This window comes from Bradyrhizobium sp. 197, from assembly GCF_023073375.1.
Lineage (GTDB): Bacteria > Pseudomonadota > Alphaproteobacteria > Rhizobiales > Xanthobacteraceae > Bradyrhizobium.
This window is the reverse complement of record NZ_JADPJJ010000100.1, coordinates 1-55795: the sequence shown is the minus strand read 5'-3', so window position 1 is coordinate 55795 and position 55795 is coordinate 1. Positions and strand designations below refer to the sequence as shown.

The following is a 55795-nucleotide window of genomic DNA, read 5'->3' as shown; positions in this document are numbered from 1 at the left end:
CGACCGGATCGCGATGCCGCCGAGAAACAGGATCAGCGCCGCAAGCACATAGAATGTGTGCGGAAGCCGGAGCGCGAAGCGAACAATTCCCATGGTGGTCTGCCTGGAGCGAGTTACGCCGGATCGTCGAACAGATGAGAACGGTCGGCCCCGCGTTCAAATGAAAACGAATTCAAACTCTCCATGCGGTGCCGCGTGGCGCATCCTGCGCAGCGAGCGTCACCGCCCGCTTGACCTTGGCGAAGGCGCGCATCTCGATCTGCCGAACCCGTTCGCTGGATATGGACAATTCGTGGGCCAGCTGATCGAGCGTAACAGGGCATTCCCTCAGCCGCCGCGCCTCGAAGACGTGACGTTCCCGCGCCGCAAGCCCGCCCAACGCAATATGCAAGGCTTTGGCACGATGCTCCGTCTGCTCGTGATCGGCCAGCACCGTCTCAGCGTCGACCGCCCCGTCGACCAGTAAGGCTTCCAGCTCGGTTCCGCTGTCCTCGTCGCCGACGCGCGCATTCAGCGACAAGTCGCCATGCAGCCGCGCGTCCATCTCAATCACGTCACGCGCGGTCACCGCAAGCTTCGCGGCAATCAATTCGGCGACGTCGGGTGTGAGCCCGGTCATCACGCTGCCAGTGGCTTTCCTGATCTCGCTGCGGAGCTTGAAGAACAGCTTCTTCTGCGCGGCCGTCGTCCCGATCTTGACGAGGGACCAGGACCGCAGGATGTACTCGTGAATGGCGGCCTTGATCCACCAGACCGCATAGGTCGAGAATCGCGCGCCGCGGCCGGGCTCGAAGCGTGACGCCGCAATCACGAGGCCCAGATTCGCCTCTGCGATCAGATCGACCAGCGGAAGGCTGTATCCCTTGTAGCCGCGCGCCAGCTTGGCCGCGAGCCTGAGATGGCTGGTGACGAGCGCATCCGCCGCGCTCTTGTCCCGCGTCTGCTGCCAGCGATGTGCAAGCTGCTGCTCCTGTCCCGGCTCGAGAAGCTCGTAGCGCCTGATCGCCGCGGAATACGCGGTGAGGAATGGCACCGGCACCGGTGCAAGCGACGCGGCGGGGGGATTGTTGCTCGTAACTTCGTGGCTAGTCTGCATCCGTCACTCCCACACTCCAGGCCGATTGGTCGATCTCGAAAGCATCACGCGTCATTTGGCTCATCCCATCTCGTCCGCGTCTGCGTGCAGCAATGTCCGCGACCGGCCTGTGGCGGCCTTGCCCGTCCGTCCGGTCCAAGCAAGGATCTCGATCCGCCCTCCGGGCGCCGGACCGATGATCAGCCGAAAGCCATGCAGCTTGACGATGGCGGCGACCAGGCTCAGTCCGAGCCCGACGCCCGGCGTGTTGCGCATCTTCTCGGCGCGATAGAACCGCCGCAGCACTGCCTCACGCTCCTGCTCGCTGATGCCGGGGCCGGTGTCGCGTATGCGCACGAGCGCCGTGTCGTCCTCCGCCTCCAGAGCGAGTTCCACCCGTCCGCCTGATGGCGTGAACTTGACGGCATTGTCCACGAGATTGGCGACCGCCTCGAACAGCAGGTCCCGGTCGCCCCACACCTGCACATTGCACTCGATGACGACACCGAGCGCGATGCGCTTGTCCTCGGCGATCGGCTCATAGACGTCGCACACCTCCTTCAGGATCTCGTCGAGCGCGACGTCGCCAAAGCCGGCCGTGCGACGGTTGTTCTCGATCTCGGTCAGGCGCAGCAGGGCAGTGACAATCGCGAGCGACTGGTCGATGCCGGCGATAGCCTTATCGACAATCTCCTGGAGCTCTTCCAACGTTGCCGCATGCGTTCGCCCACGCTCCAGCGCAAGACGGACGCGCGTCAGCGGAGTTCTGAGATCGTGAGCGATGTCGTTGCCGACGCCGGCAAGCGCATTGATCATAGTCTCCATCTCGTCGAGCATGCCGTTCACGATCCTGGCCAACCGCGCGAAGGAATCGTCCGTGCCGCCCTCCGGAAGCCGCTCGCGCAGCTCGCCGGCCACGATCCGTTGGACCCGCTGGTTGACCTCCTCGACGCGCCTCTGGGCGCGGACGCTCAGCCAGACTCCGGCCAGCAGGCAGAGGCTGAAGGCCGGCAGCAGGCCCAGAGCCAGGGCCTCCCCCACGACGCTCGATATCTCGCGCGTCTCGTCCACGTTCCGTCCCATCACGAGGACATCGCCGTCATCGAGACGCCTACCGACCGCCCTGACGACCGGAACATGGACCGCCGGCTTTTCGAGCAGATCCAACCGCACGCCCTGCACTGCTCCGTCCAGCCCCAGCTCACGCGGCACGCGGTCGATGTTGCCGGCAAGCCTGGGGCCGGCGGCATCGAACAGTCCCGCGTACTGCACGCCCCTGGAATCCTGCGCGAGATGATCCGCGATGGCGCTGATGCGGCGAGCCGGCGGCAGGTCTGCGATGAAGTGAATTTGCGTGGCGATCATGCGATCGGATCGCGCGACCAGATAATCGTCGAGCTTCCAGTAGATGAACGCGAACAGGCCGGCCACGAACAGCGCAAACGCGGCGGCCACAGCCAGAGCCCAGAGGAACGTGCTGGAGCGGATCAACTGTATCTGGTGCATCGTCCGTCCCTATTGCCGCGAGCGCAGGACGAAGCCGGAGCCTCGAACGTTGTGGATGAGCTGCATCTCTCCGGGACCGTCGACCTTGTGGCGAAGCCGGCCCATATGCACGTCGATCAGGTTCGTGGTCGCCGGAACGAATTTGTAATTCCAGACCTCCTCGAGCAGCATCGCGCGCGTCAGCAACTGATCGTTCCGGCGCATCATGTATTCGAGCAGGCGGAATTCACGCGGCAGCAGGTCGAGCTTGCGTTCGCCGCGTTGCGCGGTCCGCTCGATCAAATCGAGCTCGAGCGGCCCGACATGCAGCATGGTCTCGCGGCTGTCGGTCGGACGGCGCAGAAGCGCCTCGATCCGTGCGACCAGCTCGATGATCGCGAACGGCTTTGTGAGATAATCGTCTCCCCCCATGCGCAGTCCGCGCACCCGGTCGTCTACCGCGCCGAGCGCGCTCAGAACCAGGACGGGCGTGCTGACATGGTCCCTGCGCAGCGCCTCGATGACAGTCAGCCCGTCGATTCCCGGCAACATGCGATCGACGATCATGGCATCCGGGCTCGACGTGCGGGCACGGTCGAGACCGTCGACACCGTCGCCGGCCCACTGCACCTCGAAGCCGCGATCGGCGAGCTCGGCGACAATCGCCTCGGCGGTTTCGGCATCGTCCTCGATCAGGAGAATCCGGCTCATGATCTTCGCTCCACGTTCCGCGCGGCGTTTTGGCGCGCGGTGAGGAAGCATCGGTTCAGCGGCGCGCAGCGTCATGTTCGGCGTCCGCGCACGCCGAACCCGCGGCCCTGGCGCCGCCTGATACCGGCCACTCGCTGTGGTGCGAGATAGGCTTGCCGCACGGGCGCTGCCATTGAATTCCAGTTCATGTTGCGGACGGCTCGCCTCACGAGCAGCGCAAGTGCAAGGACGATACGTGTTGCCAATGTCGTGATCCTCTTGCGGGCTCCGCTGCGAACTGCGTTGGATCGAACATATGCCCTTAACGCACGCGCTGTAGTTTCAGGGACCACGGATGTTGTACATTCGCACGATCGTGGTTGCGACGCCGCATCGGCTCACACGCCGTTGAACGCGAGTGAGCAATTCGTGCGTTTGAATCGTGCCCGATCATTCGTACCTCGATGGCGAGCCGGCTTGGTTCGGCCTGATGTCATCAATGGAGAGAGCGAATGACCACGTCCAAACTGTTGTCGATGGGACTGATTGCAGCAGCCATGCTCGGCGGGCCCGTGATGGCGCGCGAGCATCACGGCGTCGTGCGGCAGCCCGCCGTGGAAGCCGATACGGTCGCAACGAGCGCGCCCTTCTATTATCCAGGCGAACGCGCCTGCGTTCCGGCGCCGCGCGTCGGCGCCTTCGCCACTGCGCCGTGGACCGGCAACAACGTGCCTTGCGAGCCCGGCACGGGCAGCCTCTGATCGCGCCGACGCGTCCGTGCGGATGACGCCGCCGGCCGCCGTATATCGAATGACAGGGAGCGGGTTGGTCCATTCAGCCCGCTCCCTTCGTACGCCGCCACCACGCGCGGCCCGATCACCTTCGCGCGGAGCGTGCCTGATGTATGACGCCGAATTCAGTGGGATTCCCGTGCATCGCTCCTACCTCTCTTGCATCACACGTCCAGTCATCAGCAGCCTCGCGCGCACGGCATGACGCGGAAGCGGGCCCAGGGATGGCCGGGCAGCTCAACACGAGAGGAGCTTTCCATGAAACGAGCCATCATGATTCTGGCAACAGCAGCACTCGCTTCGACGCTAGCCGTCAGCGCGGCCGACGCGCACGGCGGCGGCGGTGGCGGCGGCGGCCACGGCGGCTTCGGCGGCTTCGGCGGCGGTGCACACGCCGGCTTTGGCGGCGGCGCGCACTTCGGCGGCATGGGGCATGAGGGCGGATTCGGTGGCGGTGCTCGGTTCGGCGGCGAGCATCTCGGCTTCGACGGCCATGCCGCAACCGGCGGCCTTCGCCAGCACGCGTTTCACCACTATGACCGCTACCGCTCTGGATCTGGATTCTACGGCGCCTATCCGGATTGCTACGATTGGTACGAGCTGCATCCCGGCCAGCCGTTGCCGCTGAGCTGCAGCTAGATCCGCGCGCACAACGCCGATCGGTTCGGATCGCACAGCGTTGCGGTCCGGGCCGATCGAGCTGCGCAGTTCATAGCGTGGCTGTCGGCACGCGATGTGCCCGCAGACCACAACGGCAATGGCGGCTCCAGCCTGCAGCCTCCACTGGAGCCGTTTTCTTGCCTGCTGGCAGGGCGAAACACCGCGAGATTGAGGAACGCCACAAGAAAACGCCGCCCGCTTAAAATAAAGCGCAGGCGGCGGCGTTCCAGCCCCGAGAGGGATGAGCAAAATCCCGGATATCCATTGGTCTGGACGGTCAGCGTAAAGGTTCAGTCTAGTCCAGAATGGCCACGCACGTCTGCCTGTGAGGCAGAACGACTGCGGATATGGTGGCTCGCTGCTCGGCCTGAGATTGTCAGCGCTGAACCCAATGGCTGGCCTTAAATTCCGGCGTCCAGGAAGCGAAAACGGTGAGTGGACCTTAGTGGGCTTTGTGGCGCGCGCGAATGTCTCTAAGCTTTGCCCCAATGGGAGGCTGCCGATGTCCGACGATCCGATGCCGTACGAAAAGGCGATTGAGGAGACCGCAAAGACGACCGGGATGATGGTCGACCTTGTGCGGGACGGCGCCCGGGCGATCAGCCCGACCGTCGCGGACGCGTACAACTTCCTGATGGGTGACCGATTATCACACGCCCGTAAACGAAATTTGGATGCGATCGCGAGGGAGACCGACAACATCCTGCGTGATCGCGACGTCAAGGACCGATCAGCCACGCCGGAGCAAATCGCAATTCCGCTCCTTAGCGCGGCGGAGGCAGAGAGCCGAGACGAGCTTCGCTCCCTCTGGTCTCGCCTGCTGGCGAATGCGGTGGACCCCAGTCGGTCGGAACGGGTTCGGCCGGAATTCATCAAGCTGCTGCAGAGCCTCGAGCCCTTGGATGCCCGCGTTCTGAAGTTCCTGCACACGAAATCGCTGGAGGATCACGTGCTCAGGCTAACTGGCAGGCCGCGGTTGCCAGCGGGCCACGGCCTTATCGGACATCAGCCGCTGCGAATTCGGACCAAGCGTCAACGCACGACGGATTTACAGTCGGTCTTCCGATAGGCCCGCCTCATTCAAGGGCCATCACGCGACCTAAATTAAAATCCGTATTATATTTTGATTAAATTCGCCATATACTTTTAAATCTAGAAGTATACAATTTCTGGGCACTGGGCAAGATCACGCGTCATCGCGCTCTTTATTCACACGGCAAGATCGCCAAGGTGCCTGCATATGCTCCGAAACAAGATCGATCCGACAAAGAGCTTAGTCCGGCCAAGCGGAGGCTGACCGTTCGTACCGACACGGAAGATGCGCCTGAGAGCTTTCTCATGCTGCGCCCGGAGTCTGGCGCCGCACAGGCTGTCAGCGACGGCTCATCCGGCACATTCGCTTCAGCGAAGCCATCCGATTTGCTCGGTTCATTGCGCGAAACCTCTCGTTTCCGCCGGCATGCTGGTTTGCATTTGAAAATGGGACGTTTAACGGGAGGTGTTCATGGCCAAGTGCATTCCAATTATTCCTGGGAGTCTCATTGACCATCAGGTGGGTACCGATGACGTTTTGATTGGCCTCGCGAACGCAACCAACTTTCTTGTCGGCGATGCGGGTCAGGATATTCGCGACCACGCCACCGGGGGCAACGACACCTTTACCGGTGGCGTGAACTCCATCAACAACTTCGTTGGCGATGCGGGTCGGAGCATGCTCGACCATGCCGTTGGCGGCAACGATCGCTTCACGGATCTCGCCTTCACTGACAGCACCTTCTATGGGGACGCTGGCGGAAACATGTCCGGCTACGCGCGCGGCGGCGATGACATTGGTGAGGCCGCTCCTGCCCTTGGCGCAGTTGCACCGCATATCACTTTCTACGGCGATGCCGGAGGCAACATGTCCGGCCACGCCGAAGGTGGCAACGACAGTTTCGAAGCATTCAGAGGCTCCCCCGCCATTAAACCGCAGACCACTTTCTACGGCGACGCGGGCGGCAGCATGTCGGACCGTGCCCATGGCGGTGACGACACGTTCAGCGCCAACGTGGCGAATTCCGATTCCGACCTGATCTTCTACGGCGACGCGGGCGGCAACATGTCGGACCGTTGCGCGGGCGGCAACGATACGTTCACGACGACCGGCTTTGAGAACAACAACCATTTCTACGGCGACGCCGGGGGCAGCATGACCGGCCGCGCCGTGGGCGGCGATGACACCTTCACAGTGAGCGGCTTGAACCCCTTTAGTTTTTTCTACGGCGACGCCGGTGGCGACATGTCGGATTATAGCCGGGGCGGCAATGACACGTTCACGACGAGCGGAATTGCCATCGATTTCGTGAACACCTTCTATGGTGACGCCGGGGGCAATATGTCTGGTCATGCCACGGGCGGAAACGATGCCTTCACGGCCGGCGGAGGTCGAAACACCTTCTTCGGGGACGCCGGGGGCAATATGTCTGGTCATGCCGCGGGCGGAAACGATGCCTTCACGGCCGGCGGAGGTCGAAACACCTTCTTCGGGGACGCCAGTGGAACCATGTCTGATGACGCCCAGGGCGGCAGCGACACTTTCATGGGTGGTGCGCCAGCGGGCACGCGCGGCATAAATTTGGCCTACGGCGACGCGCTGGCGATGTCCGGCAACGCTCAGGGTGGCAATGACACGTTAATCGCAGGTGATGATGCGACCCAGCAACCGGCCGGCACATTCGACAATACCCTGATCGGCGATGCACAGACCATGTCCGACTATGCCTGTGGCGGAAATGACAAGCTAGTCAGTGGTACTGGAAACGATGACATGTGGGGTGATGCGCAGTCCATTCTTGGCAAAGCGCGAGGCGGCAACGACACGTTCCGTTTCAATTTCAATAGCGGTCACGACAGGATCGAGGATTTTGGTCAGGGCGCACAAGATGTGGCAGGATCAAATTCGGGGACCGACCACATTGATGTGAGCGCCTTGGGCATCACAAATCTCAGTCAGCTCAGCATCTCTGCTTTCGATCCAACAACTCACGAAAGCATGATCACGTTCAGTCCTGGCAACGACGTCATTGTGCATAGCCAAGTCGCGCTCACGTCGCACGATTTCCTTCTTGCATAGAGCTTTTGGCGGCGGCACCTGATCCCATGGCAGTGCACGCCGCGTCGCGCGCGTTGCGAACGTTTCGACGATGGCGAGCAGAAGAGCGAGGGGACTAAAGATCCGACCCGACAGCCTGACCTGCACGACGACCAAGTTCGCCCTCGCCCTTGCGCGCTGGCTGTGCTGGTACTGCTCGGATGACGCGATCGTGAGATCGCGGGCCTGATAATCGCGGCGCTATGCCGCGCGCTCCGGTCGGCCCATTTACCAGAAATTTACCCCTGCTCGCGAGCGCCGGTATCATTTGCTTAGAATTTGATCGCTACCGTGGATCTACGGAAATATTCCGAAACACGATTGGCGCCCATGTCCGTCGCAGACTTCCTCAGGCAGCGTGCAGTGCAAGTCACCGTAAGCGGCAGCTACTCGCTGCCGCGCTGGTACGATTGCGAGGGCAAGCTCCGCACCTTCGCCTGCCGCACCAGCCGCGTCTCGCCCTTCCGCATGATGGTCGACGTTCCCGTGGTCGGCAAGATCGGCGAGCGCGTGACCTCCTACTTCCAGGATTTTGGTGAATTCCAGTGCACCATCAGCGCGACGCTGAAATCGGGTTTCCTGATGGAGCTCGACATGACGCGGGCCCGGCGCGCCTGGATGTCGGAAAAGCTGACCTGGCTCGAGAAGAAGCAGAAGGACGCCAGCGTCCTGGAGCTGCGGAATGACGCGCGCTTCGTTCCGCAGGTCGCCCATACTTTCCTGGCGCTTGCCGACGGCAGCACCCATGCCTGCTTCATCATCGACGTTTCCACGGCCGGCGTTGCGATATCCAGCGAGTACGACCCGCCGATGGGAACGCCGCTTGCGGTCGGCGCCTGCGTCGGGCGCGTGATCCGCAAATTCGAGCACGGCTTTGCGGTCAAATTCGCCGAAAGGCAGTCGCGGGACGACCTCGTCCGGCTGATTGTCCGTACGCCCATGCTGCAATCGGCCTGATCCTCCGCCTCGCTGCCCTATCGCGGCCCCATTCCGGGATCAGCTTTTGAGGGTCCGCCCTTGTGCCGGACATGATTTGCAGACCTGCGATCGGGGGACCGAATGGCAGTCGACAAGATCGGACTCGACAAAACCAGACTCGACAAGATCACTTGGGACAGGGTCGGCCGGGTCACCGAGCCCGGACGCTACATGTACACGTTCGGCTGGCTCACCATCACCGCCGGCGATCTCGATATCTGGAAGCAATACCCGCAGGCTGCGTTCACGCTGATGGCGGAACATTCCGAGCCGAACGCATCCATCGGCGAGGAATTCCACCTCGGCGCCTTCGACATCGCGCCCAACGCGCCGCCGCCGTTCACCACCCACTGAAGGCCGCAATGGCGGCCACCGACGGAACGGGAACGCATGGCATGGCCGTTGCTTTATCAATGCCATGGTACAGATCCCCGCCGTCGATCAGGCCTTCCTGCTGCTGCTCATCGTGTTCTGCCTGGGCATGTGCCTCGTGCGCGCCTTCTGGGAGCTTGAGCAGGTCCGGGCACGCCGGATCGCGTCGCCACCCCCGCGCACGCACGACGAAGCGTGACCAGGCCGGCCGCCCGGCCCCGCGTTGCTCTGGACTTCCCGCGGGGACACGTGCATCGTGAATCGAAGAAACCTGCGCATTTCGTTGATCTGGCTCATCAATCGCGCCCCGATATCTGGCGCGCGACCGTTGCCATGGATAACGAACATGTCCTGCCATGCAATTGATTGCGCTCCGCATTCTTGACCTCACCAGCGACGCGGATGAACGCAGGCTGTCACGCCTGTTAAGCGAGCCGACAGCAGGCGCATGACACATGGTCGCATTGGTGAATGTAGATAAGCGGATCAAGGGGACCTATTTTCGGCGCCGATGTACCTGATCGAAGCGTTACCCACGGTCATCGGAACGGCCGCCATCGCCCCGGCGCTGCTGATGCTATGGCTTGTCATTGCCGCCGAGGAACGGCCGGGACCGCCGGCCCAGGTCTGGACCGCGTTCCTGCTTGGCGCAGCCAGCATTTCGCTGCTGGGCCTCGCCCGCGCCCCCTTCGCCAAGATGGTCGCGGCCCCGGACAACCCGTGGGCGGCGCTGGCCATGCATTCGATCTTCGGCGTCGCGCTGCCGGAGGAAGCGGTCAAGGTGATCGCCATCGTGCTGGTCGCCTCGACCAAGCGGCGGACCTTCGCCAATCCGATGGACACCGTGGTCTATGGTGCCGCGGTTGGCCTCGGCTTTGCCGCCTACGAGAACCTCGCCTATCTCGTCCAGCACGCCGAGATGTGGCGCTCGCTGGCCGCCTTGCGCAGCGTGCTGACCGTGCCGTTCCACGGCGCGCTCGGCATCATCGCCGGCGCCTATCTGACCATCGCGCGTGCCGGCACGGCGCTGGGTGCGAACCGCCATCATCGCGACTGGGCCCGCCTCTCCAGCCGCCTGCTGATCTTCGCAGGCCCGCTCGCCCTGCATTCGGCCTTCGACTTCCCGCTGCTGACCCTGCAGCGTATGCCGGATCTCGATCCGACGCTGCGGATGTGGCTGGGCGGCGCGAGCCTGCTGATCGGCTTCAGCTCGATCGCCTTCGCCATCCGCCTAGTGCGGCGCGTCGCGCGCCATCACGCACCCCGGACCGACGTCGCGCGCGAGCGGCTGAGCCAACTGCGCCGGATGTGGGCGCTGCTGCTCGCCGGCGGCGGCGTCGGCTTTCTCGGGCTCGCCTTCGTGCTGACCTCGATTCATCACTGGCTCGTCAACCCCGAGCGCAATCTGACGCTGGCCCTGATCCCGATCGGCTTGGTCTCGATCCTGCTCGGCCTCGCACTTCTGATCGTCACGACCGCGATCTATGTTCTCGGCCGCGACCGCATCCGCACCAGCGGGGAAGGTTTTTCGTCAGCGCATGGCGGAGGCTGAACCGCGGGATGGCAAGCGCGGTGTGCGCATACTAGATTGAGCGCGCGCCCGTCGATCTGGAGCCTGCCGATGACATCACCTGAGGATTTTTCCCGGCTGCAATCCGCCATGAGCCGAACGGTCAAGGCACATTGGAAAGCCTTCCTGTTCGAAGGCATCCTGCTTGTCGTTCTCGGCGTTGCCGCACTGATCCTGCCGCCGCTCGCAAGCCTTGCGATTACGATCTTCCTTGGCTGGATGTTCCTGGTCAGCGGAATCGGCGGATTGATCGCGACCTATTGGGCACGCAGCACGCCGGGCTTCTGGTGGTCGCTGATCTCGGCCGCGCTCGCCGTGCTCACCGGCATGTTGCTGCTGGCGCGGCCGATGCAGGCGGTGCTGACGCTGACCATCGTGCTCGGCGCCTATTTCCTAGCCGAGGGCGTCGCCACCATCATGTACGCGCTGCAGCACCGGCGCGAATCGGGCGGCCGCTGGTCGTGGCTCCTGATCTCGGGCCTCGTCGACATCGCGATCTCGTTCATGGTGATCACGGGATTGCCGAGCTCGGCGGAATGGGCGATCGGCATCCTCGTCGGCATCAACCTGCTGTTCGGGGGTGCCACCCTGATCGGCATGGCTTTGGCGGCACGCAAAAGCAACGGTTGAGGCGCCCCGTGGCCCTCACCTCGCTTGGGGGGTGACAACTCGCCGATCGCGCGCTATATGACTGACCATGATCACCGTCGCCACCAGCTTTTATTGGTACTTAAGCTACGACAGCTCGCTGGCGGTGGGAGGATCACGCTCAATCTGACAAATTGCAGCATCTAGTCCGAACAGCCGCCAGACCTGGCGGCTTTTTTATTGGCCGGCAGGTTCTCAAAATGACAGGAGCCCGCCGTGCTGAGCACGACCGACGATCTTCGTATCCGCGAACTGAAAGAGCTGAGCACGCCGGAAGAGGTGATGCGGGAAGTCCCGCGCACGCTCACCGCGACGCGCGTGGTGATGGCCGCGCGCAACGCCATCCATGCGATCCTCAATGGCCAGGACGATCGGCTTCTTGTCGTGGTCGGCCCCTGCTCGGTGCATGATCCCAGGGCCGCGCTCGAATACGCCGAGCACCTCGCGAGCTTGCGCGAAGAACTCGCCGACCAGCTCGAGATCGTGATGCGGGTCTATTTCGAGAAGCCGCGCACCACTGTCGGCTGGAAGGGCCTGATCAACGATCCTGATTTGGACGGCAGCTTCGACATCAACAGGGGTCTGCGGCTGGCGCGCAACGTGCTCTCTGCGGTCAATAATCTCGGCCTGCCCGCAGGCACCGAATTCCTCGACATGACGACGCCTCAATACATCGCCGACCTCGTGTCCTGGGCCGCGATCGGCGCCCGCACGACCGAGAGCCAGATCCATCGCGAGCTGGCCTCGGGGCTGTCCTGCCCGGTCGGCTTCAAGAACGGCACCGACGGCAACGTGCGAATCGCGGCGGACGCGGTGAAGTCGGCCTCGCATCCGCATCATTTCATGGCGGTGACCAAGCTCGGCCGCTCGGCGATCGCCTCGACCGCGGGCAACGAGGATTGTCACATCATCCTGCGCGGCGGCAGCAAGCCGAACTACGATGCGGCAAGCGTCGCGGAGGCGTGCAACGAACTGGCGAAAGCGAGCGTCGCGCCGCTCGTGATGGTCGATGCGAGCCACGCCAATTCGAGCAAGAAGCCGGAAAACCAGCCGCTTGTGACGGCCGACATCGCCCGGCAGATTTCCGGCGGCGAGAACCGCATCATGGGGGTGATGATCGAGAGCAATCTCGTCGCCGGGCGCCAGGACGTGGTACCGGGCAAGCCGCTCACCTATGGCCAGAGCATCACGGACGGATGCATCGACTGGGCGACCACGGCAACCGTGCTCGAGCAGCTCGCTGACGCGGTCGAGATCCGCCGCAACACCAAAAGCGCCGGACTGCACGAGCGTACAGCGTAGGGCCAGAGCAAACGCGGGCGGGGTGAGGCTGTCGCACCCTGCCCGCTGCTCCGGCGCCTAGCAGCCGCGGCAGATGCTCTTGATCTTTTTGTCGAGCGCCTGATTTTCCTTGCTGAGGGGATCGTTCGGGTCGCTCAGGTTCTTCTCGTTCGGTACGTCGCTGGCGCGCGGCTGACGATGGCCCACCGGCGCCTGTGGCAGCGATCCGGAGGCCGCCCCGCCGGACGTGGATCCCTTGGTGCCGCCGGTCTGCGCAATCGCCGCGCCGCCGAGCAAGACCACGAGCGATACTGCCACCATGATCCTCTTCATGTCTCTCCTCCATTCCTCAAGCCGGCGTCTCCTCTGCCACCGCTCAGTTCTCGGGCGGATAGAGATGAATGTCGCCGCAATAATCCACGATACGATAGCGCGTTTCCGACGCCGCATCACCCGCATCAGGTGCGGTATTTTGCATCGGCAACACGTAATTCGGCCCCACCGGCGACTTGCCGGCGCCGCCGGGAATGTCGATGACATAGTCAGGCTGACACAGCCCTGACACCCGTCCGCGCAGCTGCCGCATGAGGTCCTGCCCCTCGGCGAGCGTCGTTCGCAGATGCGCGGTGCCGGGCGCGAGATCGCCGTGATGCAGATAATAGGGCTTGATCCGGCATTCGACGAAAGCTCGCATCAAATCCGACAGAGCGGTCGAATTGTCATTGACGCCGCGCAAAAGCACGGACTGGCTCACCATGGGAATTCCGGCATCGACCAGCCGCGCGCAGGCGGCGCGCGCCGGCCCCGTCAGTTCGCGCGCATGGTTGGCATGCAGCGCCACCCAGGTGGTCGCACCCTGAACCATCAGCGCCGCGACCATCTCGTCGCTGATGCGCGCGGGATCGGCCACCGGCACGCGGGTGTGAAGGCGGATGATCTTGACGTGATCGATGCCGGCAAGATCGGCCATGATCTCGCTCATTCGCCGCGACGACAGCATCAAGGGATCGCCGCCGGTCAGGATCACCTCCCAGACCTCGCTGTGCGAACGGATGTAGCCGATCGCCGCGCGATAAGCGCCGTCCGAGAGCGCGTTCTCCTTGCCGGGCCCGACCATCTCGCGGCGGAAGCAGAAGCGGCAATAGACCGCGCAGACGTGAACGAGCTTGAACAGAACGCGGTCGGGATAGCGATGCACGATCCCGGGGACCGGCGAGTGCGGATGATCGCCGATCGGATCGGCGTTCTCGCCCGGCTGCATCTCCAGCTCCGCGGCAGTCGGAACGAATTGCCGCGCGATCGGATCGTCGGGACTGGATTTGTCGATCAGTTCGACCAGTGCCGGCGTAATCGCAACTGCGTAGCGCGCGGCGACACGTTCGAGCGCGGGTAGCGCTTCGGCGGATACAAGCTGCTCGGCCACAAGGTCGGCCGGCTCGCGCAATGTGCGTGCAAGGTTGGTCTTCGTCATGTCTCACTTAACGTTTCATTTGCAGGCGGCGTCCAGACCACCTGATCAATTCGCGATGCGCCGCTCGCCAGCATCACCAGCCGGTCGAAGCCGAGCGCGACGCCGCTCGCCTCCGGCATTGCGGCGACCGCGGCCAGAAAGTCCTCGTCCACCGGATAGGCCTCGCCGTAGCGGCGCTGCTTCTCCGCCATGGAGTCCGTAAAGCGCTTGCGCTGCTCCTCTGCGTCGGTCAATTCGCCGAAGCCGTTGGCGAGCTCGACGCCGCAGGCATAGACCTCGAACCGCTCTGCAACGCGGGGATCACCGGCCTTCACACGCGCCAGCGCCGCCTCTGGAGATGGGTATTCGAACAGAATGGTCAAACGCCCCTGCCCCAGATGCGGCTCGACATGCTCGACCAGGACCTTGCTGAAGATGTCCGACCAGGTGTCGTCCCCGGCCACACGGACCTTGCCGGCAGCCGCCTGAGCGAGCGCCGCGCGGTCGCCTTGGTCGCCGGAAATGGTCGCAAGCAGATCGATCCCCGCAAACTGCTCGAAGGCGCCGGCAACCGTCATGAGCTCCGGCTCGGCGAACGGGTCCGCGGTGCGGCCACGGAAGGCAAAGGTACCGATACCGGTCGCCTGCGCCGCGCGGGCGATGAGAACGACGCAGTCGGCCATGATGGCGTCATAGGGGGCGTCTGCCCGATACCATTCCAGCATAGTGAATTCGGGCAGATGCAGGTCGCCCCGTTCGCGGTCGCGGAACACCCGGGCGAATTCGAAAATCCGGGTCTCCCCGGCCGCCAGCAGCTTCTTGCAGGCGAATTCCGGCGAGGTCCGCAAGTATCGGCTGGCATGGCTGCCGTCGGGCCGCATGATCTCCGTCCGGGGGGCGTGCAGATGGGTCTCGTTGCCCGGGGAGACCTGCAGGACGGAGGTTTCGACCTCGACAAAGCCCTGCTCGACGAAAAAGCCCCGGAGAGCCCCGGTGGTGGCCCCCCTGGCCTGAAGGAACGGCCGGCGGTCGAGATGCCGCCCGGGCGACCAGAACGGTGAGATCGGCTTGTCCCCAGCCATTAATCGGCCGCCCCCTCTTTGAGCAAAATGCTGGCATCCAACGGCAAAATCAGTATGTTGCGGCCCGAAACGGTCGCCGAGGTCCGATTTGAGACCCCGAGTCCCCCCGAGATTTGATCACGTCCTGGCCGGAGCCGGGCCAAGCAAGCAGGAAATTTAGCTTTGAGAGTCATCGCCAGTTCTATTCGCAAGGGCAACGTGATCGAGCAAGACGGCAAGCTATATGTCGTTGTGACCGCGGAGAACATCCATCCCGGCAAGGGCACCCCGGTCAGCCAGATCGAAATGCGCCGAATCTCGGACGGGGTAAAGATCTCGGAGCGCTACAAGACCACCGATCAGGTCGAGAAGGCCACGATCGAAGAGCGCAACTTCACCTTCCTCTATGAAGATGGTGAGGGCTTCCACTTCATGAACCCGGAGACCTATGACCAGGTCCAGGTGTCCAAGGACGTGATCGGCGACGCCGCGGCCTATCTTCAGGAGAGCATGACGGTCAAATTGTCGACGCATGACGTCAACGTGGTGTCGATCGCGTTGCCGCAGCGCGTGACGCTGGAAGTGGTCGAGACAGAGCCCGTGACCAAGGGCCAGACCGCCTCTTCGTCCTACAAGCCCGCGATTTTGTCCAACGGCGTGCGCACCACCGTGCCGCCGCACATCGCGGTCGGCACCCGCATCGTGGTGATGACTGAAGACGGCTCCTACTCCGAGCGCGCCAAGGACTGACGGGGAACAGAGCGAGCGCAACAGGTGCCGCCGGGAGGCGAGACAGTGGTTGGGAAGGGTTTCCGCTTCGTCTCGCAACTTCTGGCGTCGCTTTCGCTCCTCATTGCCTCTCCGCTCGCTGCGGATGAATTCCGCAGCCCCTCGCTCACGGCCCTGCGCGTCGATTGGCGCGCGGCGCTCGACCAGCTCCGCACCGAAATCAACGCCCGTCCCCGGGCCGCGGACGATTTCATCTTCGCACCTCGTCGTTCGGTGCCGCGCTACGATCCGCGCGCGATGCCGGCGCTGGTGCAGCTCAACGCGATCTCCTCACAATTCTTCACCGGAATCGCCCGCAGCTCCGTGCCCGTGCTGCTGCCGTTCGACGCCGCCACCTATTTCGAGGCGCTGCGCAATGGCGCGCCGGCGACACTCGCGCTGTCGCGCTACCAGGCTGACTTCAATTCTGTCGACATGTTCGATGCCGGCCCCGCCGGCTACAGCGCAACCTTCTCGTTCGAGCCCGGCGCCGGCGACGGCATGCCGAGCCGGGTGTTCGCAAGGCCGGTCGAGGTGCAGATCACGGGTTCGGCGCTCGTCTACGACGTCGCCGATCCCTCGGGCGGCAAGGGCGAGCAGGTCAAACCGCTCGCAGCGCTTTATCCGGACCTGCGCAAGTTCATAAGGGAAGGCTATGTGCGCTACGCTTTCACCCGTTTCGGCGCCGCCTATGTGGTGTCGATCCAATGCCTCGACAGCGTCGCCAAGCCGCGTCGGCTTGCCTGCAAGGAAGCCTATCCGGTCGCCGAGCGTTTCCTGAAGGCGCTGCACGTTGCCGGTGGCCAGCGCATGCGGCCGCTGACGGACATTGCTTCCAACATTCTCGATCGTCCCACGCAGCGTTCCCCGGACTTCACCTACCGGCCAAGCGGCGACATCATCCCGAACACCGGCTATCGCAAGCAGGGCGGACATCCCGACGTGATGGCCTATGCGCAGATCCGCTTTCCTCTCGAGAAGGTGCCCGCGTTCGTACGCTCGCAATCCTATGCTAAGCGCGACAAGATGGAGAGCACGACCGGCTATCCCTGGCGCGACAATTTCTGCGAATCTCGCAGTTTCGAGGTCTGGCAATGCGGCGGGGGTTATGGCCACCAGGGCGAGGACATCCGCGCGGCCGAGTGCCCACCGCCCGGCGAAGGCCGCGAAGCCTGCGATCCCAAGCAGCGTGGCGTCGTCGCCGTCCGCGATGCGATGGTCATTCGCGCCTCCAAGGACCAGGCCGTCACGCTTCAGGTCAACAGCCGGACCGAGCACATCCGCTTCCGCTATATGCATATGAACCCCCAGGCGTTGAACGCCGACGGCCTGCTCAATGGCCGCATCGTCTCGGAGGGCGAGAAGATCGGCGTGGTCTCGAACTATCTCGACCATCCCGCCGGCACCTCGATGCACCTGCATTTCGACGTGCAGTTGTTCACCCGCGACGGCTGGATCTGGGTCAGTCCTTACGTCACGCTGGTCTCGGCCTATGAGCGCCTGATCCGCGCCCGCGGCCGTGAGGTTGGCCCGGAGATCGCGGGTGCTCCGCAGCCGGTCGCACATGCGCTGCCGGAGGACGTGATCAAGCCGGACCTGCGCGAAGGATCGGGCGGCGAAGAGAATTGACGGCTTGCTCGTTAAAATGCCGGGCAGCGCAAAAGCGTGTTGTCGCACACCCGACGGCTCGAAGGCCGAAGGAACAGGGTTGATGAGTGTCGGACTGATTGGTCTTCTCGACGATATCGCGGCGATTGCAAAGGTGGCAGCAGCCTCGCTCGACGATGTAGCGAGCCAAGCGGCCAAGGCGGGAGCAAAGGCGGCTGGCGTGGTCATCGATGACGCAGCCGTCACGCCGAACTACGTGATCGGCTTTGCCTCGAAACGCGAACTGCCGATCGTGGGTAAGATTGCTGTTGGGTCGCTGCGTAATAAATTGCTGATACTGTTGCCCATTGCCCTGTTGCTGGGTTATTTCCTTCCCGCCGCGGTGACGCCGCTGCTCATGCTGGGCGGAGCCTTTCTCTGCTACGAGGGTGCCGAGAAGGTGCTCGGAGCCGTGATGCCGCATCATGCGCGCCACCACGAAGCTCAGCTCCAGCCGATTGCGTTGAATGCGCGGTCGGTCGAGGACGAGAAGGTCGCGAGCGCCATCAAGACGGATTTCATCCTGTCGGCGGAGATCATGGCGATCACGCTGGCGGCAATTCCGGCGGGCAACATCTGGACGCAGGCGCTCGTGCTGGCGCTCGTCGCCATTTTCATCACGGTTGGAGTCTACGGCGTGGTTGCCCTGATCGTGAAGGCGGACGATGTCGGCGTGGCCCTTGCGCGGTATGACGGCGCATCGGTCATTGGCGGCGCAATCCGCTTGCTTGGACGTGCGCTCGTCCGCGGCATGCCTGCCTTCCTGGCGGTGCTGAGCACCATCGGCACGGCGGCGATGATCTGGGTCGGCGGCGGCATCATCCTGCACGGCATCGAGCAATACGGCCCACGCGTGGTCGGCCACACGGTCCATGCCGTGACCGAGGCTGCCGCGCACCTCCTTCCCTCCATTGCCGGCATCGTCGAATGGTTGGTCGTGGCAGCCATCTCAGGCGTCATTGGACTCCTTGTCGGCGCAGCCGCAATTCCTGCCGTCGAATACGGTCTATCACCGGTATGGAAACGGTTGAAACGATCGCAGCCGACTTGAACAACGGCGGTTGCGGATTGCAAGTGCCAGCTACTCCAGCAACGTCGTCAGCTGCGCGCCCTCGTCCGCCACGAATACCGCGATCAATTCCGCCGGCTCCGTGGTGCTGGCATTGGCCGAGACCAGATGGGTCGAGCCGGGCGGCTCGAAGAAAGACTGGCCGACGCCAAACGTTTCGACCGGACCGCCGCCGAGCTGGGAGCGGATCTCGCCCTTGGTGATGTAGGCGGTCACTGACCCTGCGTGACGATGCGGCCGCGAGAACCCGCCGGGACCATAGAACACACGCACGATGGTGACGCGCTTGCCCGGCACGTTCGGCAGCGCGTCGGAGCCAATCGGTTCGACTTTGTCGAGCGGCGAACTTTCGGCGGCGGTGGCACAAAGCGGCGCCAGCGCGCCTGAAACAGCATCCATCGTCACCGGTAACGCCTTGCCGATCGCAAGCGCGCAGGCAAGCCCGCCGGCGACGGTAATCGCGATCGAACGCGATGGCACCCGGCACTGCATGGTGGCCAAATTCATTGCAGTCATGACAACCTCCCCTCTTTGCAATCAGGACGCCGCGGCATTCGCTGCAACCGGCCGCTTCGCCGGCGTCCAGCGAAACGCTGCGCCAAAACGGTTCCAGACGCTGATCGAGGCGACCGCCGAGGTCAGGTAGGTCAGCTCGGTCTCGGAGAATTCACCGCTCGCTTCGGCGTACACGTCTTCGCCGACGCCATCAGGCAGCAACGTTAGCGCCTCGGCCCAGGCCAACGCGGCGCGCTCGCGCGCGGAGAAGATCGGCGCCTCGCGCCAGACCGCGACCAGATTGAGCTTGTCGACGGGCACGCCGATCCGCTCCGAAAGCAGGATGTGATGCTGCACGCAGAACGCGCAGCCGTTGATCTGCGAGGCACGCAGCTTGACCAGCTCGAGGAGCTGCTTGTCGAGGCCGGCCTTGGCTGCGAGCTGTCCCAGCGCCAGCACGAGATCATAGACGTCGGGCGCGATCTGCTTGAAATCCTCGTATTCGCTGCGGGCGTGTGACATTGCCGTTCACCTCGTGATATTGTAAGAGCGCTGACACATTATAAGAGCTCATACATGACGCGCAAGCCGGCCGATATCACGAGATCGCAACCCCGGCGGAAGGCACCCACGGCCGCCCCGGTGGTGCGCGTGCCAGCCCCGGGGGAAGGCAAGCGCGGCGAGCAGGGTTATCTCGGATATCTGTTGCGCCAGGCCCACGCCGCAGTCCGTCTGACGATGGAGCGGTCGCTGGCCGATCTCGGCGTGACGTCGCCGCAATTCGCTGTGCTGACCATGCTCAATGCCTATCCGGGACTGTCCGGCGCCGATGTCGCCCGTCTCACCTTCCTGACGCCCCAGACTGTGGGCGTCATCATCCGTAATCTCGAACGTGACGGCGCGATTGTGATGACGCCGCATCCTGTCCACGGCCGCATCCAGCAATGGACGTTGACGCCGCGCGGGGCGACGCTTTTGAAGGCGTGCCGGGAACGAGTGATCGCGCTGGAGAAGCGCCTCGCTCGAGATTTGGATACCAAGGCGGAAGCCGCGATCCGGCGTTGGCTCGCCGGAATCGCGACGGATCTACAGGAGGATTAAGCGATCTGCGGTTGCCGCGGGCGAGTCTAGTCGCCGTCTCCCTCGCCGCAGCCGCGATCGTAATCCGAGAAGTCGCTGACGGCACCGTCGCCTCGAATGCCGCGGCCAAAATTCTCGACAACGATCATCAGGATCACGACGAATAGCCCCGCGCCAAACGGCCAGGGATTGATGCGGATGATGTCGAACAGCTCTCGCATGTTCGTATTATGCGCAGATGGAAACGAACCGACCGTAAAGTGACAGGCTTAAATCGGGGATATCCACCCGTTACAGGAACGTCCTACCTGCCCTTCAACACTTTCTTAACCTCGCCATCAGACCAGGTTTCGCCCGCTGCAATCACCCGCACGCGGCTTTGGTCCGCCGCGTTCACCAGCTCATGCGAACTCACCCGGTGGCCGCTTGGCTCCAGATGCAGATCGGTCTCAGGCTTCCAGCTCAGCGTGGTCGCGAGATCGCCGGGAAAGATCTGCCATTGTGATCCGTCATCCAGCTCGACCACATGGCTTTCCGTATGCGCGTTTATCTTCATTCCACCCCAAGTTCTCGATGAACGGACTGCGTGCGGCAGCGGGCCCCGGCGATCGGCCGGGGCCCCGTTCCGTCAGTCATTGTCGTGATGAATCACGGTCTTGCTGCGGTTGCCGAGTTCATCTTCCTTCTTGATCACCGTGGTGCGGTCGGCAGGCTCGCGCTCCTTGACGACCGTGGTGCGGTCGCGGTCGCGGTCCCGCTCCCGATATTCGTGAGATTGTCCCACCGTCACGCCGGCACCGACCGGACCGACGTGAACGCCGACTTCGTCGGCAAATGCAGGCGCGGCGATGGCGGTGACCATAGCGGCGGCAAACAGATATTTCCTCATCTTCTCCTCCTCAATTTGGTGCGGGGAAAATGCGGGAGTGCGACAGTTTGTTCCGGCGAACGCATGCAAGGCGGCTTGTTCCTCCAGTTCCAGGAACCGGGTCACAAGCGCCATGTTTCCCGCTAGACTAGGTTCATGAAACAAGCTGATTCCTCGGCCCATCGCAGCCGCCGCGCTCTGCTTCGATCCACGCTCGGCGCAACCGCACTCATCGTCATTCCAACGCGCATCCTCGCCGCGCCTCCGGGCTTCGAGGAATGGCGGGAGGGTTTTCGCGCTCGTGCCATGGCGAAGGGAATTTCGGCCGCGACCTGGCAGCGCGCGATGGCGCGGGTCGAGCCCGACATGAGCGTGTTCAAGCAGATGCGCAACCAGCCCGAATTCCACGAGCAGGTCTGGCAATACATCAACCGCCGCGTCTCCGACTGGCGCATCATCAACGGCAAGATCGCGCTGAAAAACAACGAGGCGCTGCTCGCGCGCATCGAGCGCGATTTCGGCGTCGAGCGCGGCACGCTGCTGGCGCTCTGGGGCGTCGAGTCAGCGTATGGCGATCCGCTGGTGCAGCAGAACCACATGACGCCGGTATTTCCCTCGCTCGCCGCGCTCGCCTGGAATGAGCCGCGGCGCAAGGCTTATTGGGAGACCGAGCTGATCAACGCGCTGCGCATCATCGACAAGGGCTGGAGCACGCCCGAGCAGATGCAGGGATCCTGGGCCGGCGCGATGGGGCATTCGCAATGGATGCCGGAGGTCTGGCTCAATGTCGGCATCGACTATGACGGCGACGGCAAGGTGTCGCCGTTCGGCAAGCCCGACGACGCGCTGGGCTCGACCGCAAAATATCTGGTCAACCGCGGCAAGTGGCACCGCGGCGAGCATTGGGGCTACGAGGTGCGCGCATCCGGCGAGGCGAGCGGCAGCCGGACCTATGCGGCCTGGCAGGCGGCCGGCGTCACCCGCGCCGACGGCCAGCCGTTTCCGCAACCCTCCGCGTCCGCGCAGATGTGGACGCCGGTTGCGGGCGGACCGACCTTCCTGCTGGGACCGAATTTCAGCGCGGTGAAAAGCTACAATCCCTCGATGAACTATGCGCTGGCGATCTGCCATCTCGGCGACCGCTGCCTCGGCGGGCCGCCCTTCATCCAGCCCTTCCCCGGCTCTGAGCGCGCGCTGACACTCGCAGAAGTGCAGGAGATGCAGACGCGCCTGACCAAGGCAGGTTTCGACACCGGCGGCACCGACGGTCGCGTCGGCAACGACACCATGAAGGCGATCAAGGATTTCCAGCAGCGCGCGGGGATCGCGCCTGCGGACGGCTATGGCGGGCTGAAGGTGCTGGCGAAGCTGCGCCAGGGGTCGTAGGCCGGCTCAGTGCCGGTACTGCGGCTCCTCGGCATCGAGCTGGCGGCGCATCGCGGCAAGATGCAACCGCGCGGATTCGGAATCGCCTTCGCGCATCTGCCTGTAGGTTTCGGCCGCAATCGCGGCATCGACCGGCAGCACTTTCCTTCCCGTCGACATCGCCAGCACCTGTACCTCGGCGGCGCGTTCGAGGTAGTAGAGATCGTCCCAGGCTTCCGCGATAGTCGGCGCCAGCACCATCACACCGTGATTCTTCATGAAGACGATGTCGGCATCCCCGACGGCTGACGCTATGCGCGCGCCTTCGCTGTTGTCGAGCGCGAGGCCGTTGTAGTCGCGGTCCACCGCCGTGCGACCGTAGAATTTCAGCGCGGTCTGGCCGGCCCAGATCAGGGGGTCGCCCTCGGTCATCGACAGCGCCGTGGCGTAGGGCATGTGGGTGTGGAAGGCGACCTTGGCGCGCGGCAGGCGCTTGTGCATCTCGGCATGGATGTAGAACGCGGTCGCCTCAGGCACGCCCTCGCCGTCGAGCACGTTGCCGTGGAAGTCGCAGATCAGCAGTTTTGACGCGGTCAGCTCGCGGAAGGCGTAGCCGTAAGGGTTGACGAGAAACAGATCGTCATGGCCCGGCACCACGGCCGAGAAGTGGTTGCAGATGCCCTCCTCAAAACCGTTGCGCGCGGCCATGCGGAAGCAGGCAGCGAGATCCTCGCGCGCGCTCCGGATCGCGTCGCTGACGAGATCCGGACGATTCGAGCGGAATGGCGCCGGCGTGGATGACGAAGAGTGAAGGCTGTGCGCCATGGCGGGAGGACACCTCTGTCGGTCGGGAGAGCTGCCCGCGTTGTACAGGGGCTGCGCCTGCGCGTCAGCCCCTGCGGGCGCCACCCTGCCCTTCGCAGCCCGCGCGGCGGCTTATTGTCGCCGCGGCACGCCGCCGGCGTTCATGCCGCCGTCGATGACGAGCTCGCTGCCCGTGACGTAGCGCGAGGCATCGGAGGCCAGATACAGCACGCCAGAGGCAATCTCGGCGGCCTGGCCAGCACGGCCAAGCGGCGTGACGACGCGCGCACGCTCGTCCGGATCGATCGGCGCGTTGCCCTGGTTACCGGTCGCGCCGGTCGGGATCTTGCCCCAGATCGGCGTGTCGATGATGCCGGGATGGACGGAGTTGACGCGGATGCCGTCACCGGCGGCCGCACACTCCATCGCGATCGATTTTGCGAACAGCCGCACGCCACCCTTGGTCGCCGAATAGGCCGACAGCCCGGGCGAGCCGCGCAAGCCTGCGAGCGAGGACATCATGACGATCGAGCCGCCGCCGGTTTTGCGCATCAAGGGCAGGCAATGTTTGACGGAGAGAAACACGCCGTCGAGATTAATGGCGTTCTGCTTGCGCCAGTCACCGAGTGTCATGTCGACGATCGAGGGCACAGCAATGCCGATGCCGGCATTGGAGACCATGATGTCGAGCCGGCCATGGCGCTTTGCGATATCAGCGACGATCTCGATCCAACGCTCTTCGCTGGTGACGTCCTGCTCCAGGAAAATCGCCTTGCCGCCGGCCTTGGTGATGCGACTGGCGAGTTCGGGGCCGCGCAACTCGTCGATGTCGGTGGCAATGACGGTGGCGCCCTCGCGCGCGAACAGCTCGACGATCGCTTCGCCAATTCCGGATGCGCCGCCGGTCACCAGCGCGACCTTGCCCTCAACCTGCCCTGCCATGTTCACTCCCTTTTTTTGTTGTTTGCTTTTTGGTTGTTTGCCGGACCTATCTAATCATGGATGGCCCTTGGTCGGGTAGCGCGACGTCGATGACGCGGAATTGCACGCGCTCCGCGCCCTGGTAGCGATCGACCGACAATGATCCCGCGACATGCAATTGCTGGCCGCGATTGGCAACAAGCGCGTTGCCGAGCTTCTGTCCGATCGAACGGAACGCGATGCCGTTGACGATAGCACCGTCGCCCGACTTGAAGCGCAGCCTCAAATGCGCCTGTCCGACCTCGTCGGCATAGACGAGCTGATGCGCCGGCAGCGCCAGCACGGCTTCCGGATTGCCGCTGCCGAAGGGACCTGCACGGTTGAGCGTGGCGGCAAGCTCCGTCGTCACCGCGCGCGCGGAAACCGCGCCGTCGATGTAGAGCTCGTTGACGTGGCGGGCCTCGGCAACATCGCGTGCCAACGCATTCTCGAGGTAGGCACGGAATTCGGCGAGCTTCTCCTTCCGCAGCGTCACGCCCGCAGCCATCGCGTGGCCGCCGCCCTTGAGCAGAATACCATCGGTCACTGCCTGCCGAACCGCCTTGCCGATGTCGACGCCGGCGATCGAGCGACCCGAGCCGGTACCGATGCCGCCGGGCTCCAGCGCGATCGCGAAGGCGGGTCGCGAGAACTTCTCCTTCAACCGGGACGCGACAAGACCGACCACGCCGGGATGCCAGCCTTCGGAGGCCGTGACGATGACGCCGAGTTTGTCCTCGAAGCCGATCGAGGCGAGTGCCTCGGCTTCGGCCTGCGCTTCGGCGCCCTGCTCGATGACGCGGCGCTCGCTGTTGAGGCGGTCAAGCTCGGTGGCGATCCGCGCGGCCTCGACGCTGTCACCTTCGAGCAAGAGCCGCACGCCGAGGTCGGCGCGGCCGATGCGACCGCCAGCATTGATGCGCGGCCCCAGCATGAATCCGAGATGCCAAGCCTCCGGTGGGCCGTTGAGCCGCGACACGTCCATCAGCGCGGTGTGGCCGACATGGTCGCGCCGCCGCATCGCGATCAGGCCCTTGGCGACGAAAGCGCGGTTGAGACCGATCAGCGGCGCGACGTCGGCAACCGTGCCGAGCGCGACGTGATGCAGCATGCAGAGCAGATCAGGCTCAGGCAGCCCCGCACTCCAGAAGCCGCGCCGGCGCAGCTCGCGATTGACCGCGACCAGCGTCACCAGCACGAGGCCAACGGCGGCGAGATGACCGAGGCCGGAGAGATCGTCGAGCCGGTTCGGATTGACCAGCGCATCGACCTCCGGAAGCACGTCGCCGGCCTGGTGGTGGTCGATCACGACAACGGACATGCCGAGACGTTTTGCCTCGGCGAGCGGCTCGATGCTGGTGGTGCCGCAATCGACGGTGACGAGCAGCGTGGCGCCCTTCGCGGCCAGCCCGCGAACCGCTTCGACGTTGGGGCCGTAACCTTCAAAGATGCGGTCGGGAATGTGGATCAGCGGATCGAGACCGCAATGGCGCAGATGCCAGCTCAGCAGCGCCGCCGAGGTCGCACCGTCGACGTCATAGTCGCCGAAGATCGCAATCTTCTCGCCATTCGCGGCGGCATCCGCGATCCGCTTCGCGGCGGCTTCCATCTCGGTCACCGTGAACGGATCCGGCATGAGCTTGCGGATGGTCGGATCGAGGAAATCGGCGACCGCATCGGTGTCGACGCCGCGGCCCGCCAGCACCCGCGCCAGCAGCTCGGGCAATTGGTGCTGCTGCACGATGGCGAGCGCCTTGGCCGCCCCGCGCGCGTCCAGCCGGTCGCGCCAGAGCTTGTCGGTGAGCGAGCGTGCCACTCCCAGGAACGCCTGGGGTGCTTCGACAGGCAAGGCGGTGGCGGGCGGCGTCATGAATAGCTGTCGGTTTGAGGAACCTGGGAGCCGGAGCCATCGCATCGCCCGGCCAGCGGGACGATTGACCCGGAATCGCCCGGGCTTGGCAATGTCTGCGCCGCACAAAGCGGTGGATTGCTGCTTTGCTACGCGGACTGACTATCATTTGAGCATTCCGCAAAACAGCAAATTAAGCAGGCGTTAGGCGGAATCTTCGAAAAAGACTCGTATTCGATCTGTCAGTGATTGTTCCGGGTTCGTTGCAGATCAGACCTCATTGCCAAGGGAAGTCCCCCGATGTCTGCTGCGCTGGGTCTCAAAGCCAAGCCGATCGCGACCGAACCCGCCGACGATGATTCCGACATCTCCGCGCTGATCAACCGCCTCACGGCGGAGGTCAACCAGATCGCGGTCGACAAAACCAAGGCGATCCAGCAGATCACCAACCAGATGAAGATGCTGGCGCTGAACGCGCTGATCGAGAGCTCGCGCGCGGGCGCGCAGGGTGCGGGCTTCGCAGTGGTGGCGCAGGAGGTGCGCGGCGTCGGCCAGCAGGTCGAGACCATCGCCCGCGAGCTCGAAAGCCAACTGACGAAACGCACCGGCGATCTCGTCGCCTCGATCGACCGCATGAGCCGGCGCTCGCGCGGCGAGCGCATGGTCGATCTGTCGCTCAACGCCATCGAGCTGATCGACCGTAACCTCTATGAACGTACCTGCGACGTCCGCTGGTGGGCGACCGATTCCGCTGTCGTCGATTGCGCGGCCTCGCCCGGCACCGCTGCCGTGTCCCATGCCTCGCAGCGCCTCGGCGTGATCCTCGGTGCTTACACCGTCTATCTCGACCTTTGGCTCTGCGACCTCGACGGCAATGTCATCGCCAACGGCCGCGCCGACCGCTTTCGCGCCGTCGGCCAGAACGTCGCCCACACCAAATGGTTTCGCGAAGCGAAGACCTTGCGCTCCGGCGACGACTATGTCGCCGGCGACGTCGAGAACCAGCCGCTGCTCGGCAATGCGCCGGTCGCGACCTATTGCGCCAGCGTCCGCGCCGGCGGCCAGGCCAACGGCGCGCCGATCGGCGTGCTCGCCATACATTTCGACTGGGAGGCACAGGCCCGCTCCATCGTGCAAGGCGTGCGCGTCGGCGACAGCGACAAGGCGCGCGTGCTGCTGGTCGATTCCAATCTTCGCATCATCGCCGCCTCGGACGGCCAGGGCATTTTGAGCGAACGCGTACGGCTCTCGCTCAACGGCCAGCGCTCCGGCTTCTACCAGGATCGCTCCGGCGCGCTGGTCGCGTTCCATGCGACGCCCGGCTACGAGACGTATCGGGGGCTCGGCTGGTACGGCATGATCGTCTGCGGGGCGTAGTGCCAATCGGTCAAGCCGACGACGGTCCGGCTCGCCTGCCAGACAAAAAAACCGGAAAACAACCCAAAACAACCCCATGCAAAGTAGCGCAGGGTGCAGGCATGATGCATGCTCACGCTGCATAAGCGTTTGATACGTCAGGCAGAACGATGGCAGCTGCGCATCGCCCGCGAGATGCGGCGATCATATGCCTTCATCAGTTGAAGTGACCGATGCATGGATCACGACACCATGCTGCTCGGCGATCGTCGCGACGGCCTGGACAGGCGGCATGCCTCCGCTGTGTCGTCCAAGCTCGTCGAAGGCGGCAAACATGCGATCGAGACCGGCGCCCGGCATCGCGAACACCAGCAGGCGCGCCGTATCCGTGCCGACATTGCGATAGCCGTGACGCCGATGGCGCGGAGCGAAAAGAAATGCACCGGTGCCAAGACGCAACGGACCGGTCGCACCTTCGATGTCCATAACCACCTCGCCGCTCAGCACATAGAATGCCTCGTCCTCGCGGCTGTGCGTATGCGCTGGCGCCCCGCGACCCGGCGGCACGATCGATTCCCACACGGAGAATTGTTGGCCGGTATCGCTCGCCATCGCCTTGTAGCTATGCGTCACACCGAGCACGTCGAGCGTGGGTCCGCTCCCCGGCGCCCGGAACAACGCGCTCAATGACGGATAATTGCGAGTTGCATCGCTGCTCATGGCAGTTCCCTCCAAGGATCGGGTTGCGATGCGCTGTCTTCCAGCGAAAACGAACCCGCCCGACGCCATAACGTTCCGCACCCGAAGATGGGCTTCGCCCACCGATGTCGCGCAGCGGAACCGGCGTATCCCCTGCTGGAACGGCACTTGCCGCACCTCCAGCGCTTCCCAAATGAACGGGTGGTCGCACCGCTTGAATTCCGAAAAGGCGGGAGGCCCGTCTCAGGATCTCCTTCGAGGAGACCAACATGCCGTCACCGGCGCCCACAAACGAAACAGAACGGCTCGCCGCCCTGCGCGCACTCGACATCATCGACAGTGCGCCGGAGGCCGCTTACGACGAAATTACCGAGCTTGCGGCGCAACTCTGCGGCTGCCCGATCTCCTATATCAGCTTCATCGATGACGACCGGCGGTGGCTCAAGGCGAGATATGGCCTGCCGGCCGAAGTCACCGACGCACCACGCGAGAGCGCCATCTGCGCAACGACAATTTGCGGCGCCGAACTGCTCGTCATTCCCGACTTGAAACAGGATCCGCGATTTCAGAACAGTCCGATGGTCGCGCTAAGGCCATCCTGCCGGTTCTATTGCGGCATGCCGCTGATTACCGATGAAGGCTATGCGCTCGGAACGCTCTGTGTGATGGACTTCGAGCCGCGGCAGCTTTCCTTCGAGCAGACGGAAGCGCTGCGAATGCTTTCGCATCAGGTGCTGGCGCAACTGGAGCTCCGCCGCAAGCTGCTCGAGTACGGCCAGACCATCAGGGAGCTCGAGCAGGCACGACTGGAGGCCGCTGCCGAGCGCGCGCGTGCTGAAGCCCTGCTGCGCAATGTCCTGCCGACGTCGATCGCCGACGAACTCAAGCGCAGCGGCAGGGTCCAGCCCAGATACACGCGATCGGCGACCATCCTGTTCGCAGATATCCAGGGCTTTACGCTGCTGGCCGAACGGACCGAGCCGGCCCGGCTCATCAATCTCCTCGATGAGTATTTCTCGACCCTGGACGAAATCGGCGCCCGATATGGTCTGGAGAAGGTCAAGACCATAGGCGACGCCTACATGGCGGTGGCCGGCGTGCTATCGCCCGGCCGGCGGCACTCGATTGATGTTTGCCTGGCGGCGCTGCAGATGCGCGCCCGGCTTGATCGCCTGAAGGCGCAATACGAAGCAGTTGGCGAACATGGCCCGCAACTGCGCATTGGTATCCATACCGGGCCCGTCATTTCTGGCGTCGTCGGCCTGCGCAGGATGACCTTCGACATCTGGGGCGATGCGGTCAACACCGCATGGTTCATGGAAGCGTCTGGAGTCGCAGGAAGGATCAACGTGTCGGAAACCGTGGCCGGACATGTCCACGGGCTGTTCGCGCTGGAGTCACGCGGCGCTGTCGAAGCCAAGCACGAACGCGCCCATCAAATGTTCTTCCTCAATGGCCTGAAGACCGAGTATTCGCGCGATGGCGATGGCCATTTGCCGAATGACCAGTTTCTTGCCGAGTATCACCGTATCGGCGGTTCCCGGTTGGCGCCGGATTGACGGGAGCGCGCACGGTCCGTCTGATGCGTCGGGCAAAACAGCGGCAACCTGAGATCGTCGTGCAGTCCGCAAATGCGGCCGTTCACCTCGTCTAAAGTCAGGCGCCTGCGTGGACACCCCGACGATGCGACGCTTATGTGCGCGACTCCGCGACGTGGGCTGACGTCGCCAAAAGGGGAATAATCCCTTACCAATTGTCGTATCGCGACGAAATCTCTGGAGCATTTTCCGGCAAGGCAGGCCCGTTACAGGCAAGAGCTTGCCCCATTGCTCGGGTAAGAGTCGCTTCGCATTGCGTTCATCAACGTGAGAGCGTGAGTACCCGTTGGCTTTGACCATCCCACACTCGCAAAATACCGAGGAGACATGCCATGAAGATCGTCGTGATCGGCGGGACCGGATTGATCGGATCCAAGCTCGTAGCGAAGCTCAAGCAGCAGGGCCACGAGGCCGTGGCAGCTTCGCCGAAATCAGGCGTCAACGCCGTGACCGGGGAAGGCCTCGCAGCAGTGCTGGCGGGCGCGGATGTCGTCGTTGACGTCGCTAACGCGCCGTCGTGGGAGCCTGCCGCCGTGCTGGAATTCTTCGAGCGTTCGAGCAAGAACCTCGCCGCGACCGAGGCGGCCGCCGCCGTGAAGCATCACGTGGCGCTCTCGATCGTGGGAACCGATCGATCGCCCGACATCGCCTATTTTCGTGCAAAACTCGCGCAGGAGACCATCGTCAAGGCATCTCCGGTGCCCTACTCGATCGTCCGCGCCACCCAGTTCTTCGAATTCCTCGGCGCCATCGGCGATATGGGTGCGACCGAGGACCGGATCGTCGTTCCATCGGCGTTGTTTCAGCCGATCGCGGCCGAGGACGTCGCCGATCGCCTCGTGGAGGTCGCGATGGGCGAGCCGCTCAACGGCACGATCGATATCGCAGGGCCCGAGAAGGCTCCTTTCAATGAATTTATCGCACGGCGCCTGAAGGCGTCTGGCGACGCCCGACCTGTGGTGGGAGATCCAAAAGCAACCTATTACGGCGCTCCCATTGACGACAGATCGCTGAACCCGCTCGGGGAGGCACGGCTCGGAAAAATGCCGCTCGCGACATGGCTCGAGACGCTCTGAAGACTCGCAAGTCCCACAGATCACGACAGAAACGGCAATAAAGGGAATCCCATGCGCAGATTGCTGATCGCAACCGCGATTTATACCGCATCTCTCCTGACGGCACACGCCGCCGAGACCGCTGCGCCATCGGCCAAGGTGACGGTCGTGTTCGACCAGGCGCTGCCGAATGTCCCCGGCAAGAGCATGAAGGGCGTGCTGGTCGAATACGGCCCTGGAGGCTCCTCGCCGGCCCACATGCACCCGCGCTCCGCATTCATCTATGCCACCATCCTGGAAGGAGCGATCCGCAGTCAGGTCAATGACGAGCCTGCCAAGGTTTATCACAAGGGAGAGAACTTTTCTGAAAAGCCCGGCGACCGCCATTCCGTTAGCGCCAACGCCAGCGACACCGAGCCCGCGAAGCTGCTGGCGGTCTTTGTGGTGGATACAGCGGATAAGGAGCTCGTGACGCCTGTCGCGAAGTAACGCCAGGTCAGCGCGTGCAATCAGGCAGCGCGCGGCGCGGCCATCTCCGCCGCGAGCAACACCGCGGCGCGGCTGGCGCCGATCGACGCAGTGCCCTGGCCCGCGATGTCGTAGGCAGTGCCGTGCGCCGGCGTGCAGATCGGGAACGGAAAGCCGCCGAGCAACGTCACGCCGCGATCGAAACCCATCAGCTTCATCGCGATCTGGCCCTGGTCGTGATACATCGTCAGCACCGCATCGAAGGCGCCGCCCTTGGCGCGCAGGAACACGGTGTCGGCGGGAAACGGTCCCTCCACGGCGATGCCATCGCGCTGGCCGGCTGCGACGACCGGCGCAATAACATCGATCTCCTCACGGCCGAAATTGCCTCCGTCGCCGGCATGCGGATTGAGCCCGGCGACCGCGATGCGCGGCCGCGCGAAGCCTGCATTGCGCATGCAGGAATCGGTCAGCTTGAGCGCGCGATGGATGCGTTCGCTGGACAGTCGCGCGGCAACGTCCTTGAGCGGGATGTGGGACGTCACGCGTGCGTTCCAGAGTCGGTCCAGCACATTGAATTCGCTTGCAGGGGTTTTGAGTCCGACCACTTCCGCGGAGAACGCGATCTCGTCGTCATACTCGGCGCGGGCGAGCCGCATCGCCTGCTTGTTGAACGGGGTGAAGCAAACGGCATCGACGCGGTTGTCGCGGCCGAGTTCGAGCGCGTGCTTGTAGTTGGCAAGCGCGAACCTGCCGCCGGCAAGGCTGGCAACTCCCCGCTGGACGTCGTTGGGATCGAGGTGGCCGAGATCGACGAACAGCGTCTCGCCCTTCGCTGCGCGGAAGTCGGCTCCCTGCTCCATTGTCTTCAGCTCGGGCTTGACGCCGGCAATGCGCGCGCCCTGGTCGAAGATGCGGCGGTCACCGACCACGACGATCCGGCTGCAGGCGCGGATATCGTCCTGCACCACGAGCCTTGCAGTCAGCTCCGGGCTGATGCCGGCGGGATCTCCCATTGCCAGTGCAATGAGCGGCTTTGCGGTCATATGATCACCTTCTCTCGAGCTGTCTCTTGAGCTTTCTCTTGGGCCGTTGTCCCGGTCGCGGCAGATGCGGGTTTGCGCCAGAGGCGCGGGAGCTGCAGCACGAGCGGAAGCAGCAACAGCGTGATGCCGGCCACGATCAGGCACGTCACCAGCTTGTTGGCAAAGAAGATTCCGAGCGATCCCTTGGACATCAGCATCGACTGCCGAAACGCGTCCTCGGCCTTGTCGCCGATGACGATCGCGAGCACGAGTGGCGCCAGCGGATAGAACAGCTTCTTGAAGAGATAACCGACGATGCCAAAGCCGAGCATCATGACGACGTCGAGATAGGAGTTCGACACCGAATAGGCGCCGACGACGCAGATGATCACGATCAGCGGCGCGATGATCACGAAGGGAATCCGCATCAGGGCGGCGAAGACCGGGACGGTCAGCAGCACCAGCGCGACGGCGACGATGTTGCCGACATACATCGAGGCGATCAGGCCCCAGACAAAGTCCTTCTGGTCGACAAACAGCATCGGCCCGGGATTGAGACCCCAGATCATCAGCCCGCCCATCATGACTGCCGCGGTCGCCGAGCCGGGAATGCCGAGCGAAAGCATCGGCAGCAGCGCGCTGGTGCCGGCGGCGTGATCTGCCGTCTCCGGCGAGATGATACCTTCGACCTCTCCGGTGCCGAAGTATTTACCACGGCGCGAGAAGCGGCGGGCGATGCCGTAGCTCATGAAGGATGCCGCGGTCGGGCCGCCCGGCGTGATCCCCATCCAGCACCCGATCGCCGCGCTGCGCAGCAATGCAACACTATGCCGTGGCAGGCGGCCGATCGCGCGAAACACCTCGCGCCACTCGATCTTCGAGGAGACCGCGCGGGCATGAAATTCTTCCTCGACCGCGACCAGCAGCTCGCCGATGCCGAACAGGCCCATCACGGCGACGACAAAATTCACGCCCTTGACCAGCTCGTCGACGCCCATGGTGAGGCGCACGCTGCCGGAGACGGTGTCGATGCCGATCGCGGCAATGGCAAAACCGATCGCGAGCGCCACGACGGTCTTGATCGGCGCCGCGCCGCCCATGCCGACGAAGCTCGCGAAGGCGAGGAAATAGACCGCAAAATATTCCGCCGGCCCGAAGGCAAGCGCGACCTGCGCCACCCAGGATGCGAGGAAGGTGATCAGGATGACGCCGATCAGCGCACCGAACGCCGCCGAGCCGAAGGCAGTCGCGAGCGCCGTGGTCGGTCGGCCGTCGCGGGCCATCGGATAGCCGTCGAAGGTGGTCGCGACCGACGACGGCTCACCCGGAATGTTGAACAGGATCGAGGTGACCGAGCCGCCGAACAGCGCGCCCCAATACATGCTGGAGAGCAGGATAATCGCCGACACCGGCTGCATGCCGAAGGTCAGCGGCAGCAGCAGCGACACCCCATTCGGCGCACCAAGCCCTGGCAGCACGCCGACGAGAATACCGAGCAGCACGCCGACAACCATCAGCACCAGATGCGGCACTGTGATCGCGATGCTGAAGCCGTGAAGGAGTTCCCCAAAATTGTCCATCGGCCTCTCCGTCAGAAGCCAAGCGCCGCGGCGAGCGCGCCGTGCGGCAAGCTCACCTGGAACATGCGCTCGAACACGGCATAGAGCGCGAGCGCCGTTGCCGCGGCCATGGCCAGAGCACGCGGCACGGATTGGTACTTGGGGATCGCAAGCACTGCGAAGACATAGAGCGACGAGGCGACATACATCCCGGCCAAAGGGATCGCGGCAACGAAAATCGCGGCCGGCACGAACAGGCCGGCAAGCCGGCGCAGCTCGATCGGCGTGATTGCGATGGGAACATTTGCGAGCGCCGTGGCCGGCAGAACGCCTCGCACCAGATTGTAGAGGCTTCCGAGCACGATGATGATTCCGGTCAGGAACGGGAACGTCCCGGCATCCACGCCCGCGCTGGACCAGCCGATGCCGTTGTCGAGGCTGGAGACAACGACGGCCACACCAAAGCTGCCGGTGAGGATGGCGGTCGCAAGTTCAAGCGCACGGCGTGAGATCATCGAGGGCTCCGGTCCGTCACGAGATGTCAGAACGTCATTGCGGTGTCACCGCCTTACTTGACCAACCAGCCCTGCTCGCTCGCAACCAGCCGGACGCGCTCAAGGTCCTCCTTGATGAAATTGTCGAACTCTGCGCCGGTCAGGAACGTGTCGATCTGGGAGCTCTTCTCGATGTAGTCCTTCCAATCCGGCGTCGCCTGCACCTTCTTCATCAAGTCGATATAAAACGCGGCCTGGTCCGGAGTGACCTTGCCAGGCAACCACACCGTCCGCGGCTGCTCATATTGCTTGATGTCGAGGCCCTGTTCGACACAGGTCGGAACGTCGCCCCAGCCTTCGGTCGCGGTGATCTTGGCGCCCTGCGGCAGTCGCTTCGGACTGAAAACGCAAAGCGGGCGCTGCGTTCCACCGCGCCATTGCCCGAGGCTTTCGCTGGGATTGTTGACGTGGGAGTCGAGGTGTCCGCCGGCGAGCTGCACGGCAGCTTCGGCGCCGCTCTTGAACGGAATGTAGGTCATCTTGACATGACCTGCCTTCTCGATCATGCGGGTCAGCACCTCGTCGGTATCCTTCGACTGAGCGCCGCCCATCTTGAATTCGCCCGATGCGGCCGCCTTCAGATAGTCGCCCGCCGTCTTGAAAGGCGAGTCCTGTTTGACCCAGAGCAGGAACTCGTCCTGCGCCATCGCTGCGATCGGGGTGAGATCGGTGTAGTTGAAGGCGACCTTGGAGACGAGCGGCTGCTGCCAGGCATTCGACGTGCCGAAGATCACCTTGTAGGGATCGCCGGCGGACGCCTTGCCGTAGACATAGCCTTCCGCGCCGCTGCCGCCGCCCTTGTTGACGACGACGATCGGCTGCTCCGTCAGCTTGTGCTTGGTGATGATGTTCTGCACGGCGCGCGCGAGGTTGTCGGTGCCGCCGCCGGGCCCGGCGGTCGCCACGAACTCGATCGGCTTTTGCGGCTGCCAGGCCGAGAGCGCCGGCATCGTGCCGGCGAGCAGGGTTGCGGCTGCGGAGAGCAGAAATGTTGACGTCCGACCCATGATGTCCTCCAGCTGATTTTTGTCGTTTGTTCTTGTCGTTTTGACGTCCGGTCAGGCGACGCGTTCCTCGCGTCTTCCTGCTGCCAGGACGATTGCGCCTTCTTGTTCGAGCGCTTCGATCTGCTTCTGGTCGAACCCGTGCTCGGCCAGCACCTCGCGCGTATGCTCACCGTAGACCGGCGCGCCCGTACGCACTTTGCCTGGGGTCTCCGAAAACTTGACCGGAAGACCGATCGTCTTCACCGGACCGAGCGTGGAGTGCTCGACCTCGACGACCATCTCGCGCGCCAGCGTCTGCGGATCGCTGAGCGCCTCCAGCATGTCGTGCACGGGTCCGCACGGAACACCCTTCTCGTCCAGCGCCGCGAGCCAGTGCGCCCGGGTCTGGGTGCGGAAGCGCTCGCTCAGGACGGCTTCGAGCTCCTTCAAATGCGCCATGCGGTCGGCCCCGGTGACGAAGCGCGGATCGGCGGCGAGTTCGCTCGCGCCGAGGGCCTCTAGCATCAACAGCCAGTGCTTCTTGTTGGCGCCGCCGACCACGAGCCAGCCGTCCGAGGCCTCGAACGCCTGATACGGCGCGTTGAGCGGATGAGCAGAGCCCATCGCGCGCGGCGCGGTGCCCGCGGCCAGCGCAATGGTCGATTGCCAATAGGTCTGCACCAGCGCGGCCTCATAGAGCGAGGTCTCGACCCACTGCCCTTCGCCGGTCTTGAGGCGGTGCGTATACGCCGCGAGGATTCCCATGCTCGCGAGCAGTCCAGCGGTGATGTCGGACAGCGGCGGACCGCACTTCACGGGCGGACCGTCGGGACGTTCGCCGGTAAAGCTCATGATGCCGCTCATGGCCTGGGCGACCAGATCGAAGCCGCGGCGGTGCTTGTAAGGACCGGTACGGCCGAAGCCCGACAGCGAGCAATAGATCAGCGTCGGGAATTTTTCGTGCAGCGCCTCGTATCCGAAGCCGAGGCGCTCCATCGCGCCGGGCGCAAAGTTCTCGACCAGCACGTCGGCGTCCGCGATCAGCCGTCGCAGCACCGCTTTGCCGCCGTCGGTCTTGAGGTCCAGCACGATGCCGCGCTTGTTGCGGTTCATCATCAGGAAGGAGGCCGCCTCATCGCCGATCTTCGGCGGGACCGAATGGCGGGTGTCGTCGCCGTTCGGCGATTTCTCGATCTTGATGACGTCGGCGCCCATGTCGGCCAGCATCAAGGTGCAGGTCGGCCCGGCCATGACATGGGTGAGATCGATGACCTTGAGGCCGGCAAGCGGCCCCGACCGGCGGGAATTGGATTGCGATCGATCGCTTTGCATCGGCCCGTTCCTATTGGCCGCGCCATTGCGGCGCGCGCTTGGTGAGGAAAGCATCGAGCCCTTCGCGAAAATCCTGGCTCGTGTAGCACATCAGGATGAGGTCTTCGCCCTCGTCCCGCGTCAGCCGCCTTTGCAGGCGCGCCACGGCCTGCTTGGTCGCATTCAGCGTCAGCGGCGCATGACTGGCGACGAGCCGCGCGACCTCGTCGGCACGCCGGTCGAGCGCGGCAAGATCCTCGACGACCTCGCCGAGCAGCCCGACGCTGGCGGCCTCCGTGGCGTCAACGAGGCGCGCGGTGAAGATCAGGTCCTTGACGCGCGCGGCGCCGATCAGCGACGTGAGACGGCTGACATTGGACATCGACAGGCAATTGCCCAGTGTCCGGGCGATGGGAAAGCCGATTTTCGCGCTTCTGGTGCCGATGCGAAGGTCACAGGCCGCCGCAATGCCCGCACCGCCGCCGGTGCAGAACCCGTTGATCGCCGCGATCGTCGGCACCCGGCACGCCTCGAGCGTGGTCAGCACCCGATCGATCCGGTTCTCGTAGTCGATCGCGTCCTGCGGCGACTTGAACTCGCGGAACTGATTGATGTCGGTGCCCGAGGCAAACGCCTTGTCGCCGGCCCCGCGCAGCACCAGCACCTTGATCGCATGATCGTCATTGACCTCTTCGCAGATCGCGGCGAGCCGCTCGTACATCGCGAAGGTGAAGGCGTTGCGCGCCTGCGGTCGGTTGAAAGTGATCCGCCCGATGCCGTCCTGGCGCTCGAAAACGAGGTCTTCCGCCTCGACCTGCTCGTCCATTTCCTTATGTCCTTCTGTTTTTTACATTTTTGAATGCAAAATTATCGCTTTTCAAGCTAAAACTTGCAATACTGCGCATGTATCTTCGATTTTGCATTCAAATGGACCTGAGACCCATGCTTCATGAGGACGTCGTCGGCCGTATCCGCGCCATCCTGCTCGACGGCGAAATCCCGCCGGGTGCGCGGATTCCCGAGCGCGAGCTGTGCGAGCGGCTCGAGATTTCGCGCACACCGCTGCGCGAGGCGCTCAAGGTGCTCGCAGCCGAAGGGCTCGTGCAGCTCCTGCCCCATCGCGGCTCACGCGCGGCGAAACTGACTGACAAGGACATGCGCGACCTGTTCGAGGTCTGCCAGGGTCTCGAGGCGCTCGCCGGGGAGCTCGCCTGCGAACGCATCACCGATGCCGAGATCGACGCGATCGCCGCCGCGCACGCGGACATGGTGCGGCATTATCGCGAGGGCGATTTGATCCAGTACTATCGCGGCAACCGCGCCATTCACGAAGGCATCGTCGCAGCGGCCGGAAACCCGGTGCTTGCGGGGCTGTATACGTCCGTGACCGCGCGCATCCGCCGCGCGCGCTATGTCACGCCGATGACGCCGCAGCGCTGGGCATTTGCCGTCAGCGAGCACGAAGCGATCCTGAACGCGCTCCAGCGGCGCGATGGCGCCGGCCTCTCGCACATCCTGCGTGCGCATCTGCGCCACAAGCGCGAAGAGGTCTTGCAGGCGGGCTTTGCAGAGACGGAAGGCAATGACCTCACGCTGAGAATTGCGTAAGACAGCGTTCGCGACGTAAAAAAATCTTACCGTCCCATCGCATCGCGTGGTTAGACGACATAATCGCGACACAATCATTGATTGCATTTGCGGCAGGCTTGACCGGATCGTGCTGACGACAAAAGTCAGCAACGAACGTCTTTTGTCGCGCGCCGGAATTGCACCGCCAACTGCGACAAGCCGCGATCATCCGCAAACCAATTCCACTTGCTAGCGTGTCTGAACCGGCGCAGCATCTCACCGCTGGCTTCAGGCCGACATAACGCGCGACAAATTCGCGCAGCTCAAAAGAAAAACTGGAGGAAACGAATGACACTCAATGTCTCACGTCGATCCCTGCTGTCGCTTGGCGCCGGACTTGGTGCCAGCGCCATGTTCGGCAGCAGCGCGATGGCGCGCGCTCCCAAGCTCGGCACGCAAACGCCCTACTGGCACCGCTTCGTGCTCGGCGACGCAGAAGTCACCGTCGTCTCCGACGGACCGCTGCCGCTCGGCGATCCCTCCGGCACCTTCACCGGCGTTTCCAAGGAAGAGGTGAAGAAGATGCTCACCGACAATTTCCTGTCGCCGGACAATGTCGTGCTGGAGCAGAACTCGCCGATCGTGAACACGGGCGACAAGCTCATCCTGTTCGATACCGGCATGGGCTCATCCAAGATGTTCGGCGCCACCACCGGCCGGCAGCAGAAGAGCATGACCGAGGCCGGCATCAAGCCTGATGACATCGATGCGGTGGTCTGCTCGCATGCCCATATCGACCACATCGGGGGCATCGTGGACGACGGCGGCAAGCCGCTGTTTCCGAACGCGCAGATCTACATTTCGCAGACCGATTTCGATTTCTGGACCGACGAAGGCAAGCTTGGCAACCCGGAAAAGGACTTCGTGGTTCACGCCCGCAAGAACCTGCTGCCGGTCCGTGACCGCATCGTGTTCTTCAAGGACGGCCAGGAATTCCTGCCCGGCATACAGGCAATCGCAGCGCCCGGTCACACCGTCGGCCACACCATCTTCATGGTCTCGTCGGCCGGCAAGTCCTTCGCCTTCCTCGGCGATCTTTCACATCATCCCGTGCTGCTGCTCGAGCGGCCGCGGATGGAATTTTCCTACGACACCGACCCGAAGCAGGCGGCCGAGTCGCGCGTGAAACTGCTGACTATGCTTGCGGCGAACAAGACGCCTGTGATGTCCTATCACTTCGCCTGGCCCGGCTATGGCCATGTCGCCAAGGCCGGGGAAGGCTTCCACTATTATCCCGAACCGATGCAGATGACGTTGTAGATCGTCGGATCAGGTTCGGGTGGCGCACGCGCCGCCCGGACCATCCGAACGATCACCGCCGTCCGGCCGACCGGCAAAGAACTGCAATTCGTGAGGCCTCCGGCGGCGTTGGCAAACGGGCATTTTGGGGCTGCTGAACTGCACTTACTAGTTGCAAATGAAGCTAATTTCACGCGGTTGTGTTTGGGAGCGTCAATGTCCCGCGAGAACGATGGTTTTGTCTTCCACCGTGACCTGCTCCAAGGGGTCCAGGACGTTGTCTATCGGGCCATCAACTTCTTTGTCACATGGGACAAACTGCCGACCCTGCTCGGAGCTGCCAATCTTTCGGCGTTCCGCGACCGGCTGCGGAAGCACAATCTGCACCATACCGGCTACGGCACGGCATCGCCCGGCTGGAGCACGGGCAATGACCGGTGGCGTTCCGCCGACGGCTCCTTCAACAGCCTCGACCATCCGCGCATGGGGATGGCTGGTGCCCGGTTCGGACGCAATTTCGCGCTGTCGGAATGCGTGCCGGACAGCGTGGACGATCTGCTCGAACCCAATCCGCGCGTGATTTCGGAGGAATTGCTGGCGCGCGACGAATTTATTCCCGCGACCAGCCTCAATCTGCTGGCTGCGGCCTGGATCCAGTTCGAAACCCATAACTGGTTCAGCCACGGGGTGCCTGGGTCGGGAAGCGAGTTCAAAATCCCGCTCAAGCCGGGCGACACTTGGCCCAAGGAGGAGCGGATCGACGGCTGCATGAAGATCCGTCGGACCGTTTGCGACGAGACATCACGTGAACCATGGCTCGGCGCGATCCCCACGTTCCGCAACCTCAACTCGCACTGGTGGGACGCCGGACAGATCTACGGCAGCGACCGCGCGAGGCAGATGCAGATCCGCTCCGGGCTCGATGGAAAGATCACGGTCGGCGATGATGGGATGCTTCCAGCCGATCCAGTCCATCCGGGCGCCGATCTCACCGGCTTCAATGACAATTGGTGGGTCGGGCTCAGCCTGCTGCACAACCTCTTCGCACGCGAGCACAATATCATCTGCGACGGCTTGAAGACGCGGTATCCGACCTGGGATGACGAGGAGCTATTCCAGCGTGCGCGCCTGATCAACGCGGCCCTGATCGCCAAGATCCACACCGTCGAATGGACGCCAGGCATCCTCGGCCATCCTGCGCTGGACTTCAGCATGCACGCCAATTGGTCGGGGATACCGTATCGGGTGCTGCGCGCGGTGCTCGGCAAGAACAGCGAAGCCGCCTTTGGCATCATCGGTTCTCCGACGGAGCAGCACAGCGCGCCCTACGCCATGACTGAGGAATTCACCGCCGTCTACCGCCTGCACCCGCTGATCCCGGACGACATGGATGTGCGGCGGCTCGAAGCCGCAGAGGTCGAACACTGCAAGCTGGTCGATATGCAGGGAGGCGTCTCCCGCAAGTTCATGGAGACGCACGGCTTCGCCAACCTGATGTACTCCTTCGGCACCGCTCATCCCGGCGCCATTCGCCTCCATAATTATCCCAACTTCCTGCGCCAGTTCACGAAAGACGGCCAGCCGTTGCTCGATGTGGCCGCGATCGATATCATGCGCGACCGCGAGCGCGGCGTGCCGCGCTACAACCGTTTCCGCGAGCTGGTCGGAAAGGAGCGGGTCAAGACATTCGAGGAAATCACCAGCATCCCCGGCGCGGCCAGGAAGATGCGCGCGATCTACAAGGGCGACGTCGATCGCGTTGATCTGATGGTCGGACTATTGGCCGAGGACCTGCCGGACGGTTTTGGCTTCAGCGATACCGCCTTCCGCATCTTCATACTGATGGCATCGCGGCGTCTCAAGAGCGACCGGTTTTTCACCGACGACTACCGGGCGGAAGTCTACACCAACTTCGGCCTGGACTGGATCCACAACAACGGAATGAAATCGGTCCTGCTGCGGCATGTGCCGCAACTCGGACCGGCGCTCGAGGGCGTAAACAACGCCTTTGCTCCCTGGCACGTGCTGCAAGGCTGAGCCATGGCCTTCATATTCAGCATCCGGGCCTCGTCCGCCTCGCATGGGTATCAGCCGCCCTAGCACCCGAGCTTGTCGGCGATGCCGCCAAAATCCTTCGCGACGATGTCCCAATTGCCGGTGGCCTCGAAATCGACTTTCTGGAGCGGACCGTATTCGGTCGGCCGCGCCACGAAGGCGGTCTTCAGCCCGTTCTTCTGCGCGGCGGCGAGATCGCCGTTGTGGGCGGCGACCATCATCACCTGCTCCGGCTTGAGGCACAGCAGGCGCGCGGCGCCAAGGTAGGTTTCGGGATCGGGCTTGTAGTGCTCGAACAGCTCGGCCGACATGACGAGGTCCCAGGGAAGCCCTGCGAACTTCGCCATGTTGGTCAGCAGCGCGACATTGCCGTTCGACAGCGGCGAGATCACGAATTTCGACTTCAGCCGCGTCAGGCCCGCAACGCTGTCGGGCCACGGATGCAACCGGTGCCAGCCTCTGCTGAGGTGATCGAGATCGGCTTCGGCCAGGCCCTTGATCGAAAATTGCTCGACCAGCTTGTCCAGCGAGCGGCGATGCAGGTCGTCGAGCACGACATAGCCGCGCTCGGGATGTTTGCGCACGTCGTCCATCGAGGCCATGTACATGCCGCGCCAGCCGTCGACCAACGCGGTCCAGTCGGCGGAAATGCCGCGCCCCTTCGCCCACCACATGAAATCGGTGATCAAGCTCGTGCGCCAGTCCACGACGGTGCCGAACACGTCGAACACCAGGGCTTTGACGGCGGTGAGGTCAGACATCGACGCTTCCCTGTATATCGCTTGTTCTTGGTCATGCCGGGGCGCCGCGAGGCGCAGACCCGGAATGACGGCCGCACGTTGTGACTTAGTCCAGGTGGAACTTCGCCAGCTCGCGGTGCTCGGCCTTGATGTAGCGCACGGTGCCGGTGACGGAGCGCATCACGACCGTCTCGGTCTCGATCACGCCATCCTTGCGGAATTTGACGCCCGAGAGCAGCGAGCCCGTGGTGACGCCGGTGGCGGCGAACAGACAATCGCCGCGCGCCATGTCCTCAATACCGTAGATCATCTTGGGATCGTTGACGCCCATCTTGGCGGCACGCTCGCGCTTCTCGTCGGAGTCGAGGATGAGGCGGCACTGCATCTGGCCGCCGATGCAGCGCAGCGCCACGGCCGCGAGCACGCCTTCCGGCGCACCGCCGGTGCCGAGATACATATCGACGCCGGTATTGTCGGGGTCGGCGCAATGGATCACGCCGGCGACATCGCCGTCCGTGATCAGACGCACGGCGGCACCCGTCGAGCGCACGCTCTCGATGATGCTGGCATGGCGCGGACGGTCGAGCACGAGAACGGTGATGCCGTCCGGCTGGACACCCTTGGCCTTGGCGAGGCGGCGGACGTTGTCAGCCGGCGTGGCATCGAGATCGACGACGCCCTTGGCGTAACCGGGACCGATCGCGAGCTTCTGCATGTAGACGTCGGGCGCGTGCAGCAGCGTGCCGCCGTCGGCCATTGCCATGGTGGCAATCGAGCCCGGCATGGCCTTGGCGCACAGCGTGGTGCCTTCGAGCGGGTCGACCGCGATGTCGACTTTCGGGCCGGCGTTCATGCCGACCTTCTCGCCGATGAAGAGCATCGGCGCCTCGTCGCGCTCACCCTCGCCGATCACGATGGTGCCTTCGATCGGCAGCTTGTTGAGCTCGCGCCGCATCGCGTCCACCGCGGCCTGGTCGGCAGCCTTCTCATTGCCGTGCCCGCGCAGACGCGCCGAAGACACCGCCGCCCGCTCCGTCACGCGCACGATCTCCAGCGTGAGAATCCGCTCGAGCAACGCTTGCGGCGGGACTGAAATATGGGTCGACATCGGCTAACTCCTTCGCAACAGTTTGGACGGAAATCTCCACCCGCATCAACTCGTAACACCCACAGTTCGTTCGAACCGTGTCATTGTTTAAGCATGCTCTTTCCGGAAAACCGCTTCACACTTTTCCGGAGCATGCCCTAGTTCTTCTCGATCCGGATCACCTGCGGCCGCCCGCTGATCACCTTGTCGCGCTGCACGGCCGCGAGCGCGCGGCGCACGGCGTCCTCGTGCGTGGCATAGGTGATCAGGATAACGGGCACCGGGACCGCCTTGCCGTTTGCCGGCGCAGCGCCGCCATTGGGGTGGCGCTGCACGATCGACTCGATCGAAATCTTCTGCTCCGCGAGCCGGGTCGCGATCGCAGCCGCGGTACCCGGGAAATCGCGTGCCAGAAGGCGGATGTAGTAGCCGCCCTCGTGGCGCTCCATCGGCGCCTTCTTGGTGTCGCGCAGCTGCGAAATCGGTCGGCCGAACGGATTGGCGCGAATGCCGCGCGCGACATCGGCGATGTCGGCAACGACGGCGGATGCGGTCGCCGCGCCGCCGGCACCGGGGCCGACCAGCGTGATCGGCGGGATGCCCTCGCCGTCGATCGTGACCGCATTGGTGACACCCATCACCTGTGCGATCGAGGAGGATTTTGGAACCATGGTCGGATGCACGCGCTGCTCGATGCCCTTGGCGGTGCGAACCGCGACGCCGAGCAGCTTGAGCCGGTAACCGAGATCGTCAGCGGCACGGAGATCTTCCGGCGCGATGGAGGAGATGCCTTCGACATACACCGCGCTTTGAGCAACTTTCGTGCCGAAAGCGAGGCTGGCAAGAATAGCGAGTTTTTGCGCGGTGTCGTGGCCGTCGACATCGAAGGACGGATTGGCCTCGGCATAGCCGAGCCGCTGCGCATCCTTCAGGCATTCGGCGAACGACAGGCCCTCCTGCTCCATCCGGGTCAGGATGTAATTGCAGGTGCCGTTGAGGATGCCGTAGACGCGGTTGATGCCGGTTCCGGCAAGACCCTCGCGTAACGTTTTGATGACGGGGATCGCGGCGCCGACCGCTGCCTCGAAATTCAGCGCGCCGCCGTGCTTTTCAGCGGCTTTTGCCAGCTTGAGGCCGTGCTTGGCGAGCAGCGCCTTGTTGGCGGTGACGACGGACTTGCCGGCGCTGAGCGCGGCTTCGACCGCCGCCAGCGCGGGATCGCCCGAGCCGCCCATTAGCTCGACGAAGCAGTCGATGTCGGGATGCATGGCGAGGGCAAGCGGATCCTTGACCCATTCGACACCGCGCAGGTCGACGGCGCGCTTCTTGGCCTTCGAGCGCGCGGTGACGGCGACGACGCGGATGCCGCGGCCGCTGCGGCCCGCGAGCACGCGGGCCTGCGTTTCAATCAAACGGACAACTTCGGCGCCCACGGTGCCGAGCCCCGCTATGCCCACTTTCAGGGGTGCAACCATGATGCTTCAGAAAACCTGCGGAAGAGAACTTAACGCCGATTGGCGAGCGGAACGACGTTGTGCAACGTTTCGATGCCGCTTTCAAGGAAGCGGCGCACGCCGCGCGCGGCCTGCCTGATCCGTTGCTCGTTTTCCACCATGGCGATGCGGATATATCCTTCACCATGCTCGCCGAAGCCGACGCCGGGCGAGACCGCGACGCCGGATTTCTCCACCATCAGGGTCGCGAACTGCATGCTGCCGACGCTGCGGAAGGCTTCCGGCAGCGGCACCCAGGCGAACATCGAGGCCTCCGGCGGCGGGATCTCCCAGCCGGCACGGCCGAACGATTCCACCAGCGCGTCGCGCCGCTTGCGGTAGGTGTCGCGCATCTCCCTGATGCAATCGTCGGGGCCGTTCAGCGCGGCGGTCGCGGCGACCTGCACCGGCGTGAACGCGCCGTAGTCGAGATAGGATTTGACGCGCGCGAGCGCCGCGATCACGCGCTCATTGCCGACCGCAAAGCCCATGCGCCAGCCGGCCATCGAATAGGTCTTCGACATCGAGGTGAACTCGACGGTGACGTCCATCGCGCCGGGCACCTGCAGCACCGAGGGCGGTGGGTTGTTTTCGTCGAAATAGACCTCGGCGTAAGCGAGATCGGACAGGATCAGGATTTCGTGCTTCTTCGCGAACGCGACCAGGTCCTTGTAGAAGTCAAGGCTCGCGACATAGGCGGTCGGGTTCGAGGGGTAACAGACGACCAGCGCCAGCGGCTTCGGAATCGAGTGGACGATCGCACGCTCCACCGCCTCGAAGAACTGCGGGGTTGGCTCCGAAGGCACCGAGCGGATCACGCCGCCCGCCATCAAAAAGCCGAACGCGTGAATCGGATAGCTCGGGTTCGGGCAGAGGATGACGTCACCTGGCGCAGTGATCGCCTGCGCCACGTTGGCAAAGCCCTCCTTGGAGCCGAGCGTCGCCACGACCTGGGTGTCGGGATTGAGCTTCACGCCAAAGCGGCGGGCGTAGTAGCCGGCCTGGGCCTTGCGCAAGCCGTTGATGCCACGAGAGGCCGAGTAGCGGTCGGTGCGCGGCTTGCCCAGTGTCTCCTTCAGCTTCTCCAGCACGTGCGCTGGCGCCGGCAGGTCCGGATTGCCCATGCCGAGGTCGATGATGTCGGCGCCGGCATTCCGCGCGGCCGCCTTGGCCCGGTTCACCTGCTCGAATACGTAAGGCGGAAGGCGGCGGATGCGGTAAAATTCTTCCATGGCTCTCTCGGCTCCGGGCAACCGGTCAGGACAGAATCGACAGGCCATAACGACCATGCGAAAAGGCGCCCGCCTCGTTCACGAAAATCACTCAAAATCAAATGCTTAGAGCAATCATCGATGGCGGTGACTGAAGTCGTTCGCCCTGACTCTCGGCTGAACTGAATTCTTTTAGCACGGCAAGGCGGAGGCGCCAGCGATTACCTTGCAGCGTCTTACTTCGCGTCCTTGCCGGCAACGGCCTGACGGTCGCGCGCGGCAGCGAGCTCGGCCTCGATCTTGGCGCGTTGGTCCGGCGGGATGACCGCCTGATCGCGATCCGGCGGCAGATCGTGCACCGGCAGATAGCTGCCGGGCTCCTTGGGATGCGCTTGCGCATCGGCGGGCGTCATGTCCGCGAGCTGGCTCGAGCAACCGCCCATGGCAAGCGCCGCCATCACCAGCGCGCCACAGATCAGCCGCGACTTTTGCAGGTCCCTCAACGCCAACACTTGGGAAATCCCCTACTCGTCCCAAAGCACGGCCCCGGCAACCTTACCGAGGTCCGCACCCAAGCTCAAACCATTGCTGCCCAAATGGCGCGAGCGAGAAAACAGCCCGGGACCACCAAGCCGAGCGGTGCGGCTCGATTGTGACGGAACCAAGAAAATTTGTCGCACTGCAACACATCTTCGAGAGTGTTTAACGCCAAACATGCGAGCTTCGCGGTGACGAATACGGAATGAATCGTTACTGTTCTGCTCATGAGCATGGCCACGACCGACACGCCCAAACCCGACACGAAGTTCGATGCGGAAGCCTTCGCGATGAATGTCGCGCGGGCGATGGAAAGCGGCGGCAAAGCGCTCGCTGCGTACCTCAAGCCCCGCGAGAGCGGCGAGGTGCAGGATCGTCCGCCGGCCGAGCTTACCGAGGTCGTCAAGACCTTCACCGCGGTCGCCGAATACTGGCTGTCGGACACATCACGCGCGTCCGATCTCCAGACCAGGCTCGCCAAGGACTATCTCGACCTCTGGGGTTCGGCGGCGCGCCGCATGGCTGGCCAGGACGTTCCGCCCGCGATCGCCCCCTCGCCGCGCGACAAGCGCTTTGCCGATCCGGAATGGAAGTCGAACCAGTTCTTCGATTTCGTGATGCAGCTCTATCTGCTCACGACCAAATTCGCGCATGAGCTGGTGCGCGACGCCGAGGGGCTCGATCCGCAGACCCGCCGCAAGGCGGAGTTCTACATCCAGCAGGTCACCAACGCGCTGTCGCCGTCCAACTTCGTGCTGACCAATCCGGAGGTGCTGCGCGCGACGGTGGCCAGCAACGGCGAAAATCTCGCGCGCGGCCTGAAGATGCTGGCCGAGGACATCGCAGCCGGCAAAGGCGTCCTGAAGATCCGCCAGTCCAATCCGGACAATCTCGTCGTCGGCGTCAACATGGCGACGACGCCGGGCAAGGTGATCTACCAGAACGAGATGATGCAGCTGATCCAGTATTCTCCGACCACGGAGAATGTGCTGCGCACGCCGCTCCTGATCATCCCGCCCTGGATCAACAAGTTCTACATCCTCGATCTCAAGCCGGAGAAATCCTACATCAAGTGGTGCGTCGACCAGGGCGTCACCGTGTTCGTGATCTCATGGGTCAATCCCGACAAGCGGCTCGGCACCAAGAGCTGGGAAGACTACATGAAGGAAGGCCCGCTCACGGCGATGGACGTGATCGAGAAGGTCACTGGCGAGATGAAGGTGCACGCTGCCGGCTATTGCGTCGGCGGCACCATGCTCGCGACGACGCTGGCCTGGCTCGCCGAGAAGCGCCGCCAGCGCGTGGCGTCCGCGACGTTCTTCGCGGCACAGGTCGACTTCACCCATGCGGGCGACCTTCTCGTGTTCGTTGACGAGGAGCAGATCGCTGCGCTGGAGCAGGGCATGAAGGCGGCCGGCGTGCTCGAAGGGTCCAAGATGGCGATGGCCTTCAACATGCTGCGCTCCAACGATTTGATCTGGTCCTATGTCGTCAGCAATTACCTCAAAGGCCAGCAGCCGAGCGCGTTCGACCTCTTGCACTGGAATTCGGACGCCACGCGCATGACGGCGTCGAACCATTCCTACTATCTGCGCAATTGCTATCTGGAGAACCGGCTGTCGACCGGCACGATGGTGCTCGACAACACCCTGCTCGACCTCTCCAAGGTCATGGTGCCCGTCTACAATCTTGCCACCCGCGAAGACCACATCGCGCCGGCGGAATCGGTGCTGTACGGCTCGCAGTTCTTCGGCGGTCCGGTGAAATATGTGCTGTCCGGCTCGGGCCACATCGCCGGCGTCGTCAACCCGCCCGCCTCGAACAAGTACCAGTACTGGACCAACGACAACGTCAAGGACGTCAACGTCGCCGAGTGGATGAAGGACGCGGTCGAGCACAAGGGCTCGTGGTGGCCGGACTGGCGCCAATGGCTTGGCACACTCGATCCCGCGGAGGTGCCGGCGCGCACGGTCGGCAGCGAAGCGCTGCCTCCGATCGAGGACGCCCCCGGCAGCTATGTCAGAGTTCGCGCATAGTGGAAAATTCTTTGCGCATGGCGCAATCTTGCGCGCTTGTATAAGCTCGCTCTCAACACAGCGACGACAGAGGGGACCGGGTTATGACGCGTGAACTGTTCTGGCTGACACTGACGGTGGTCCTGACCGGAATCCTGTGGATTCCCTACACCATCAACCGATGCCAGATTCGCGGTCTCGGTGGCGCGATGGCCAATCCCTCGCGCGCCGACAAGCCGCAGTCGGAATGGGCGAACCGCCTGATGTTCGCGCATGACAACGCCGTCGAGAACCTCGTGCTGTTCGCACCGCTGGTGCTGATCCTGAACGCGATCGACTATTCCTCGAAATGGACGGTGCTCGCTTGCGCCGTTTATTTCTGGTCGCGCGTCGCGCATCTGATCGTCTATGCGCTGGGGATCCCGATCTTCCGCACGTTGGCCTTCACCGTCGGCTTCCTCGCACAGGCCGTGCTGGCGGTGGCGATCTTCAAGGCGGTTTGAGATCAGGCCCTGCTTTGAGATCAGGCCTTGCGAACGACGAGATGCAGCATGTTCGCCGGCGTCTCGTCAAAGCTCTGGATCACGTTCCTGTCCGACGACAGCGTGATCCATGGCCCCGCGGTGGCGTAGGCCGCCTCGAGCCATTCTGGCGACGCATAATTGTAATAGCGCCCCAGGCTGTCCCGGCCGTCGCCCTCGCCCATCTTGTAGCTGGCATAGAACACGCCTGACGGCCTGAGCGCGCGATGAATCCGCGCCAGGATGCCGGCGAGCTCGTCGCGCGGCACGTGCAGGAGACAGGCGCTGGCCCAGGCGCCGTCATAGGCCTCGTGCGCGTCAAGCTGGTCGAACCGCATCGCCTCGACGGGATGACCGAGCCGCCGCGACGCGATCTCAGCCATCTCAGGCGAGCCGTCGGTAGCGCGTACCGAAAAACCTTCGGCCAGCATCACCGCCGAATGATTGCCGGCACCACAGCCGAGTTCGAGGATCGAGCTACTGGGTTGCAGCAAAGCCAGAAAACCGCGCAGCCGCGTCGAGGGCGCCTTGGCCCATCCGGCATAAGACTCGGCGTTCTCCCGGTAGAACTGCAACGTGGTCTCATCCATGGCGTCACTCACTTCGGCAGGTCCTTAGCTAGACCAGCCTGCCTACTCTGCAAGCAGCCCCGGCATCAACCGGCGGTGTTGCGGAAGGGTGACATTGCGGCAAAAACAACCGGCGTCCCGGATTGCCTCTACAGGTTGTCACCCGTCCGCAGCTATATTCGCTCATCGCAATTGATTGATTCGGGGCAAACATGAACTGGAAGATGATATCCGCGCTCGGCGCGATCTCACTCGCAACCGTCGTGACCCAGGCCAACGCCGCTGATCTCGCCGCCCGCCCCTACACCAAGGCGCCGCCGATGATCGCTGCGGTCTACAATTGGAGCGGCTTCTACATTGGCGCCAACGGCGGCTATGGCACGTCGCACAAGTGCTGGGACCAGACGGTTGGTTTCTCCCCTGCAACTGCCGAGGGATGCCATGATGCGACGGGCGCCGTCGCCGGCGGTCAGATCGGCTATCGCTGGCAGAGCAACGCCTTCGTGTTCGGTCTCGAAGCGCAGGGCGACTGGGCCGACCTCTCCGGCCGGAATACCAGCGCCGTGTTCGGCGTCGCGAACCGCACCCGCGTCGATGCCTTCGGCCTCTTCACCGGCCAGGTCGGCTACGCCTGGAACAACGCACTGCTTTACGCGAAGGGCGGCGCCGCCGTCACCCGCGATCGCTACCGCGGCATCGGTACGGGCGGTCTGGCCGGGGCCGAGTTCGACGGCGCCGACGAGACCCGCTGGGGCGGCACGGTCGGCGTCGGCATCGAATACGGCTTTGCGCCGAACTGGTCGGTCGGCCTCGAATACGACCATCTGTTCATGGGCCGGCGCGACGTTACCCTCACGGCCAACGGCGTGCTGGCGCCCGTCGGCACGTTCTCACGTACCGACCGCATCGGCCAGGACGTCGACTTGATCACCGCCCGCATCAACTACAGGTTCGGCGGACCGATCATCGCGAAGTACTGAGGCCTCCTGTCCCGGACGCGCGAAGCGCGAACCGGGACCCAGAAGGCTGCAGCAAAGTAACAATGGGCCCCGGCTCTGCAGCGCACCGCCAAGAGGCGCTGCGCTGCGTCCGGGGCACTACCGTGCCCTACTCCTCCGGCAGGCCCAGCATCAGCCGCATGTTCTGCACGGCCGCGCCGGAGGCGCCCTTGCCGAGATTATCGAGCCGCGCGACCAGCACCGCCTGGTGATACTTGTCGCTGGCAAAGACGTAGAGCTCGAGCATGTTGGTCTCGTTGAGCGCTTCCGGCTCGAGCTTGCCGCCCTTGGTCGTCTCGTTCTGAAGCGGCATCACCGAAACGTACTTCGAGCCGGCGTAACGCTTTGCCAGTGCGGCTTGCAGGTCCGCACCATCAGGCTTGCCGGGCAGCGTGTCGAGCTGGAGCGGCACCGAGACCAGCATGCCCTGCCGGTAATTGCCGACAGAGGGAATGAAGATCGGTCGTCGCGTCAGGTTCGAATAAAGCTGCATCTCCGGCAGATGCTTGTGCTCGAAGCCGAGGCCGTAGAGCTCGAAGGACGGCGCGCTGCCGTCTTCGAAGCTTGCGATCATCGACTTGCCGCCGCCGGAATAGCCGCTCACCGCATTGACGGTGATGGGATAGTCCGAAGGCAACAAGCCGGCATCGACGATCGGCCGCAATAGCGCGATCGCGCCGGTCGGATAGCAGCCGGGATTGGACACCTTCTTCGCCGCCTTGATCTTGCCGGCCTGGTCGGGCGTCAGCTCCGGAAAGCCATAGGCCCAGTCGGGCGCGACCCGGTACGCGGTCGAGGCGTCCAGCACCTTCGGGCCCGACGGTCCCATGCTGTCGATGAGCGCGACGGTTTCCCTGGCAGCATCATCCGGCAGGCAGAGGATGACGAGATCCACCTCCTCCATCAGCGCCTTCTTGGCTGCGGGGTCCTTGCGCTTGTCGTCGGCGATCGTCTTCACCGCAACGTCGCTCTGGAGCTTCAGCCGCTCGTTGATGCCGAGGCCGGTGGTGCCCGAGCCGCCGTCGACGAAGACGGTGGCCGGCTTCTTCGTAGCGCCAGTGGTCGGTGCTTTCGTCGTTTCAGTGAGGCTCATGGCGCGCTCCTTTCGAGCATGTTCGTTTCGTTCGCGAAGGCTTCCGGCCTCACGTCCTGCATCAGTTGCGCGATTTCTCTCGCGTCGGCAGCAGGCTGCGCGCCGAGCGCATTGGCAATCGCCGTATAATCGGCGTCGGACTTGTGCTGGTTGAGCTTGAAGCTGCCTTCGACCTCATCAACCGTCATGACCAGCCCTACAATTCCCTTCTTCAACGCTTCCAGCCTGCCGGCCGTCATCTTGCCCGACGTCCACGGCGTCTTCGGCAACAACCAGCTTTCGAACTTCTCGCTGAGCGTGTCGATCTGCACCGCCAGCTCGTCATCCGACAGGAGCCGCACCGGCCCGCTCAGATGCACCGACTGGTAGAGCCAGGTCGGCACCTGATCCGGCGAGACGTACCAGTCCGGCGACACATAGGCATCGGGGCCGTTGACCGCGAGCAGCCAGGACGCCGCGTCGCCTGCCAGTTTTAGCAGCGGATTGTGACGGGCGACATGAAAGGCGGCCTGCGGCGTGCCGTCAGCGGCATAGGTCAGGTAGAACGGCAGCGGCGAGGCAACCGGCTTGTGGCCGTCGAAGGCGCACATCGTGCCGAAGCCGCGCTCGCCTGCGAATTTCAGGCTCGCGGTGCGGTCCTGCTTGAAAAAGGGTGGCGTGTACATCGTGGTCTCCTGCTGGCCTCCTTGGGGGCCGCCGGATCAGATCGCGCTGACAGGAGAAAGAATGCCGCGGATCGGATCCGGCGGCAAAGACGATGATCTCAAACGCGATCGACCGCCCAAACCGCAAGACTGCGGCGGCGGCGACGGGCGAACAGAATGGTCGCGGCGTTGATCATGGCGCGCGGCTATAAAGCCATATCCGGTTTTCGTCAAGGTTTTGGCGTCAGATCACCCGCCAGAGCCATTCCATGAACTTCGCAAGCACGTCGCCGAACAGAAGCAACGCGGCCGACCAGACCAGCGCCGAGACGAAATTGGCGGCCTGGAAGCTCCAATAGGGCATCTCGAAGATGCCGGCTGCGAGCGGCACCGACGCACGCAACGGACCGAAGAAGCGGCCGATGAAGATGCTGGGCACGCCCCAGCTCCGCACGAAGGCCTCGCCCCTGGGCAGGAGTTCCGGATAGCGCGAGAGCGGCCACATCTGGGCGACCCGCTCCTTGTAGCGATAGCCGAACCAGTAGGAGACCCAGTCGCCCAGCGCCGCGCCGATGCCGCCGGCGATCCAGACCGGATAGAAGCTGATGCCGCTGGCGCCGATCAGCGCGCCGATCGCGACCAACGCGCCCCAGGCCGGGATCAAGAGCGAGATGAAGGCGAGCGACTCCCCGAAGGCCAGCAGGAACACGATCGGGGCCGCCCAGGCCTGGTGAGCACGCACGAAGTCGGCCAGTGCGTGCGCATAATGCTCCATTCCAGATCGCCTTCCCGCCCCACCTTGAGGTCTGCTCGATGAAAAAGACTGGTAAGGCAATGGCTTGTGTGACATCAAGTCACAAATCCCGACCCAGACCGGCCGCAGACGTCAAATTGCCGGCAATTGGTGGGCCTGTGGCGTAAAATCGCTGGCATCGGCTGCCGCGCAGACCGGCCAGCCGGCACCCGATGACCTTTTCAAACGAGCCGTGGCATAGTCGGCGTAACCGATTCGCCGCCTCCGCGGCCCTGAAAGCACATCAAGATTCATGTCCAAGCAGCTGAAACCGAAAGCCAAAGACGACTTTTTTGGCGGTGACGAGCCCAAATCCCGCGCGCCCGCCAAGGCAACCTCGCGTGCGAGCGGTGCGGAGGCCGACTACACCGCGGCCGATATCGAGGTGCTCGAAGGCCTGGAACCGGTGCGCCGGCGGCCCGGCATGTATATCGGCGGCACCGACGAGAAGGCGTTGCATCATCTCTTCGCCGAGGTCATCGACAATTCGATGGACGAGGCGCTGGCAGGGCATGCGACCTTCATCGGAGTCGATTTGAGCGCGGACGGCTTTTTGACCGTCATCGACAACGGGCGCGGCATCCCGATTGATCCGCATCCGAAGTTTCCGAAGAAGTCGGCGCTCGAAGTCATCATGTGCACGCTGCACTCGGGCGGCAAGTTCGACTCCAAGGTCTACGAGACCTCGGGCGGCCTGCACGGCGTCGGCATCTCCGTGGTGAACGCCCTCTCCTCGCTGCTCGAGGTCGAGGTCGCGCGCAGCCAGAAGCTCTATCGCATGACGTTCGAGCGCGGCCACCCGAAGGGCAAGCTCGAGGATCTCGGCAAGGTCAACAATCGCCGCGGCACGCGCGTGCGCTTCAAGCCCGACACCGACATCTTCGGCGCCAAGGCCGCGTTCAAACCGCAGCGCCTGTTCAAGATGACGCGCTCGAAGGCGTATCTGTTCGGCGGCGTCGAGATCCGCTGGAACTGCGCGCCCGAACTGCTCAAGGGCGTCGAGGACGTGCCGGCGGAAGCGACGTTCCACTTCCCCGGTGGCCTCAAGGATTATCTGGCGGCTGCGATCCACGCCGACACGCTGGTGCATCCTGACGTCTTCTCCGGCAAATCGGGCCGCAACGGCGCGCATGGCGCCTGCGAATGGGCCGTGGCCTGGACCGCCGATGCCGACGGCTTCCTCTCCTCCTACACCAACACCGTGCCGACGCCGGACGGCGGCACGCACGAATCCGGCCTGCGCAGCGCGCTTCTGCGCGGCCTGAAGGATCACGCCGAGCGCGTCGGCCAGGGCAAGCGCGCGTCATCCATTACGTCGGAAGACGTGATGGTGGGTGCAGCCGTGATGCTCTCGGTGTTCGTGCGCGAGCCTGAATTCCAGGGTCAAACCAAGGACCGTCTCGCCACAGCGGAAGCGCAGCGCATCGTCGAACAGGCGATGAAGGATCCGTTCGACCATTGGTTGTCGGGCAATCCGAACATGGCCAACAGGCTGCTCGACTTCGTGATCGACCGCGCCGAAGACCGGCTGCGGCGTCGCCAGGAAAAGGAAACCGCGCGCAAGACCGCCGGCAAGAAGCTTCGCCTGCCCGGCAAGCTCGCCGACTGCAGCGATGCGGGCTTGGACGGCTCAGAACTCTTCATCGTCGAGGGCGATTCGGCCGGCGGCAGCGCCAAGCAGGCGCGCGACCGCAAGACCCAGGCCGTGCTGCCGTTGCGCGGCAAGATCCTCAACGTCGCCTCGGCCGGCAAGGACAAGCTGACGGCGAACACGCAGCTCGCCGATCTCGTGCAGGCGATCGGCTGCGGCATGCTTGCGCAGTATCGCGAAGAGGATCTGCGCTACCAGCGCATCATCATCATGACCGACGCCGACGTCGACGGCGCGCACATTGCCTCGCTGCTGATCACCTTCTTCTACCGGCAGATGCCGCGGCTGATCGACGAGGGCCACCTCTTCCTGGCCGTGCCGCCGCTCTACAAGCTGACCAACGGCACGAAGTCGATCTATGCCCGCGACGACGCGCACAAGGCGGCGTTGATCAAGAGCGAGTTCAGCGCCAACGCCAAAGTCGAGGTGAACCGCTTCAAAGGCCTCGGCGAGATGATGCCGGCGCAGCTCAAGGAAACAACCATGGATCCCGCCAAGCGCACCATGCTGAAGGTGGTCCTGCTTGCCGACGACCGCGACACCACCGCGGATTCGGTGGAGCGCCTGATGGGCACCAAGGCCGAGGCACGCTTCGCATTCATCTCGGACAAGGCCGAGTTCGCCAATGAGGAATTGCTGGACGTCTGACCCTCAGACGCTGCACGCTGCGCGTCCCCATCAAGAGCCCCGGCGTGATGCCGGGGCTCTTTTGCTGTGTGCCGAGTATGAACGACAGCTTGGAGGTGGAAGTCCTCTATCCAGCCTGATGGCGGCGAAGGATTAGCGAAGCGCAAGGGCGTCATCGTGAGGTGG

The 55795-nt window shown here is 63.8% G+C and carries 57 protein-coding genes and 1 pseudogene (1 of these 58 cut by a window edge); 26 read left to right on the top strand and 32 right to left on the bottom strand.

What is annotated here, in order from left to right; all coding sequences use genetic code 11:
* The 4 genes and pseudogenes from IVB27_RS23465 to IVB27_RS23450 form a co-directional block, all read right to left on the bottom strand.
* A pseudogene (locus IVB27_RS23465) lies at nt 1-93 on the bottom strand (efflux RND transporter permease subunit) (it extends 3071 nt beyond the left edge of the window).
* A 79-nt stretch (nt 94-172) separates the two neighbouring features.
* Complete coding sequence (rpoH, locus tag IVB27_RS23460) at nt 173-1096, bottom strand: RNA polymerase sigma factor RpoH (protein WP_247445581.1); 924 nt, start codon at nt 1094-1096, stop codon at nt 173-175.
* Nucleotides 1097-1156: 60 nt separating this feature from the next.
* Nucleotides 1157-2581 (bottom strand): sensor histidine kinase, encoded by a 1425-nt coding sequence (locus tag IVB27_RS23455; protein ID WP_247445580.1) that lies wholly within the window; start codon nt 2579-2581, stop codon nt 1157-1159.
* Between the two features lie 9 nt (nt 2582-2590).
* Entirely contained in the window at nt 2591-3271 is a 681-nt protein-coding gene (locus IVB27_RS23450; protein WP_247445579.1) for a response regulator transcription factor, read from the bottom strand.
* A gap of 491 nt (nt 3272-3762) precedes the next feature.
* Here IVB27_RS23450 and IVB27_RS23445 point away from each other — a divergent pair, with 491 nt between their 5' ends.
* The 10 genes from IVB27_RS23445 (at nt 3763) to IVB27_RS23400 (ending at nt 12701) form a co-directional block, all read left to right on the top strand.
* Nucleotides 3763-4011, top strand: a complete 249-nt coding sequence (locus IVB27_RS23445) for a hypothetical protein (RefSeq protein ID WP_247445578.1) — start codon at nt 3763-3765, stop codon at nt 4009-4011.
* Between the two features lie 288 nt (nt 4012-4299).
* Nucleotides 4300-4680, top strand: coding sequence for a hypothetical protein (locus IVB27_RS23440; RefSeq protein WP_247445577.1), 381 nt, complete (start codon nt 4300-4302; stop codon nt 4678-4680).
* 523 nt (nt 4681-5203) lie between these two features.
* Nucleotides 5204-5770, top strand: coding sequence for an Abi-alpha family protein (locus IVB27_RS23435; protein WP_247445576.1), 567 nt, complete (start codon nt 5204-5206; stop codon nt 5768-5770).
* Nucleotides 5771-6205: 435 nt separating this feature from the next.
* Nucleotides 6206-7813 carry a calcium-binding protein gene (locus IVB27_RS23430; protein WP_247445575.1) on the top strand — a complete coding sequence of 536 codons (1608 nt, stop codon included), beginning with the start codon at nt 6206-6208 and terminating at the stop codon, nt 7811-7813.
* A 348-nt stretch (nt 7814-8161) separates the two neighbouring features.
* Nucleotides 8162-8788, top strand: coding sequence for a PilZ domain-containing protein (locus IVB27_RS23425; protein ID WP_247445574.1), 627 nt, complete (start codon nt 8162-8164; stop codon nt 8786-8788).
* A 102-nt stretch (nt 8789-8890) separates the two neighbouring features.
* Complete coding sequence (locus IVB27_RS23420) at nt 8891-9163, top strand: hypothetical protein (protein WP_247445573.1); 273 nt, start codon at nt 8891-8893, stop codon at nt 9161-9163.
* A 64-nt stretch (nt 9164-9227) separates the two neighbouring features.
* The gene (locus tag IVB27_RS23415; RefSeq protein WP_247445572.1) at nt 9228-9380 is read left to right on the top strand and encodes a hypothetical protein; all 153 of its coding nucleotides are present in this window, start codon (nt 9228-9230) and stop codon (nt 9378-9380) included.
* A 312-nt stretch (nt 9381-9692) separates the two neighbouring features.
* Nucleotides 9693-10733, top strand: a complete 1041-nt coding sequence (locus IVB27_RS23410) for a PrsW family glutamic-type intramembrane protease (RefSeq protein WP_247445571.1) — start codon at nt 9693-9695, stop codon at nt 10731-10733.
* 69 nt (nt 10734-10802) lie between these two features.
* Entirely contained in the window at nt 10803-11381 is a 579-nt protein-coding gene (locus IVB27_RS23405) for an HdeD family acid-resistance protein (RefSeq protein WP_247445570.1), read from the top strand.
* 234 nt (nt 11382-11615) lie between these two features.
* Nucleotides 11616-12701, top strand: coding sequence for a 3-deoxy-7-phosphoheptulonate synthase (locus IVB27_RS23400; RefSeq protein WP_345946909.1), 1086 nt, complete (start codon nt 11616-11618; stop codon nt 12699-12701).
* Between the two features lie 57 nt (nt 12702-12758).
* On the opposite strand, the gene IVB27_RS23395 is transcribed toward IVB27_RS23400, so the two are convergent.
* The 3 genes from IVB27_RS23395 to epmA are packed head-to-tail and all read right to left on the bottom strand — an operon-like array spanning nt 12759 to nt 15212.
* Nucleotides 12759-13013, bottom strand: a complete 255-nt coding sequence (locus IVB27_RS23395) for a hypothetical protein (RefSeq protein ID WP_247445569.1) — start codon at nt 13011-13013, stop codon at nt 12759-12761.
* A 43-nt stretch (nt 13014-13056) separates the two neighbouring features.
* On the bottom strand, nt 13057-14151 hold the full coding sequence (locus IVB27_RS23390; protein WP_247445568.1) for a lysine-2,3-aminomutase-like protein: 1095 nt from the start codon (nt 14149-14151) through the stop codon (nt 13057-13059).
* Nucleotides 14148-15212 carry an EF-P lysine aminoacylase EpmA gene (gene epmA, locus IVB27_RS23385; protein WP_247445567.1) on the bottom strand — a complete coding sequence of 355 codons (1065 nt, stop codon included), beginning with the start codon at nt 15210-15212 and terminating at the stop codon, nt 14148-14150. The genes IVB27_RS23390 and epmA overlap by 4 nt, the downstream gene beginning before the upstream one ends.
* 162 nt (nt 15213-15374) lie before the next feature.
* Between epmA and efp the strand changes: the two genes are divergently transcribed.
* The 3 genes from efp (at nt 15375) to IVB27_RS23370 (ending at nt 18657) form a co-directional block, all read left to right on the top strand.
* Nucleotides 15375-15941, top strand: coding sequence for an elongation factor P (gene efp / locus IVB27_RS23380; RefSeq protein WP_247347054.1), 567 nt, complete (start codon nt 15375-15377; stop codon nt 15939-15941).
* 24 nt (nt 15942-15965) lie between these two features.
* On the top strand, nt 15966-17588 hold the full coding sequence (locus IVB27_RS23375; protein WP_247445566.1) for a M23 family metallopeptidase: 1623 nt from the start codon (nt 15966-15968) through the stop codon (nt 17586-17588).
* Between the two features lie 82 nt (nt 17589-17670).
* Nucleotides 17671-18657 carry a DUF808 domain-containing protein gene (locus IVB27_RS23370; protein WP_247445732.1) on the top strand — a complete coding sequence of 329 codons (987 nt, stop codon included), beginning with the start codon at nt 17671-17673 and terminating at the stop codon, nt 18655-18657.
* Nucleotides 18658-18687: 30 nt separating this feature from the next.
* Here IVB27_RS23370 and IVB27_RS23365 read toward each other — a convergent pair whose 3' ends face one another.
* Together IVB27_RS23365 and IVB27_RS23360 are read right to left on the bottom strand one after the other, a co-directional pair.
* Nucleotides 18688-19191, bottom strand: coding sequence for a cupin domain-containing protein (locus IVB27_RS23365; RefSeq protein WP_247445565.1), 504 nt, complete (start codon nt 19189-19191; stop codon nt 18688-18690).
* A 21-nt stretch (nt 19192-19212) separates the two neighbouring features.
* Complete coding sequence (locus tag IVB27_RS23360; RefSeq protein WP_247445564.1) at nt 19213-19692, bottom strand: carboxymuconolactone decarboxylase family protein; 480 nt, start codon at nt 19690-19692, stop codon at nt 19213-19215.
* Nucleotides 19693-19746: 54 nt separating this feature from the next.
* On the opposite strand from IVB27_RS23360, the gene IVB27_RS23355 reads away from it, so the two are divergent.
* Complete coding sequence (locus IVB27_RS23355) at nt 19747-20271, top strand: MarR family winged helix-turn-helix transcriptional regulator (RefSeq protein WP_247445563.1); 525 nt, start codon at nt 19747-19749, stop codon at nt 20269-20271.
* Nucleotides 20272-20297: 26 nt separating this feature from the next.
* Here the strand turns inward: IVB27_RS23355 and IVB27_RS23350 are convergent, their stop codons facing one another.
* The 3 genes from IVB27_RS23350 to IVB27_RS23340 all read right to left on the bottom strand — a co-directional run bounded on the left by IVB27_RS23350 (nt 20298) and on the right by IVB27_RS23340 (nt 21139).
* Complete coding sequence (locus tag IVB27_RS23350; protein ID WP_247445562.1) at nt 20298-20471, bottom strand: hypothetical protein; 174 nt, start codon at nt 20469-20471, stop codon at nt 20298-20300.
* An 83-nt stretch (nt 20472-20554) separates the two neighbouring features.
* Nucleotides 20555-20806 (bottom strand): hypothetical protein, encoded by a 252-nt coding sequence (locus tag IVB27_RS23345; RefSeq protein ID WP_247347063.1) that lies wholly within the window; start codon nt 20804-20806, stop codon nt 20555-20557.
* Between the two features lie 72 nt (nt 20807-20878).
* Nucleotides 20879-21139, bottom strand: a complete 261-nt coding sequence (locus IVB27_RS23340) for a hypothetical protein (protein WP_345946913.1) — start codon at nt 21137-21139, stop codon at nt 20879-20881.
* 135 nt (nt 21140-21274) lie between these two features.
* Between IVB27_RS23340 and IVB27_RS23335 the strand changes: the two genes are divergently transcribed.
* Nucleotides 21275-22504, top strand: a complete 1230-nt coding sequence (locus tag IVB27_RS23335; protein ID WP_247445560.1) for a lytic murein transglycosylase — start codon at nt 21275-21277, stop codon at nt 22502-22504.
* Nucleotides 22505-22510: 6 nt separating this feature from the next.
* Here IVB27_RS23335 and IVB27_RS23330 read toward each other — a convergent pair whose 3' ends face one another.
* The 3 genes from IVB27_RS23330 to recJ form a co-directional block, all read right to left on the bottom strand.
* The gene (locus IVB27_RS23330; RefSeq protein ID WP_247445559.1) at nt 22511-23308 is read right to left on the bottom strand and encodes an aldolase; all 798 of its coding nucleotides are present in this window, start codon (nt 23306-23308) and stop codon (nt 22511-22513) included.
* A gap of 111 nt (nt 23309-23419) precedes the next feature.
* A complete protein-coding gene (locus IVB27_RS23325; RefSeq protein ID WP_247445558.1) occupies nt 23420-24229 on the bottom strand; it encodes an SDR family NAD(P)-dependent oxidoreductase in 810 nt (269 codons plus the stop codon).
* 46 nt (nt 24230-24275) lie between these two features.
* Complete coding sequence (recJ, locus tag IVB27_RS23320) at nt 24276-26117, bottom strand: single-stranded-DNA-specific exonuclease RecJ (protein WP_247445557.1); 1842 nt, start codon at nt 26115-26117, stop codon at nt 24276-24278.
* Nucleotides 26118-26396: 279 nt separating this feature from the next.
* On the opposite strand from recJ, the gene IVB27_RS23315 reads away from it, so the two are divergent.
* Nucleotides 26397-27473 (top strand): methyl-accepting chemotaxis protein, encoded by a 1077-nt coding sequence (locus tag IVB27_RS23315; protein ID WP_247445556.1) that lies wholly within the window; start codon nt 26397-26399, stop codon nt 27471-27473.
* Between the two features lie 183 nt (nt 27474-27656).
* Here the strand turns inward: IVB27_RS23315 and IVB27_RS43320 are convergent, their stop codons facing one another.
* On the bottom strand, nt 27657-28319 hold the full coding sequence (locus IVB27_RS43320; protein ID WP_247445555.1) for a cupin domain-containing protein: 663 nt from the start codon (nt 28317-28319) through the stop codon (nt 27657-27659).
* Nucleotides 28320-28420: 101 nt separating this feature from the next.
* Between IVB27_RS43320 and IVB27_RS23305 the strand changes: the two genes are divergently transcribed.
* The 3 genes from IVB27_RS23305 to IVB27_RS23295 all read left to right on the top strand — a co-directional run bounded on the left by IVB27_RS23305 (nt 28421) and on the right by IVB27_RS23295 (nt 31293).
* Nucleotides 28421-29710 carry an adenylate/guanylate cyclase domain-containing protein gene (locus IVB27_RS23305; protein WP_247445554.1) on the top strand — a complete coding sequence of 430 codons (1290 nt, stop codon included), beginning with the start codon at nt 28421-28423 and terminating at the stop codon, nt 29708-29710.
* 371 nt (nt 29711-30081) lie between these two features.
* Nucleotides 30082-30825: an SDR family oxidoreductase gene (locus IVB27_RS23300; RefSeq protein WP_247445553.1), complete on the top strand. Its 744-nt coding sequence runs from the start codon at nt 30082-30084 to the stop codon at nt 30823-30825.
* A gap of 51 nt (nt 30826-30876) precedes the next feature.
* Complete coding sequence (locus IVB27_RS23295; protein WP_247445552.1) at nt 30877-31293, top strand: cupin domain-containing protein; 417 nt, start codon at nt 30877-30879, stop codon at nt 31291-31293.
* Between the two features lie 20 nt (nt 31294-31313).
* Here IVB27_RS23295 and IVB27_RS23290 read toward each other — a convergent pair whose 3' ends face one another.
* The 6 genes from IVB27_RS23290 to IVB27_RS23265 are packed head-to-tail and all read right to left on the bottom strand — an operon-like array spanning nt 31314 to nt 37533.
* Nucleotides 31314-32318: a 4-hydroxythreonine-4-phosphate dehydrogenase PdxA gene (locus IVB27_RS23290; protein ID WP_247445551.1), complete on the bottom strand. Its 1005-nt coding sequence runs from the start codon at nt 32316-32318 to the stop codon at nt 31314-31316.
* On the bottom strand, nt 32315-33877 hold the full coding sequence (locus IVB27_RS23285) for a tripartite tricarboxylate transporter permease (RefSeq protein WP_247445550.1): 1563 nt from the start codon (nt 33875-33877) through the stop codon (nt 32315-32317). Before IVB27_RS23285 ends, IVB27_RS23290 begins: the two co-directional genes overlap by 4 nt.
* Nucleotides 33878-33888: 11 nt before the next feature.
* Nucleotides 33889-34371, bottom strand: coding sequence for a tripartite tricarboxylate transporter TctB family protein (locus IVB27_RS23280; protein WP_247347080.1), 483 nt, complete (start codon nt 34369-34371; stop codon nt 33889-33891).
* 53 nt (nt 34372-34424) lie between these two features.
* Nucleotides 34425-35417: a Bug family tripartite tricarboxylate transporter substrate binding protein gene (locus tag IVB27_RS23275; protein WP_247445549.1), complete on the bottom strand. Its 993-nt coding sequence runs from the start codon at nt 35415-35417 to the stop codon at nt 34425-34427.
* A 51-nt stretch (nt 35418-35468) separates the two neighbouring features.
* Nucleotides 35469-36728, bottom strand: a complete 1260-nt coding sequence (locus IVB27_RS23270) for a CaiB/BaiF CoA transferase family protein (RefSeq protein WP_247445548.1) — start codon at nt 36726-36728, stop codon at nt 35469-35471.
* A gap of 10 nt (nt 36729-36738) precedes the next feature.
* On the bottom strand, nt 36739-37533 hold the full coding sequence (locus tag IVB27_RS23265; protein ID WP_247445547.1) for an enoyl-CoA hydratase/isomerase family protein: 795 nt from the start codon (nt 37531-37533) through the stop codon (nt 36739-36741).
* Nucleotides 37534-37649: 116 nt separating this feature from the next.
* On the opposite strand from IVB27_RS23265, the gene IVB27_RS23260 reads away from it, so the two are divergent.
* On the top strand, nt 37650-38315 hold the full coding sequence (locus IVB27_RS23260; protein ID WP_247347086.1) for a GntR family transcriptional regulator: 666 nt from the start codon (nt 37650-37652) through the stop codon (nt 38313-38315).
* Here the strand turns inward: IVB27_RS23260 and IVB27_RS23255 are convergent.
* A complete protein-coding gene (locus tag IVB27_RS23255; RefSeq protein ID WP_247445546.1) occupies nt 38296-38631 on the bottom strand; it encodes a hypothetical protein in 336 nt (111 codons plus the stop codon). The genes IVB27_RS23260 and IVB27_RS23255 overlap by 20 nt on opposite strands.
* Here IVB27_RS23255 and IVB27_RS23250 point away from each other — a divergent pair.
* Together IVB27_RS23250 and IVB27_RS23245 are read left to right on the top strand one after the other, a co-directional pair.
* Nucleotides 38625-39596: an MBL fold metallo-hydrolase gene (locus tag IVB27_RS23250; protein ID WP_247445545.1), complete on the top strand. Its 972-nt coding sequence runs from the start codon at nt 38625-38627 to the stop codon at nt 39594-39596. The two genes, IVB27_RS23255 and IVB27_RS23250, sit on opposite strands and share 7 nt — an antisense overlap.
* Nucleotides 39597-39791: 195 nt before the next feature.
* Nucleotides 39792-41612, top strand: a complete 1821-nt coding sequence (locus IVB27_RS23245; protein WP_247445544.1) for a peroxidase family protein — start codon at nt 39792-39794, stop codon at nt 41610-41612.
* A gap of 59 nt (nt 41613-41671) precedes the next feature.
* On the opposite strand, the gene IVB27_RS23240 is transcribed toward IVB27_RS23245, so the two are convergent.
* From IVB27_RS23240 to IVB27_RS23220, 5 genes are all read right to left on the bottom strand, one after another.
* The gene (locus IVB27_RS23240) at nt 41672-42391 is read right to left on the bottom strand and encodes a haloacid dehalogenase type II (protein ID WP_247445543.1); all 720 of its coding nucleotides are present in this window, start codon (nt 42389-42391) and stop codon (nt 41672-41674) included.
* A gap of 85 nt (nt 42392-42476) precedes the next feature.
* Nucleotides 42477-43478 (bottom strand): class II fructose-bisphosphatase, encoded by a 1002-nt coding sequence (glpX, locus tag IVB27_RS23235; protein ID WP_247347093.1) that lies wholly within the window; start codon nt 43476-43478, stop codon nt 42477-42479.
* A gap of 137 nt (nt 43479-43615) precedes the next feature.
* Entirely contained in the window at nt 43616-44932 is a 1317-nt protein-coding gene (locus IVB27_RS23230) for a homoserine dehydrogenase (RefSeq protein WP_247445541.1), read from the bottom strand.
* A gap of 29 nt (nt 44933-44961) precedes the next feature.
* Nucleotides 44962-46182: an LL-diaminopimelate aminotransferase gene (locus tag IVB27_RS23225; RefSeq protein ID WP_247445540.1), complete on the bottom strand. Its 1221-nt coding sequence runs from the start codon at nt 46180-46182 to the stop codon at nt 44962-44964.
* A gap of 215 nt (nt 46183-46397) precedes the next feature.
* Nucleotides 46398-46673 (bottom strand): hypothetical protein, encoded by a 276-nt coding sequence (locus tag IVB27_RS23220; protein WP_247445539.1) that lies wholly within the window; start codon nt 46671-46673, stop codon nt 46398-46400.
* 252 nt (nt 46674-46925) lie between these two features.
* Between IVB27_RS23220 and IVB27_RS23215 the strand changes: the two genes are divergently transcribed.
* Nucleotides 46926-48734, top strand: coding sequence for a PHA/PHB synthase family protein (locus tag IVB27_RS23215; RefSeq protein WP_247445538.1), 1809 nt, complete (start codon nt 46926-46928; stop codon nt 48732-48734).
* Nucleotides 48735-48817: 83 nt separating this feature from the next.
* A complete protein-coding gene (locus tag IVB27_RS23210; protein WP_247445537.1) occupies nt 48818-49216 on the top strand; it encodes an MAPEG family protein in 399 nt (132 codons plus the stop codon).
* Between the two features lie 20 nt (nt 49217-49236).
* On the opposite strand, the gene IVB27_RS23205 is transcribed toward IVB27_RS23210, so the two are convergent.
* The gene (locus IVB27_RS23205; RefSeq protein WP_247445536.1) at nt 49237-49824 is read right to left on the bottom strand and encodes a class I SAM-dependent DNA methyltransferase; all 588 of its coding nucleotides are present in this window, start codon (nt 49822-49824) and stop codon (nt 49237-49239) included.
* A gap of 191 nt (nt 49825-50015) precedes the next feature.
* Between IVB27_RS23205 and IVB27_RS23200 the strand changes: the two genes are divergently transcribed.
* Nucleotides 50016-50783, top strand: a complete 768-nt coding sequence (locus IVB27_RS23200; protein WP_247445535.1) for an outer membrane protein — start codon at nt 50016-50018, stop codon at nt 50781-50783.
* A 127-nt stretch (nt 50784-50910) separates the two neighbouring features.
* On the opposite strand, the gene argC is transcribed toward IVB27_RS23200, so the two are convergent.
* The 3 genes from argC to IVB27_RS23185 all read right to left on the bottom strand — a co-directional run bounded on the left by argC (nt 50911) and on the right by IVB27_RS23185 (nt 53313).
* The gene (argC, locus tag IVB27_RS23195) at nt 50911-51894 is read right to left on the bottom strand and encodes an N-acetyl-gamma-glutamyl-phosphate reductase (protein WP_247445533.1); all 984 of its coding nucleotides are present in this window, start codon (nt 51892-51894) and stop codon (nt 50911-50913) included.
* Complete coding sequence (locus IVB27_RS23190) at nt 51891-52559, bottom strand: FMN-binding negative transcriptional regulator (RefSeq protein WP_247445532.1); 669 nt, start codon at nt 52557-52559, stop codon at nt 51891-51893. Before IVB27_RS23190 ends, argC begins: the two co-directional genes overlap by 4 nt.
* A 223-nt stretch (nt 52560-52782) precedes the next feature.
* Nucleotides 52783-53313, bottom strand: a complete 531-nt coding sequence (locus IVB27_RS23185) for a DedA family protein (protein ID WP_247445531.1) — start codon at nt 53311-53313, stop codon at nt 52783-52785.
* A 271-nt stretch (nt 53314-53584) separates the two neighbouring features.
* Between IVB27_RS23185 and parE the strand changes: the two genes are divergently transcribed.
* A complete protein-coding gene (gene parE, locus IVB27_RS23180; protein WP_247347110.1) occupies nt 53585-55630 on the top strand; it encodes a DNA topoisomerase IV subunit B in 2046 nt (681 codons plus the stop codon).
* Nucleotides 55631-55795: the final 165 nt, after the last annotated feature.

Excerpts from the sequence above, each read along its gene's own strand:
- IVB27_RS23215 (WP_247445538.1), top strand. The coding sequence starts at position 46,926 with ATGAGCATGGCCACGACCGACACGCCCAAACCCGACACGAAGTTCGAT.
- IVB27_RS23405 (WP_247445570.1), top strand. The coding sequence starts at position 10,803 with ATGACATCACCTGAGGATTTTTCCCGGCTGCAATCCGCCATGAGCCGA.
- IVB27_RS23370 (WP_247445732.1), top strand. The coding sequence starts at position 17,671 with ATGAGTGTCGGACTGATTGGTCTTCTCGACGATATCGCGGCGATTGCA.
- recJ (WP_247445557.1), bottom strand. The coding sequence starts at position 26,117 with ATGACGCCGCCCGCCACCGCCTTGCCTGTCGAAGCACCCCAGGCGTTC.
- IVB27_RS23410 (WP_247445571.1), top strand. The coding sequence starts at position 9,693 with ATGTACCTGATCGAAGCGTTACCCACGGTCATCGGAACGGCCGCCATC.
- IVB27_RS23205 (WP_247445536.1), bottom strand. The coding sequence starts at position 49,824 with ATGGATGAGACCACGTTGCAGTTCTACCGGGAGAACGCCGAGTCTTAT.
- glpX (WP_247347093.1), bottom strand. The coding sequence starts at position 43,478 with ATGTCGACCCATATTTCAGTCCCGCCGCAAGCGTTGCTCGAGCGGATT.
- IVB27_RS23420 (WP_247445573.1), top strand. The coding sequence starts at position 8,891 with ATGGCAGTCGACAAGATCGGACTCGACAAAACCAGACTCGACAAGATC.
- IVB27_RS23270 (WP_247445548.1), bottom strand. The coding sequence starts at position 36,728 with ATGCAAAGCGATCGATCGCAATCCAATTCCCGCCGGTCGGGGCCGCTT.
- IVB27_RS23305 (WP_247445554.1), top strand. The coding sequence starts at position 28,421 with ATGCCGTCACCGGCGCCCACAAACGAAACAGAACGGCTCGCCGCCCTG.
- argC (WP_247445533.1), bottom strand. The coding sequence starts at position 51,894 with ATGAGCCTCACTGAAACGACGAAAGCACCGACCACTGGCGCTACGAAG.
- IVB27_RS23355 (WP_247445563.1), top strand. The coding sequence starts at position 19,747 with ATGACGCGCAAGCCGGCCGATATCACGAGATCGCAACCCCGGCGGAAG.
- IVB27_RS23415 (WP_247445572.1), top strand. The coding sequence starts at position 9,228 with ATGGTACAGATCCCCGCCGTCGATCAGGCCTTCCTGCTGCTGCTCATC.
- IVB27_RS23300 (WP_247445553.1), top strand. The coding sequence starts at position 30,082 with ATGAAGATCGTCGTGATCGGCGGGACCGGATTGATCGGATCCAAGCTC.
- IVB27_RS23230 (WP_247445541.1), bottom strand. The coding sequence starts at position 44,932 with ATGGTTGCACCCCTGAAAGTGGGCATAGCGGGGCTCGGCACCGTGGGC.
- IVB27_RS23455 (WP_247445580.1), bottom strand. The coding sequence starts at position 2,581 with ATGCACCAGATACAGTTGATCCGCTCCAGCACGTTCCTCTGGGCTCTG.
- rpoH (WP_247445581.1), bottom strand. The coding sequence starts at position 1,096 with ATGCAGACTAGCCACGAAGTTACGAGCAACAATCCCCCCGCCGCGTCG.
- IVB27_RS23210 (WP_247445537.1), top strand. The coding sequence starts at position 48,818 with ATGACGCGTGAACTGTTCTGGCTGACACTGACGGTGGTCCTGACCGGA.
- IVB27_RS23340 (WP_345946913.1), bottom strand. The coding sequence starts at position 21,139 with ATGAGGAAATATCTGTTTGCCGCCGCTATGGTCACCGCCATCGCCGCG.
- IVB27_RS23345 (WP_247347063.1), bottom strand. The coding sequence starts at position 20,806 with ATGAAGATAAACGCGCATACGGAAAGCCATGTGGTCGAGCTGGATGAC.
- IVB27_RS23290 (WP_247445551.1), bottom strand. The coding sequence starts at position 32,318 with ATGACCGCAAAGCCGCTCATTGCACTGGCAATGGGAGATCCCGCCGGC.
- IVB27_RS23365 (WP_247445565.1), bottom strand. The coding sequence starts at position 19,191 with ATGACTGCAATGAATTTGGCCACCATGCAGTGCCGGGTGCCATCGCGT.
- IVB27_RS23425 (WP_247445574.1), top strand. The coding sequence starts at position 8,162 with ATGTCCGTCGCAGACTTCCTCAGGCAGCGTGCAGTGCAAGTCACCGTA.
- IVB27_RS23265 (WP_247445547.1), bottom strand. The coding sequence starts at position 37,533 with ATGGACGAGCAGGTCGAGGCGGAAGACCTCGTTTTCGAGCGCCAGGAC.
- IVB27_RS23330 (WP_247445559.1), bottom strand. The coding sequence starts at position 23,308 with ATGGCGCACAGCCTTCACTCTTCGTCATCCACGCCGGCGCCATTCCGC.
- IVB27_RS23200 (WP_247445535.1), top strand. The coding sequence starts at position 50,016 with ATGAACTGGAAGATGATATCCGCGCTCGGCGCGATCTCACTCGCAACC.
- IVB27_RS23280 (WP_247347080.1), bottom strand. The coding sequence starts at position 34,371 with ATGATCTCACGCCGTGCGCTTGAACTTGCGACCGCCATCCTCACCGGC.
- IVB27_RS23260 (WP_247347086.1), top strand. The coding sequence starts at position 37,650 with ATGCTTCATGAGGACGTCGTCGGCCGTATCCGCGCCATCCTGCTCGAC.
- IVB27_RS23285 (WP_247445550.1), bottom strand. The coding sequence starts at position 33,877 with ATGGACAATTTTGGGGAACTCCTTCACGGCTTCAGCATCGCGATCACA.
- IVB27_RS23225 (WP_247445540.1), bottom strand. The coding sequence starts at position 46,182 with ATGGAAGAATTTTACCGCATCCGCCGCCTTCCGCCTTACGTATTCGAG.
- parE (WP_247347110.1), top strand. The coding sequence starts at position 53,585 with ATGTCCAAGCAGCTGAAACCGAAAGCCAAAGACGACTTTTTTGGCGGT.
- IVB27_RS23325 (WP_247445558.1), bottom strand. The coding sequence starts at position 24,229 with ATGGCAGGGCAGGTTGAGGGCAAGGTCGCGCTGGTGACCGGCGGCGCA.
- IVB27_RS23240 (WP_247445543.1), bottom strand. The coding sequence starts at position 42,391 with ATGTCTGACCTCACCGCCGTCAAAGCCCTGGTGTTCGACGTGTTCGGC.
- epmA (WP_247445567.1), bottom strand. The coding sequence starts at position 15,212 with ATGGCTGGGGACAAGCCGATCTCACCGTTCTGGTCGCCCGGGCGGCAT.
- IVB27_RS23245 (WP_247445544.1), top strand. The coding sequence starts at position 39,792 with ATGTCCCGCGAGAACGATGGTTTTGTCTTCCACCGTGACCTGCTCCAA.
- IVB27_RS23395 (WP_247445569.1), bottom strand. The coding sequence starts at position 13,013 with ATGAAGAGGATCATGGTGGCAGTATCGCTCGTGGTCTTGCTCGGCGGC.
- IVB27_RS23360 (WP_247445564.1), bottom strand. The coding sequence starts at position 19,692 with ATGTCACACGCCCGCAGCGAATACGAGGATTTCAAGCAGATCGCGCCC.
- IVB27_RS23435 (WP_247445576.1), top strand. The coding sequence starts at position 5,204 with ATGTCCGACGATCCGATGCCGTACGAAAAGGCGATTGAGGAGACCGCA.
- IVB27_RS23185 (WP_247445531.1), bottom strand. The coding sequence starts at position 53,313 with ATGGAGCATTATGCGCACGCACTGGCCGACTTCGTGCGTGCTCACCAG.
- IVB27_RS23335 (WP_247445560.1), top strand. The coding sequence starts at position 21,275 with ATGAAACAAGCTGATTCCTCGGCCCATCGCAGCCGCCGCGCTCTGCTT.
- IVB27_RS23315 (WP_247445556.1), top strand. The coding sequence starts at position 26,397 with ATGTCTGCTGCGCTGGGTCTCAAAGCCAAGCCGATCGCGACCGAACCC.
- IVB27_RS23250 (WP_247445545.1), top strand. The coding sequence starts at position 38,625 with ATGACACTCAATGTCTCACGTCGATCCCTGCTGTCGCTTGGCGCCGGA.
- IVB27_RS23450 (WP_247445579.1), bottom strand. The coding sequence starts at position 3,271 with ATGAGCCGGATTCTCCTGATCGAGGACGATGCCGAAACCGCCGAGGCG.
- IVB27_RS23430 (WP_247445575.1), top strand. The coding sequence starts at position 6,206 with ATGGCCAAGTGCATTCCAATTATTCCTGGGAGTCTCATTGACCATCAG.
- IVB27_RS23275 (WP_247445549.1), bottom strand. The coding sequence starts at position 35,417 with ATGGGTCGGACGTCAACATTTCTGCTCTCCGCAGCCGCAACCCTGCTC.
- IVB27_RS23190 (WP_247445532.1), bottom strand. The coding sequence starts at position 52,559 with ATGTACACGCCACCCTTTTTCAAGCAGGACCGCACCGCGAGCCTGAAA.
- IVB27_RS23440 (WP_247445577.1), top strand. The coding sequence starts at position 4,300 with ATGAAACGAGCCATCATGATTCTGGCAACAGCAGCACTCGCTTCGACG.
- IVB27_RS23390 (WP_247445568.1), bottom strand. The coding sequence starts at position 14,151 with ATGACGAAGACCAACCTTGCACGCACATTGCGCGAGCCGGCCGACCTT.
- IVB27_RS23295 (WP_247445552.1), top strand. The coding sequence starts at position 30,877 with ATGCGCAGATTGCTGATCGCAACCGCGATTTATACCGCATCTCTCCTG.
- IVB27_RS23350 (WP_247445562.1), bottom strand. The coding sequence starts at position 20,471 with ATGCGAGAGCTGTTCGACATCATCCGCATCAATCCCTGGCCGTTTGGC.
- IVB27_RS23445 (WP_247445578.1), top strand. The coding sequence starts at position 3,763 with ATGACCACGTCCAAACTGTTGTCGATGGGACTGATTGCAGCAGCCATG.